Below are 41,810 nucleotides of genomic sequence, written 5' to 3'. Positions count from 1 at the left end.
CCAGGATCTTCGCGTCGCTCGGGTCCTGCTCGAACCGCACCAACTGATTGTCGACCGTATCCAGGCTCTCGCTGGTCTCGGTCAGGAACTCCCGCAACAAATCATCCATGAAACTGGCCTTCGTACGCACCGGCACGCGACATCGACGCGCCTTACGGAACAGGGCCAGCTTCTATGCAAAGCGTTTAATATTGGTTGAGCAAATGGAAAAGAACGGGATCAACAAAGAGATAAGACGGCAGAAATGAATTCTGCCGCCTGTTTTCAACCGTTGATTAACCATGTCGGCGCGGTGGCGCGCTCACGAAGCAGTAACGAGCACCTTTTCCCCGTCGGGTGCAAGCGTCACGCTCAGCCCGCAGGCCTGCGCTAACAACCGCGTATAGTAAGGCTGCACCGCATGCGCATCGACGGTCGCCGTCGAACTCGCGCTCACGAGATTGGCGATGTTCTGCGGCACGCGGGCATTGAGGCCCGAAGACGTGACGCGAAAACCCATCGTCTCGCCGTCGCCGATCGGATCGATCGTCAGCGTGCCGCCGCGCGGGATCGTTTGCTGCGCGATGATCAGCATGTTCAACAGCAGCTTGACGCGGTTCTTCGGCAGCAACAGCCGCGGCAGATTCCAGGTGATGGTAATCTTGCCGTCCTCGATGTGGCCGCGTGCCATGGTCTGGGCATCGCCGAGATCGATCTGCGCGCCCGCAGATCCTGCAGCGCCAAACGCCAGGCGGCAGAACTGCAGCCGTGCGGAGGCGGTCTTGGCGCTCTTGCGGATCAGATCGAGCGCGAAATCGCGGTCTTCGGGCTTCGGGTTGTCGTCAAGCACCTCAAGCCCATTGACGATCGCGCCAACCGGGCTGATGAGATCGTGACAAACTCGCGAACACAACAGCGCCGCAAGTTCGAGGGTATCGGGAGCCGGACCGGGAGAGGAAGTGCCAGACATCATGGGTTCCTGGAAAGCCGCCGAGTCGCAAATTGCTGGCGGACCGTTACGAATCACGCGTGCTTATCGGTTTGATACACTGCGCAGCCCCGTGCTGCCAGCAGGGGGCGGCAATGGTAAGGCAGGACGAACAGCAAATGGGCCGAGCTCATGAATGAGGCACGTCCGCCGGCGCTCGATCGTGAGGCCGCAGCAGCGCTGATCGAACCGCTGACCGAGATCGTGATCCGGGCCGGCGCCGCCATCCTTGCCGTGAACCGTTCCGCCATGAAGGTCGCCGGCAAGACCGACGGCTCGCCGGTAACGGAGGCCGATCTGGCGGCCGACCGAATCATCGCCGAGGACCTTGCCCAGCTAGTGCCCGAAATACCTGCGCTCTCGGAGGAGCGCGTCCAAACGTCCGCGCTGCCCTATATGGAAAGCTTCTTCCTGATCGACCCGCTCGACGGCACCAAGGAATTTGTCGCCGGCCGCAACGAATTCACCGTCAACCTGGCGCTGGTGACCGAGGGGACGCCGCTGCTTGGTATTATCAGCGCACCTGCGCTCGGGCTGATCTGGCGCGGCATTGTCGGACGGGGCGCCGAGCGGCTGACGCTCGGCAAGGGCAAGCCGCTCGTCGAGCCGATTCGTACCCGCCCGTACCCGCCGCGCGGCCAGCCATGGACCGTGGCGGTCAGCCGCTCGCATGGCGATGCCAGGACCGAAGCCTTTATTGCCGCAAGACCGGGAGCAGTACGGTGCGAGCTTGGCTCGGCGGTCAAATTGGGCCGGGTGGCCGAAGGCTCCGTCGATATTTATCCCCGGCTGTCGCCGACCTCGGAATGGGACATAGCCGCGGGCCACGCCGTCGTCGCAGCCGCCGGCGGCAGGATCACGGATTCAAGCGGCGCGGCCTTGCAATTTGGCACGGGACGGACGGGCTTCATCGTTCCGGAATTCATCGCTTGGGGCGATCCGAAGGCAATGGAATCATAGCCCGGGCGAGCGGAGCGACCCCGCGGGCCGTGCGAGACAAATCGAATACGAGACGTTATCGCCAGTTTATCCCGGGGTCGCTTCGCTCGCCCGGGCTACGGCGTCTGTAATCTACTGCGCCAGCTCTCGCTCCAGCACCGGCCAGCGCGCGACGGCGTCTTTCAGGAAGCGCGCCGGCTCGGCGGCGAACGCATCGCGGTTGTCCTCGCGGCCGAACAGATAGAGCCGCTGGCCCGCAATCACCCAAAATCGCGGATTGCCCGCATAGGTCACCCCTCGCCCCAGATCGACCGGGTCATAGCCGCCGAACTGAGGCCCGTAGATTTCCGGATGCGCGACGAAAGAGGAGCGATTACCTTCGTTGCGGAAGCGCCAGACGGCGCCAGCTTCGCGGGCCTCGAAATCGGGTAAACCCTCGAGAGCCATGGATTCCGTAAAGTAGGCGACAGGATCGAAGCCTCCGATGGCGAGGCCGGAATAGCGGTTCACCACCACCCGCTCGGTGGTTGCAGCGCGCGCGGCAAAATCAAGGCTGACGACAACAAAAAAGCTTGCCAATAAGGCAAAAACGGCCATTTGGGGGCGTGAACCGTATCTTTCCTGCCGTTGTGCCGTCATAGTTGGTGCCGATAACATGCGAGTCGAGGGGACACTGGGCGCAACCTAGAGCCATGCAGTTGGCGTCAGGTTAAGGCGGCGGCCAGAATTTCGATGCCAGGGGTTCTTTCATGACGTTTGCTTCACGCCTTGCCGCGGTGACGTTCGCCGCGCTGATGTGCTGGATCGTGCCGGCTTCGGCGCAGCAGCCGCCGCCGGGGCAATACCCGCCTCCGCAGCGCCAGCCGGGTCCCGAGACCTTCGGGCCCGAAGAACTGGTCTCGGCTGGGCACAAATTCTTCGGCAACGTCTCGCGCGGCCTGGCGTCGGTCATCGAGCGCGCGGTCAGCCAATGGGGCCTGCCCAATGGTTACGTGCTGGGCGAAGAGGGCTCAGGCGCTTTTGTGGCGGGCCTGCGATACGGCGAAGGCACGCTCTACACCAAGAATGCCGGCGATCTCAGAGTCTACTGGCAGGGACCGTCGGTCGGCTTCGACTGGGGTGGCGACGGCGCGCGCACCATGACGCTGGTCTACAACCTGCCCGCCACCAACGCGATCTATCAGCGCTTCGTCGGCATCGACGGCTCCGCCTACATCGTCGGCGGCTTCGGCATGACCGCGCTGACCGCCAACAACATCGTGCTGGTGCCGATCCGTTCCGGCATCGGCTTAAGGCTCGGCGCCAATGTCGGGTATCTCAAATACACCCCGCGCGCGACCTGGAACCCGTTCTAAGCCCATCTTCAAGCATAGACGCCAAGTCTCCCCGGATGGATTCAGGTTAACGCGGCATCGGGCTGGCGCAGGGTCGGGCCGGCGTGGCAATGTTATTAACGATTCCTTCTCTGTGTGGAGTAACCATCCATGATCGAGCCGATCATGTATCTGGCGATCGGTTTTCTGGTCTCGATGTTGTTCGGCCTGATGATCGTGCCGCTGGTGCATAACCGCGCGGTGCGGCTGACGACCCGGCGGCTGGAGGCGGCGACGCCGCTGTCGATGGCCGAAATCCAGGCCGACAAGGATCAGTTGCGCGCGGAATTCGCCATGTCGGCGCGACGGCTCGAAATGAGCGTCGAGCAGCTCAAGAACAAGACCACGAGCCAGCTCGCCGAACTCGGCAAGAAGAGCGATGCGATCAATCGCATGAAGATCGAGCTCGGCGAAAAGAACGCCACGATCTTTGCGCTCGAAGCGCGCGAGAAGGCGATGAAAGAGCAGCTACGCGCCACCGAAGAGGAATTCGCGGCCAAGACCGAACTGTTGCGCAATGCCGAACAGGCGCTGACCGACAAGCAGGCCGAACTCGCCAGGATCAATCACGAATTGAACAACCGTTCGATGATGGCCGACAGCCGCCAGGTCGAGCTGGTCACGGTGCGCACGCAGATCGAGGAACTGAAGGGCCGCGTCGGCGACGCCGAGAAGGAATTTTCGGCAACCCAGGCCCGCCTCGCGCAGGAGCGCGCCGATTCCGAGCACGCGACGCGCGAACTGATGGAAGCGCGCAGCCGTGTCGAAAATTTGAGCCAGCGCGTCACCGATCTCGACCGGCAATTGATCGTGCAGATGAAGGAAGCCGAGATGCTCGGCAACCGCGTCAACGACCTCGAAGCGCGGCTGGCGACGCAAGGCAAGATCCTGGCCGAACGCGAATACGAGAACAATCAGCTCAAGCAGGCGAACGAAAACGCCGAACGCGCCGCGCGCGAACTGCGCGAGGAGATTGCGGCGATCAGCGGCGGCAAGTCGTCGATCGTGGAAAAATTGCGCGCCGAGAAAGCGGCGGTCGAAGAGCAGCTTCGCATCGCCCGCGACGAGCGCGCCAAACTGCAGCGCGACATCAACGCGATCCAGCAGCAGGCCGAAAGCTCCTGGGCGACCGAGCGGATGGAAAACGCGCTCTTGCGCGAGCGCATCAACGACATCGCGGCCGAAGTTGCAAAACTCGCGATGCAGCTTGAGGGACCGAACTCAGCGATCGAGGCCATGCTGGCCGCGGAACCGGCCGTGCCGAAAGTGCCGGCCAAGCCCGCCAATGACGTCGCCGGTGCGGCCCCCGCCACGTCGGAAGGCGGCGGGACGCTGGCCGAGCGCATCCGCGCGCTGCAGTCGCACGCCTCCCGCGCCCGTCAGCAGGGCGCGTAATTACCCCCTCTTCCGTGCGAAAACGCGAGGTTACGGCCTGACTGATCGCTTGACACCAGGGGTTTGTCCTTCGTAAATCGCGGGCTCTGACGGGCTCATTGCTTGCCCACATTTCCCGGACGCATAGCTCAGCGGGAGAGCGTTCCCTTCACACGGGAGAGGTCCAAGGTTCGATCCCTTGTGCGTCCACCATTCAAAGCCCCGTAATCGGGGCTTTTTATATTTTGGTACCGGCCTATTCGGCAGTTTCAGGCAGATCCAAGCAGCAACAGGCGGGAAATCCGGGGACTTTGTTCCAGCGATGTTCTGCTTTAGATCCGCACAATGCGTCCTCAAAAGACCACCTTCCGAGAGCGGCGCGCGCGGCGTGCTGAGTATACTGCAATACGTGCAGCCATTCGACTGAGATGGATGCTGATTACTGGGTGGACAGCCTGCGCCTTTCCGACATCGAGTAGTCTTTTTACCTGCACCGCGTGCGGCAAGCGCCGCGCAAGGTGACGTCACACCTCGGCCCCCGGTGAAACACGGGCACCAACTTTCGGAGATTTCCTTGCGCTCGCTCACAGGTTGAAGTAGCTGAATGTGGGCGGGGGAACAAAATGCGTACTTTAGAAGCCGGTGGCGCCGAGCGCGTCCTATTGGCGGCCTTTGTTGGATTCACTCTTTTTGCGCTTTGCTTCCAAGGGATTTTTTATCTCTTCGAATACCGCAATGGCGATTCGATCGCGCCAACATATGTCAAGCTACAAAAGGATATTGTTTGGACAATTGTATTGTCCTTCGTGTTTTACATAGGCGTGATTCAGACGCGCAAGATCGACACCTTGCTGCAGCCTTACAACGTGATTCTGTTAAGCTTCTGCTTTTGGGTCGTTGCCGTCAAAGTCGTTGAGTTGTTTGCTTACGACACGTACAGCGTCCTGCTGCTTACGGTGAAAAACCTTGTTCTCTACGCCGTGATGGTGCCATTGCTCGGCATGCTTGGAGAGGAAACAAAACGCAGCCTCCTGCAGCAGATTCTGGGCGTATTCGTTGCTGTCGCTTTGATCCAAACCGCCTTCTCGGCTGCGCTGTTTATTTTCTATCCAGATTACGCTTTTTGGAAGGACGACCCATACTACGGATTCAATCCATTCGTTGGATGGTTTTCGAATCCTAATAGATTTGGCTTATTTCTAAATTTGGGCGCAGCCGTTCTGTGCACGGCCTTGGTATCCGCCAACGCTAGGCGTGCGCTCTTCACCGCAGTCGGCTTGCTTGTACTTGCACTGAGCATTTTCTACACAGCGGCTCTCTCTCAGCTCATAGTGTATTTCGGCATTCTCTCCTACGCGGCGGCGATAGCGGCCTTGAAAATGCGCTGGCGCTGCATTCGGCTTCCGATCGCGATCATGGCAGCCATTCTTGCCATAGGTTTCGTTGGCCTCAATTTCAAAAGTCCACTGCCGGACGAGACGCATTCTGAAGCCGCGCTCGCATGGGACTTGAGAAACATGGCCTCTCTTGCGCTTTACGGGAAAACACTCGATGGGGAATCATTCCGGTTCACTTCCGATTCCTTCGTAAACCGGGCGAGAGAGATATCCAATTTGCTGGAGAGTTTCGGATTCCGGAGTGCGGCTAAGGTAGGCGGAGAAATTAAGGGACGCGTCGCGAAGGCTCCATTACAGCAACGGCTTTTCGGGCACCCTGAGCAGATGGCGCCGGCCAGTCAAAGCCAGTTCGCATATATCTACTTCAGATATGGGCTAGTCGGCTTGCTCCTGTTCGTTGGCGTTCTAGTCATCCCAGCCGTGCGAGGCTTTTTCGCCATGATGCGGCGGAATGCAGATCAAATGCTGTTGAGCTACCACCTGTGCTTAGTCGCTTTTATTGTGACCTTTCTGGGCGACAATGGATTGTTGGACTACCCCACGAACTTTCTATTGTTCTTCGTGCTCTTTGCAAATCAATCGTTGGTTAGTTTTAGCGCCAAGCCGGTCGTTGAACTCGGCGTGAGCAGCGCCATGCTCGGAGCGACGAACGGCCGCAGAAAATAATCATGGAGAGATGCGCGAATTCGGCGTTAGCAGGATCTTGATCTGCTGCGCCGATCACAGGTGCAGCCATTCGATCGCGATGGATGCCGGCCGTTGACCGGGCGGTCTCAGGACGGGCTGTTGAAAGCAGGTCGTCTGGGGAAAGTACCCTGTCGAGCCGATCGGCCACTCCTGTATTCGATGACGTTGCTGCCGCAACAGCAGGCTCCGGCTTACGACGTGAGTTGGACCGTTGAGCGTGAGATGGCATTTTATGCTTTGGCTGCGGCTTTGTACCATTTGCCGGAGTCCGCGGACTGGCTCTTGTCCTCGCCGGCCTCGCAGAACCGGTCGCGCCACCGGCCTTCGCGTACCAGCCCATCGAAATCGGCTGATCCTATTCGATGCGGGCTTTTTCCTTCAGGTCGCGGATGCGAATTTCGGCCTCTTGCTTCGAGGTCACGATTTCGGACTGGTCGGGGACGCGGGCCTCTCGGCTGAGCCTTTTCAATTCCTCAAGCTATTCATGCGTGGGTTTTTCGGTCATGGGGACCTCCTCTGACGGAGCAACCCTGTCAAGAACGTCCTGTTCCCCTTGAGCCGTCCGTTGCGGCCGCCACAGGATGAGAGAGGCCAAATCGAGTGGGCCAAACCGAGTGGCCTTACTCCGGCGCCCTCATGCCGGGCGAGCGGAGCCATTCGTTTAGCCGAGATGCGGCTTCCATCTGTCGCGCCCGCCGCAAGAGCAGTTCCCGGGCCATGCCGGGCTGTGCCTCCCTTGCCGCCTCTCTGAAGCGCTTGGCTTCTTCCGCCAGCCGTTCCTCGAAAGTCTTCTCGTGCTTGATGCGCCGTCGTGTTGGCATGCCCGTGATCCTCGTTCCCGAGGGCCATTGAAATCCCGTGCCGGATCGCCGTCTGTCCGGCACCAGACTCACTCGGGCAGGCTGCCAATAAGTCGCGGCCCGTAGTTTGCCCGTCTTGCCGGAACACGATTCGCGGCGTGTCGTGGTAGCGGCACTTTCCGGGAGCGAACCATGCTTAAAACCCTTCTTGTGATGGCGGCCATCACCATCATCGCGGGCGCCGCGGTGATCGCTATTTCCGAACTCCTCACCCGTGCGCGCCACCCGCAACCCGGTCCGCCGCCGCGGCGCCGGGCGTTTTAAACGCGCTCCACGTTCGCAGCGGAGCCTATGTTCCAGGCCATCCAGAAAGGGCCCCAGCGGCGGCGCTGAGGTCCTCTCAGTCACTGTCGCATCGGGGATATGCGACACACGATCCAATGCGGGTCGCAGATTTTCGTTCCTGTGGCGCGAGCGACGCCTCCCCGCTTGGGTCCAGCCGATCTCTTGACCTCCTTCTTCATGGCGGCACGACAAAGGTCGCTCTACCGAGAGCTTTTCTTTTGCCAGCGCGGCTGCGCCAATTCCGGTCGACCGCGCAGTTGGATTCACGTGGGGAGACTCAATTGCTTCAAGCGGCGTGCGGGTTAACAACCGTATACCCGCGCAACGAGCGCGCATGGATTCTAGTTGCGTGGCCGCCCGAGTTCGCATCGTATGCTATCCACGTATCGCCTTCGACATGTCGCTCTAGAACGAAAACGTGCCCACGTCGCGCAGCGACCATTCCGGGTGCTGGCGATGTCCGTGGAAAGCGCAGCCAGTTGGATGCGAGATTTAGACCAGGCACGATCCGGCCGAAAACACGTATAGACGCACCGCAGCCGCAGAACGAGCGGGGACAACCGGCCGGACGACCGCCGACAGTTTGACCGCGATCGACACTCACGTCCGCCAATTCGCGACGGTAACTCTGTGCGGTCGCTTGACCTGTGTAAGAACTAATCCGCTCACGACGGGGCTGCGAAAACGAGAAGTCGCAGGGCATGGTCACATTGCATTCGGGTATTTGAGCGGTGCGGGAAGGACGGGCTTCCGAAGCGATAGACCCGGTTACAACAAGGACAGACGCAACGAGGATTTGTTTGAGCATGCAGGACTCCGATTTAAATCCTGCCCCGCAATCAGGAGCCAATAATAGTTTGGCGAAAATGCGTTTGGAACGGCCGGTAGTTCCATATACGGAACCCTCCTAACCGCGCCTGAACGTTTGGTTCACAACGTGTTCATTCGCTTTGCCGTTAGTAATCCGCGGGAGGGACCGGACATGGCAAATGCGAATAACCGTTTCGATGCAATGGGTATTGTCGTTGATTGGATTGATGCCTGTAAGCAGCGGCGCCTCGATGCACTATTGGACCTGTACGACGATGCGGCCACCGTGGAATGCTGCGAGGGCGGCAGCTTCAACGGTCGATCAGAGATGGAACGATATTGGCGGCCACGGCTCGCCAGGGCGGGAAATGACGCGTTCGCGATCGACGCATTGATGCCGGAAGAGGACGGCGTATCACTGGACTATCGCGGTTACGACGGAAGGACGATGAGAACGCATTTCCGCTTCACGCGATCCGGCAAAATCCGGCTCACGGCGTGCGAGCCTGTAAAATCCGCCGCGTAGCGAAGAACGTCCCGTGGCTATCGTGGCGAATGACGCTGCAGTGGTGGCCGGCCCGAACGCGCCACGAGGACGGCGCAACCTTATCCGCGTTTTCGTAGCTGAATGCGACCGATTGCCGCCAGGATAAACCCGCGCGGAAACAGCCGCAGCAGAACCGGAACGATCTTCATGCCGAGGCCGGGCAGCACGACGCGTTTATTCTGCATCAATCCGCGATACCCCGCCTGCGCGACATCAGATGCCGAGACGTTCAGGATTTCATGCTCGAATCCGGGTTCAATCCCGGCCCGCGCTTGAAATTCCGACGACACCGAACCGGGACAGAGCGTCGTCACGCGCACTCCGCGTGGAGCGAGCTCCTGGCGCAGCGCATCGCTGAATGACAGGACATAAGCCTTGGACGCATAGTACACCGCCATCCCTGGGCCCGGCAGAAAACCGGCAAGCGAACCAAGGTTGAGGATGCCGCCACGATGCCGGATCAGGCTCTCGGAAAACCGCAACGACAAATCGGTCAGCGCGACGATGTTGACGGCGATGATGCCGAGCTGCTCTGCCCGATCCAGTTCGATCGCATAGCCGAAAAGACCGAACCCCGCATTGTTGACGACGAACTCGACCTCCACGCCTTCGGCGGCTAGAGCCGAGGCAATGCTGTCGCAGGCCTTGGGGTGTTCAAGGTCGCAACAAATTAAGATCGGCGCCGTGCCGCCAGCCGCGACGATTTCGCTCGCCAACGTCGTCAGGCGATCCCCGCGTCGGTCGACCAGGGCCAATCGATGCCCGTTTAATGCGAAAACGCGCGCCAACGCGGTGCCTATTCCCGCCGATGCACCGGTAATCAGCGTGACACGCTCAACCATGCATTATCCTCAAGCGGGACAAGGGTCACCTGCCAGTGGATCAGCGCTGACGATAAGACGACGTCACCGACAGGTCTCGCGATACCGTCGGCAATTTCCCTCGCCTCGTTCGCCCAACCTGTCCTTGTTCAGGCAAGCCGCTCGTAATTCTTCACATAGGCCATTGCGTCGAACCCGCCTTTCGCAGGTTTCCCGATATCGGCGGCAACCGCCTTCGCCGCGCTCGCAGGAACGCCTCAGCTGATCGCAGTGCCCGTAGACACGAACTCCACCAGGACCAATTTCCAAGCCCTGAGATGTAGCTGGACTGGGCAAGAGAGAGATCGCCATCAGCAGGAAAAGAGCCAATGCAGATGTTCTCATGTTCGGTCCCCAGAAATAGTTGTCGAGGCAATAGTAAGTAGATGTCACTACATTGGTTCCTTACCCAAGCAATTAGTTGCCGCGCGCGGAGCAGGCCCAAGGTCGGTCAGTGGTGTGTCCACCGCCGTCCGCGCGCTGTTGCTGCGAAGCGCACGCCTAGACGAGCTTTAAAGCGCGGACAGCCAAAGCGGCCGCCCACCTGAAGCGCCTCACTTCTCACGAGCGCCGACCAAATTCTTCAACGCCTTCGGAGGCTGCAGTCCGGGCGAGGTCAGCCACTCGTTGATGTAAGCGGTCGCCTCAGCTTGTCGGCACGTCGTGGACGCAATTCCAGGGCTATGCTCGTGGCAATTGACCCGCCGCTTCTTTGAAGCGTTGGGCTTCTTCCATTAGCCGCTCGATCCTAGAGACTACGCGACGTGCTGAAGCCTGTTGCGTCGGCGATACGCCATGAACCCGACACCGGCGAAGCCGAGTATCATCATCGCCCAGGTGGAGGGCTCAGGGACGGCCGGTGTGACGGCGTTCGGATCAAATGGCGCCACATTGGTCAGACCGAGGTCGATGTGGGCATTGATCAACTTGTTGCCTATCGCAAATCCGGTGTTGGGGTCGACCAGTCTGACGGTAATGGCAGTTCCCTCGATGCGGAATTGATAGTCTTTTGACTGGAAGCTGAAATTGGTGATGAAGTTGAATCCGCCGAAGACGCCGTTGTTGTACCGAATGCCTGCCGAGGTCTCCGCGTTGATATTGTCGGACAAATCGAAGCTGAGCCCATTCAGCGTGAGATTGAATGCTGTCGCAGGCGCGATGGCGGCGATATCGGGAAAGCTCGAATAGAAGACGTTCACTGTTCCGGACGCCGGGATTAGCGAGCTGTCGAAAACGAAGCTTCCCGAGAGCGGGTCACTTTGAGTGAAACCATTTCCGCTAAAAGGCGCCTTTACGTTAGCGGGGCCCGGATTGATCGCGCCAGAAAAATTCGCGGTCATGTAAACGTCCGCGGACGCAACGTTTGCGCTTAACAGCAGCGCGGCAATACCGAAACTCAAAGTACTTGAACGCATTTTGCCACCCTACGCACTAGTTAAATTTAAAGGCTTTAATTGTATTTTAAAGATTAACTGTAAGTGCCGGCTAAGATCAAGCTCCTTGGCCGTTAATAATTAAGGCGTACGACCTGAAATCCTCCGTCACATCAACTTCACAAAACGCACCCGACCGCAAAGCTGCTTTGGAAGCCATCCACGGCCCGTCGCGACAAGGTCATCGCAGAATTACGCGCGGAATCAGTCGCAGCCAGTCCTGCACCGATCGCCGAGCGGCGGCACGGAAGAGAAGATGGAGTGTGCGGCTAATTCGCAGACTTCACTTTTCAGTACGAGCGCCGATGCCGATTCCGCAAACCGGATCGCCGTAGAGTCACGTGACCGCCCAGGAGCTCGTCCTAACCGTCGCCACCCTCACCGGCGGCGCAGTCGGCTTGCTCGCGCCGATCGGCTTCGTCGAAGGGCTGCTGCGCACTGACCCCGAGGAGGCGGGACCCTGTCGCTGTTTGTCTTTCCGGTGTGATGCCTGCTGGTGGTGCTCGGCGTGTTAATCGGGCGCAAGGCAGGACTGCTCGTGACCGGCGGCACGCCGGTCGCGCAGCGATAGAGTTAGATCAGATCCCAAGCACCCAGATCGCCACGATGGTGCCGAGCGTCGCCAGCCCGCTGATGGTCCATCCGGTTGCGTAGGAAATGTCGTTATCGCTGGTGCCGCGCATTTCGTCGGCGCCTGTGGTTGGAGACCGCCACTGCATGGCATTGCTCCAAAAAGCCTGCCCGCAAGTGTAACGTCGGCCCGGGTTCCCGGTTCCACTCTATTTGGAGGCCGTCGGAGAGACGGCCAAAAATCTTCGATCAGACGAAGGAAAGCCGGCGCGCGTCGGCCGGTGCGATCTCGTTTTCGTCGCCGACGATGATGGTGACTTTCCACCCCTCGCTGGCCCAGACCCGCGCTTTGGCGACAGCCACCAGCATGCTGCTTCGGTCCATCCTGACGGTCTCGTCCTTGCGTTCCGCCACGATCCTGTACGCCATACCAAAATCCCCTACGCCGGTATTACTACGGGAATTTTCAGTTACCGCTTTGGCCGCAATTGGCCGACAATTTGTCCAATCGGGGGCATGGTTAACGGCGCTGGGGACAATTCAGCCGCCTATTTCGCGGCGTTTCGCACCGCAAGCGCCGGTTTGGTCACGCCATCGAGGCCGGTCAGGATCAGGACGGTTAACAGGGCGTTCTGCGGGCCGTACCAGGCGTTGGTTGGCTTGTACCACTCATTGCGCGAGTGCCAGTTGCCGCCCTCGCCGCCGCCGCCGATGGTGACGGCCGGAATGCCGAGCGACATCGCGATGTTGGAATCGGTGGAGGAGCCGGCAAAGGTCGGCCGCGGCCCCTTGTTAACGGCAGAGACGGCGCGCTGGGTGGCCTGCACGATCGGTGAATCCATCGCGACAATGCCCGCCGGCCGGTCGCCGATCAGTTTCGCCTCGACCGTCATCTTGTCGGACTTCCAGCGCGCGTTCTCATCCGCCACCGCTTCCTTCACGAGTTCGATCAGCCGCGCCTCGAGCTTGAGTAGTTCCTCGGTCGAATTCGAGCGCATGTCGACGGCCATCCGCGCTTCGGCGGCGATGGCGTTGACCGAGGTGCCGCCGGTCACGGTGCCGACGGTAAAGGTGGTCTTCGGATCGGACGGCGGCTGCAGCTCGGAAATTTTAGCGATCGCCCGGCCCATGGCATGCGTCGCGCTCGGCAGTCCGAATTCCTGGAACGAGTGCCCGCCGGGGCCCTTGAAGGTGAACTCGTAGCGATGGCTGCCGGTCGCCTGATTAACGATGCGGGTGATGCCGAGCCCGTCGATCGAGATGAAGCCGTCAATATCGGTGTGATCGCGGAACAGCGCCTTCACGCCGCGCAGATTGCCGAGCTCTTCCTCGCCGACGGTGCCGACGAACAGGATGTCGCCCACGGTCGCGATCCCGTTTTCGTTCATCACCTTGATCAACGACAGCAGCACCGCAAGGCCGCGTGAATCGTCGCCGATGCCTGGCGCTACGATTGCGCCGTCTTTTTCCTTCACCGTAACGTCGGTGCCTTCGGGAAACACCGTGTCGAGATGCGCGGAAACCACGAGCTTGGGCCGGCCGCCGCCGCTGCCCTTGCGTAGCGCGATCACATTGCCTTCGGCATCGATCGACGCATCCTTGAAGCCGAGCTCCTGCATCCGCTTCTGAAAATATTCGGCACGGACTTTTTCCTTGAACGGCGGCGCCGGGATTTCGGTGATGCGCTTCTGCTCGGCAAAAGTCCGCTCGTCGTCGGCCTTGATGTCGTCGAGCGACTTCGCGATTTTGGGATGGGCCAAAATGGCTTCGAGGTCGGGCGCGGGAGCTTGCGCCGCGGCCTGCTGCACCAGAGCGTGCTGTGCGACGGCGACAAATGCGATGGCCAGGATTGATCGGGTGAGCGTCATCAAAGTTCTCCGTTTGCAGGCTTCATCCTGCGCTTAGCCCTGCATCCTTCAGCCGCTGCGCGAACCAGCCGGACAGAGCCTGGTCGAGAACGCCGCTGGAATAAACCTCCGACATCGTAACGTGGGTCTTGCCCAGCGTCAGCAGCACACCGATCCAGTAGGCGAACCACAAATGCGGATCGGTCAGTGCGCGCAGCTTGTGCTGGTCATGTTCGAGCGGCTGATGATTGGCCGATTTGCGCACCTCGACCGCGAGCAGATTGTTGGGAATGGCGCGCTGGTGCACCACGATATCGGGATAGATGGATTTGGCCAGGTGATCGTCGGTCGAGACGGTGGATCCGTGCGGCAGCCGCAGCGTGCGGTCGCCGAGCCGGTCGTATTCGCAGTCGATCTCCCAGCCCGGGAAATGCTTTTCGAACTGCACCGCGAGCCGATGCGTCAGCGCGCGCTCGCCGACATCCCGTTCGAGCAGGAAAGTTTCGCGTGCGTAAAACTCGTGAAGTGCGGTGACGACCTTGTTCAGTTCGGTCTGCATCTGGCCTCCGACAAACACATGCCGTCATTGCGAGCGTAGCGAAGCAATCCATAGTGCCACAAGCGGAGGAATGGATTGCTTCGTCGCTGCGCTCCTCGCAATGACGATCTTATTCGGCGTTCCGGCTTTCTCAAACTTCGAACAATTGTTCTCTACATCTGCACTTCGATCAGCCGCGGCCCCGGTTCGGCGACAGCTTCCGCCAGCGCCTTGTTGAAGTCGTCGGCATTGGCGACCGCGCGGCCCGGCACGCCCATGCCCTTGGCGAGGGCGACAAAGTCCAGGTCGGGACGGTCGATCTTGAGCATGTCTTGCGCGCGCTGTCCCGGCTCGCCGGCGCCGACGCCGTCGAATTCGCCGCGAAGAATTTGATAGATCTTATTGGCGAATACGATCGTGACGACGTTGAGGCCTTCGCGCGCCTGCGTCCACAGCGATTGCAACGTGTACATCGCGCTGCCGTCGCCGACCATGCAGATCACCTTGCGGTCCGGGCATGCCACCGCGGCACCCGTCGCGACCGGCGTCGAGAAGCCGATCGAGCCGCCCATGTTCTGCAGCCAGTCATGCGGGGCGGCGGCGGCCGTCGGCGGAAAGAAACCGCGGCCGGTGGTGATGGATTCATCGACCACGATGGCGTTTTCCGGGATCGCCATCGCGATCGCCTGCGCGATCGAGGCGTGCGTCAGCGCGCCGGTCGGTTTGGCGATCTCGACCATCTTTTGCGGCTGCCGGTCGGCCGGCTGCGCGTGAAGCGCACCGGCCAGCGCCTCCAGCGCAGCGACCGAATTTTCTGCGCCCGTGGTCATGCGATGAACCTCGCAGCCCTGGGGTTTGAGCATGCTCGGCTTGTTCGGATAGGCGAAGAACGCCACCGGGTCGTTGGCCTCGACCAGTACGATATTCCTAAAATCCTTCAGGATCGGCAGCGCCTGCTCGATCACGTAAGGAATGCGGTCGATCGCGAACCGGCCCCTGCCGCGCGCCATGCGCGGATTGTAGGTCTGGCCCATCACCTTGCAACCGGTCTTGCCCGCGATCTGGGCGGCCAGCGCCAGCCCGTGCTCGGTCAGCGCGCTGCCGGTCATCAAGAGCAGCGTCGACGCGCCGCCGCTCCGCAAAACCTTCGCGGCATGGTCGACGGCCTGCGCAGAATAATTGGCGCGCTGGCTTTCTGCCGGTACTTGCGCGATGCCGTCGGCCTCGTTCCAGGCCGTGTCAGCGGGCAGGATCAGGGTGGCGATCTGCGGCGGCGAACTCTTCGCGGCGGCGATCGCCGCGGCGCCATCGGCGGCGACGGATTTGGCATCCGGCGAGGTCCGCACCCAGGACGACATCGGCCGCGCCAGCCCTTCGATATCAGATGTCAGGGGGGCGTTGTAGCCGATGTGATAGGTCGCGTGCTGGCCGACGATGTTGACGATGCCGGAATTGGCCTTCTTGGCATTGTGCAGGTTGGCAAGACCGTTGGCGAGGCCGGGCCCGAGATGCAACAGCGTCGATGCCGGCGTGCCCTTCATGCGGTAATAGCCGTCGGCAGCCCCCGTCACCACGCCCTCGAACAGACCGAGCACGCAGCGCATCCCCTCGACCCGATCCAGTGCGGCGACGAAATGCATCTCCGAGGTGCCCGGATTGGTGAAGCAAACGTCCACCCCGCCCGCGACCAATGTCCGCACCAGACTTTCCGCACCGTTCATGGTCTCATTCCCCTTCGCGCTTCGTTCTTAAGAGCCGCTGACGATCAAACATTGTTCGCACGTTTCGTCAAAGGTTTAGCGGAACAATGCAGCCATCGTGTAGGGCATGTTGTCTTTTTTAACCGCGGTGTTTCAAAATGGCTGTGGTCACGGGCTCGTTGCTTGCACGACCGCCGCAATTATGGCCTGTCTCGACCTGCTTATTCAGATTTTCGCGAGGGAGAACAATGATCCGGGCTTTTGCTTTGCTGTTTGCGGCGATCGCGATGCTGGCGGGGGCCGGCCACGCACAGGCCCAAAATCTCTTCCAACCTTTCTTTGAAGATACGCGCGACATCATGGGCGGCGGCCCCGGTTTCTTTCGGCCCGGCATGCCCAGCGGATCGAGCCCGATCCCGCGCACGACCGTAAACTTTGCCGGCAATTTTGCCCCCGGTACCATTTACATCGACACTGCCGAGCGCCGGCTCTATCTCGTGCTCGGCAACGGCCAGGCGATCCGCTACGGCATCGGTGTCGGCCGGGACGGCTTCCGCTGGAGCGGAACCCACCGCGTCACCGCGAAGAAGGAATGGCCGAGCTGGACACCGCCGGCTCAGATGCTGCGGCGCCGGCCCGACCTGCCGCGCCACATGGTCGGCGGCATCGACAACCCGCTCGGCGCGCGGGCGATATATCTGGGATCGACGCTGTACCGCATCCACGGCTCCAACGAGCCCGAGACAATCGGCCAGGCGGTCTCGTCCGGCTGCTTCCGCATGACCAACGAGGACGTGACCGACCTCTATAGCCGCGTCCGCATCGGCACCCCGGTTATCGTGAGGAATTAGGCTAGCCATCCCGGAATTGGGCGGTCACGCGCGCAAGCGCGTGATCGGGCCTTTCAAGCCTTGCACGCACGCGCCAATTGCTGCAGCGTCGTTTGAAATGCGCACGCCCCGCCGATTCCTGTATGTACGGACGCTAGCGGCTGCCCTGAGCGCCGCAACGCTCGGCGAAACCTTCGTGCCGTGCACGGCCTTCGCCGATATTCCCGCCATCGCGCAGCGTCAGCGCGCCGAGAAAAAGATTTTCACCGACAGCGAGATCATCGAAGGCTTTCTGAAGATCGCCTTCGGCGCCGAATATCATCTCGCCGGCAGGGTCGACCGCATCCGCAAATATGACGGGCCGGTGCGCGTGTTTGCCGACGGCACGCGTGCCGACCGCAAGGCGCAGCTTGCGAAGATCGTGGCCGATATCGCCGCGCACGTTCAGCACCTCGACATCGCGATGGCCGAAACTAGCGAAGACGCCAATGTGCAGGTCAAGCTGGTGCGCGACCGCGATCTCCAGCGCACCATCGCGACCTTCTACGGTAGTGAGCGGGCGCGCGAGATTCGCTCTTCGCTCGACCCGCAATGCCTGTCCGGCTTTCGCAAAAACGAGAAATTCGAAATCGAGCATTCCGACGTGATCCTCACCGTCGACAATGGCGACTTCGTCTTCTTCGACTGCGCCTATGAGGAATTGCTGCAGTCGCTTGGACCGATCAACGATACCTCGACCGTGCCCTGGACCATGTTCAACGACAATGTGTCGATGGGCTATTTCGATGTCTACGACCAATATCTGCTCAACCTGCTCTACGATCCCCGGATCAAGCCCGGCATGACCGTTCAGGAGGTCAAGCCGCTGCTGCCGGATGTGCTGGCCGACGTTCGCACCTGGGTGCGCAAGGTCAATAACCTGCCGCAGTGATGGATCCCGTCCGGGCCGTGGCCCCACCCCGTCATTGCCTGCGACAAACGCGAAGCGTTTGCGCAAGGGAGCAAAGCGACGAAGCAATCGATGTTTCAGCGGGCGCGGACAGATGGATTGCTTCGCGGAGCCTGTCATCGGGCGCGCATTCGCGCGACCCGTTGGCTCGACAGCAATGACGGCAGAGAATTCACGGCTGATCGGGAAGTTGCCCGCAGGGCAGATTCGGCCAAGTCTTCGCTACCTCCGCTAGCCGCTCGCGCGCCGGTTGAACATCCCGCCAGGCCCTATCCTATCCACTTTTTTCAGTGACAACGCAAAGTTTTATCAATGAAAGGTTGTGACTTCCAAGAGCAAATCCTGTCTAATGGGCATCATGGGCGCTTGCTATAAGTCTCTCAAATGAACGACCTGCCGCGGATCCAGGCCCTGCGCTGCTTCATCACCGTGGCCCGCGAAGGCACGGTTTCGCGTGCGGCCACGTTGCTGCACCTCACCCAGCCTGCCGTCAGCCTGCAATTGAAGGGCCTGGAGGAGAGCACTGGCCTGCAGCTTTTCAACCGGACGCCGGGCGGCTTTACCCTGACGGAGGCGGGCGCCGCCCTGCTGCCGCTGGCGCATCGGACGGTATCGGCCTCGGCGGATTTCAGGACGGCGGCGGATTCGTTGCGCGAATCGCTGCGGGGGACGCTGCGCGTCGGCACGATTTTGGACCCCGAGTCGATCCGGCTCGGTCCGTTCGTGCGAAGCCTCGCCACCTCCTCGAAGAAGACCGAAGTCTTCCTCCGATACGGCATGACCGAGGACGTACTGGCGCAGATCGGCAGAGGCGAGCTCGATGTCGGATATTATATCGACGCCACGCCCGCCGAATTCCTTACGTCAGGGATATTGTCCGAACGCGCCATCGACGATGGCAAGTTCCAGCTCATGGCGCTGACGCGCTTCGACTACCGCGTGATCGCCCCACGCGAATGGAGCAGCAAGGTGCTGGGCAAGGACTGGGCCGACCTTGCCGACCTGCCCTGGATCGGAACGCCGCATGACTCGGCGCAGCGGAGGTTGCTCGACGACGTGTTCCGGCCTATGGGCTCATCGCCGAAGCGCGTCGCCTTCGCCGATCAGGAAGAAACCATGATTGACCTTGTCGAACGCGCCAACGGCCTCGCCCGCGACAGCGTGCTCGACCGCGTCATGAGCAAACGGAATTTCGTAATTGCCGACAAGGTGGCGCTGACCTGCGACCTCGGTTTCGCTTGCCTGGCGTCGCGGCGCCCCGAGCCGATGATTGCACAAGCCTTCTCGGCCATGCAGGCGGTGTGGGACTTGAAGCCGGCCGGTGTAGCGCCCGCGCCGATCGAAGCAGCGAGATCACGGAAGAGCGCCCGTAGGTAAGCCAGAGCGGGTCAGGATTTGCCGTCGCAGATTGATTTCAGCGATCGCCATTCCTCCGGTGTCAACAGCGGCGGACCGCTGGCCGGCGGGTCTTGCCGGCTCATCCTCGCCAGCCGGTCCTCGCTCAACGGATGGGTGGAGATGATGGAGAGGCCCTTGCCTTCCTTTCCGGTGACCCGAAGCAGCAATTCCCCGGTCGGCTTCGCCGGCCGGCCGAGCCGGTGCATGACCTCGATCGCAAAACTGTCGGCGTCGGTCTCGGCTTCGCGCGAATGGGACGACGTCACCAGCGTGCGCGAGCCGAAAATCAGCGCGCTGGAGCCCGTGATATCGCCGAACAACAATCCGATCAGGAACGAGGTGCCGCCATCATGGATCAACCCGCGCATGCTGTCGCGATGCTTGAGATGGCCGAGCTCATGGGCCAGCACGCCCGCGATCTCATCGGCGTTCTCGGCCTTCGCCAACAATCCGTTGAACAGATAGACCTTGCCGCCCGGCAGCGCGAAGGCATTCGGAACCGAACTCGACAGCACGCCCGACTGCACCGACGTGTCGAGACCCGCGGATTCCCGAAGCGCGGTCACGAGTTTGACGAAAGCCTTCTGGCCGGCGGCATTATCGCACACTTTGGCATCGAACATCGTCTTGACCTGACTGTCTGCGACGTCGCCGAGCCGCCGTTCGAACGCTTCAGGCACCAGCGGCGTGAGGCGATCGGCCGCGAGCGGAAGTCCGAACAGCACGACGGCAACGATTGAAGCTGCGGCCGCGAGCGACCAGCCGACGATGGCGGCAACGCCGCGGCGGCCGATCATGTGGTCATCTATTTTGGTGCAGCGCGAGACGAGCTCGTTGGCAAGCTCCGTGTCGCGAACCTCAAGTCGCGCCAGTGCAGGCGCGGTCAGACAGCTCAGGCGCAGCATACCGGCCGGACTGTCGGCGCGACGGATGTCGACATAGGCCCACGCCGCCAGCGCTTGTTCGCCCTCGTTGATTTCGAGCCGGTCGGCAAGGCGGAGCGTCACCATGCGTCGCCGGCTCGACGTTCCGTCGAAATAGGCCAGCGAACCGAGCGTGGTCGATTTTGCGGGCGTTGGTACGTCGCTATCCATGACCATCAGGACTCTGAAGCCTTAGAAGCCGCCGACATCAAGGCCGTCGGCAAATCCTTCGCCGAGCGCGCTGGCCATTCCGCCGCGCGCCGAAACATTGGCGGCAACCTCAATACCCCTGACATTGACCGATCCGAGCACCCTGACCCAGAGATCACGCAAAAGATAGACCCGGATCACGATATTCATCGCCAGCGCAAACACCAGGTAGCCGATGCCCGCGAGCACCAGAAGCGGAATGCTCTTCATGAATTCCTGCGACTTGAAGAATTCGCTGAACGCATCGCCGCTCATGCTGGCGACCAATACCGCCGACAGCGCCAGGTAGGCCGAGAACACCAATCCGAGCACCACAATCCAGCCGATGACTTTCCAGTACAGGCCGATCAGCGCGCTCTTGGGCAAGGACGATTCCACACGCACGCCGCCGAACCGAATGCCCGAGAGCCACCAGCGCCATTCGATCGCCTTGAAGGCCCCGTAGATGAACGGCGCGAGCGGGAACACGTAAAGCGCAATCGGCGTGAGCAGCCACAGCCACCAGCCACGCTTGAAAAACTCCCAACCGCGCCCCTCAAAACTGCCCTGCAGGTCGCCGTACAAGGTGTGGCGCATCTTGTAGCGTTCGAGTGCGGCGGTGCGCCACGGCAGCGCCAGGCCGAGAGTCACCGCCGACAGCAGGCCCCACAGGGATGCCTGCAAGGCATAGATCCAGCCCGAGCCGGTCATCCAGAGCCGCACGCCGCGCCACACCGTGCGCGTCAGCCGGTAGCGCCGCGCGCGGTAGATCGCAAACTGCCCGAACACGTAGAAGAAGGCGACCAGCGGAATACTGGCAAACGCCTGGATATGCTCGGCCTCAAGGCCGATCAGAAAATAGCCGAGATAGACCGGCACCAGGATCGCGAGCGCGACCAAAAATCCGATCAGCAATTCCTTGCCGCGGCCGGTGTATTCCGCGGCATCGCCATCGACATGGGTATTGGCCCAGAGATGGCGGCGGATGTCGGTGAGCAGCCAGAACCGATAGAAGCCGAGGGTGACGAATTCCAGCCCGGCGCCGCGCTTGACCAGATCGAAGAATTCGCCGCGGCTGCCCGAAAACGCCACCGGCATCGGCGGCGGCACGGACAAAGGCATCGGTGGCGGCACCTGCGGCGGCCAGCTCATCTGATTCATGGCTCAACTCCAGCGCGAACAGTAGCGGATCAAACCACAGATTTGCCGGCCGTTGTGTGACCCAAGTCCCACAGGTGCGTCGAAGCTTACGGGTTTGAGGTTGGGCGGAGCCGTCGCGCCACATTGGATCACCTGCGTTGAGAGAGCCCGTCATCCCGACCTTCTCCCCGAAAGAGCGAGGAGAACGCGTAGGAGCTACGCCGTCTTCTCGAACAGCTCCCGCCCGATCAGCATGCGGCGGATTTCGCTGGTGCCAGCGCCGATCTCGTAGAGTTTGGCGTCGCGGAGCAGCCGCCCGGTCGGGTAGTCGTTGATATAGCCGTTGCCGCCGAGCAGCTGGATGGCGTCGAGCGCGCACTGCGTCGCCTTCTCGGCGGCGTAGAGGATGGCGCCGGCGGCGTCCTCGCGCGTGGTCTCGCCGCGGTCGCAGGCCTTGGCCACCGCGTATACATAGGCGCGCGAGGCGTTCATGGTGGTGTACATGTCGGCGATCTTGCCCTGCACCAGCTGGAAGCTGCCGATCGGCTCGCCGAACTGTTTGCGTTCGTGCACGTAAGGCAGCACCACGTCCATGCAGGCCTGCATGATGCCGATCGGACCCGCCGCCAGCACCGCGCGCTCATAGTCGAGGCCGGACATCAACACGTTGACGCCGCGGCCGACCTCGCTCAGCACATTCTCCTCGGGCACTTCGCAATCCTCGAACAGCAGCTCGCAGGTGTCGGAGCCGCGCATGCCGAGCTTGTCGAGCTTTTGCGCGGTGGAAAATCCCTTCATGCCCTTTTCGATGAGGAAGGCGGTGATGCCACGCGGGCCGGCGCTGGCGTCGGTCTTGGCATAGACCACGAGCGTGTCCGCCTCCGGACCGTTGGTGATCCACATCTTGTTGCCGTTCAGCACAAAGCGATCGCCCTTCTTCTCGGCGCGGGTCTTCATCGAGACCACGTCCGAGCCCGCGCCCGGCTCCGACATCGCGAGCGAGCCGACATGCTCGCCGAAGATCAATTTCGGCAGATACTTCCGCTTCTGCGCCTCGTTGCCGTTACGGCGGATCTGGTTGACGCAGAGGTTGGAATGCGCGCCATAGGACAGTCCGACGGAGGCTGACGCCCGCGACATCTCTTCCAGTGCGATGCAGTGCTCGAGATAACCGAGACCCGCGCCGCCATATTCCTCCTCGACCGTGATGCCGTGCAGGCCGAGCGCGCCGATCTTCGGCCAGAGGTCGCGCGGGAACTGGTTGCTGCGGTCGATCTCGGCGGCGCGCGGGGCGATTTCGTTCTGCGAAAACGCATGCACGGTCTCGCGGATCGCGTCCGCAGTCTCGCCAAGATCGAAGTTGAACATCCGATGGGCGTTGGGAATCATGGCCGCCTCCCGGCGAATTAAACGTTGTTTCAAACAGACTTATAGCGTTTTCGAGCGAAGTGGACACCGGTTCGCGTCAAGAAAACGCGTCAAAACAAAAGCCTAGAGTCCGGTTCTGATCCAATCAGAATCGGGCTCTAATCTTCGAAGCTAAGCTTGTCACGCGCCGAAATACGTGCGGCCGCCCAAGATCGGGCGTACTGCGCTGCAGCCAAATGAGCCCAACTCGCCCTTGCGCTGGGGCACAGCTCGGGATGTAATAGGGTAAAACATCACCCGTTCGGCATGCTTCGCACGGGGAATTCAGGGAGAACGGCTCATGCACGGAACCATCGATCTCGCCGGAGATTCTCATCTGCGCGCCGCGCGCGACACGGCACAGTCGATGCCGCTGGCGGATTTCGATGTCGGCAATCCCGAACTGTTCCAGAACGATTCATTCTGGCCGTATTTCGACCGGCTGCGCCGGGAAGACCCGGTGCATTACTGCAAGGACAGCATGTTCGGCCCGTACTGGTCGGTCACCAAGTACAACGACATCATGGACGTCGAGACCAACCACGCGGTGTTCTCGTCGGCGGCCTCGCTCGGCGGCATCACCATCCGCGACGTCCCGCCCGACCTTCGCCGCGAAAGCTTCATTGCGATGGACCAGCCCCGCCATAGCGCGCAGCGCAAGACGGTGGCGCCGATGTTCACGCCGACGCATCTGGACCAGCTCGCGATCAACATCCGCAAGCGCTCCGCCGAATGCCTCGACAATCTTCCAAAGAACGAGGTGTTCGACTGGGTCGATCAGGTCTCGATCGAGCTCACCACACAGATGCTCGCCGTATTGTTCGACTTCCCCTGGGAAGATCGCCGCAAGCTGACGCGCTGGTCCGACATCGCGACCACGATTCCGCATCCCGGCGGCCTGGTCGAGACCGAGGACCAGCGGCAGGCTGAGCTGCTGGAATGCGCGACCTATTTCGCAAGATTGTGGAAGGAGCGCATCAACCAGCCGCCGAAGAGCGATCTGTTGTCGATGATGGCGCATAGCGACGCGACGCGCGACATGGACCCGAAGAATTTCCTCGGCAATCTGATCCTGCTGATCGTCGGCGGCAACGACACCACCCGCAACACGCTTTCCGGCAGCGTCTATGCGCTGAACAAGAATCCCGACCAGTATCGTAAGCTCCGCGATAACCCCGAGTTGATCGACAGCTTCGTGCCCGAGGTGATCCGCTGGCAGACGCCGCTGGCGCATATGCGCCGTACTGCGCTCGAAGACATCGAATTCCGTGGGCGTCAGATCAGGAAGGGCGACAAGGTCGTGATGTGGTACGTCTCGGGCAACCGCGACGAGGAGGTGATCGACCGTCCCTATGAGTTCATCATCGACCGCGCCCGCCCCCGCACCCACCTTTCGTTTGGTTTCGGTATCCACCGTTGCGTCGGGATCAGGCTGGCGGAATTGCAACTGAAGATTATCTGGGAAGAAATCCTCAAGCGGTACGATGATATTGAAGTGATCGGCGAACCGAAGCGGGTATATTCGAGTTTCGTCAAGGGCTACGAGACCCTGCCGGTCCGCATCGCCGCCTAGCCGCGCTCACGCTCACCCGGGATGATCGAACAATGAACGTTCAGACTGCCATCAGAGCCGACAGACAAGAGCTGCTGCGCGCCGCGCGCGAGGAGGCCTATTCGACGCCGCTGAAGGACTTTCATCCCGGTGCGCCAAAGCTTTTCCAGAACGACACGCTGTGGCCGTGGTTCGAGCGGCTGCGCAAGGAAGAGCCGGTACACTACTGCGAGAATTCGCCGATCGAGCCCTATTGGTCGGTGACCAAGTACAACGACATCATGCATGTCGACACCAACCACGGCATTTTCTCTTCCGACTCCACGCTCGGCGGCATCTCGATCCGCGACGTGCCGCCCGGCTACGATTATCCCAGCTTCATCGCGATGGACCAGCCCAGGCACTCGGCGCAGCGCAAGACGGTGTCGCCGATGTTTACGCCGACGCATCTGGATGAATTGGCCAAACTGATCCGCGAGCGCTCGCAAAAGGTGCTGGACAATTTGCCGCGCAACGAGACCTTCAACTTCGTCGAGCGCGTCTCGATCGAACTGACCACGCAGATGCTGGCGACGCTGTTCGATTTCCCCTGGGAGGAGCGGCGCAAGCTGACGCGCTGGTCCGACGTCTCGACCGCGCTGCCCAAGAGCGGCGTCGTGGAATCGCCCGAGCAGCGACGCCGCGAGATGGATGAATGCTATGCCTATTTCTCAAAGCTCTGGAACGAGCGCGTCAATGCGCCGCCGAAGAACGATCTGCTGTCGATGATGGCGCATAGCGACGCGACCCGGCACATGGACCCCGACAATCTGATGGGCAACATCATCCTGCTGATTGTCGGCGGCAACGATACCACCCGGAACACGATGAGCGGCTCGGTGCTGGCGCTGAACGAGCACCCGGACCAATATCAGAAGCTGCGCGAGAACCCCGCGCTGATCGATTCCATGGTGCCGGAGGTGATCCGCTGGCAGACGCCGCTCGCCCATATGCGCCGCACCGCTCTGGTCGACACCGAAATCGGCGGCAAGAAGATCAGGAAAGGCGATCGCGTCGTGATGTGGTACGTCTCGGGCAACCGCGACGAGGAAGGCATCGAGCGGCCTGATGAATTCATCATCGACCGCGCCCGCCCCCGCACCCATCTGTCGTTCGGCTTCGGCATTCACCGCTGCGTCGGCATGCGGCTGGCGGAGCTGCAGCTCAAGATCGTCTGGGAAGAGATGCTCAAGCGGTTCGACCGCATCGAGGTGGTCGGCGAGCCGAAGCGGGTCTATTCAAGCTTCGTGCGTGGCATCGAGCAGTTGCCGGTGCGCATTCCCGGCTAAGCGGCGAGCTCAATCCGTCTGACCTTGCGGTCCGCCCGGAGAGCGCAAGAGAAAGGCCGCCAAAAGGCGGCTTTCAAATTCAAACCTAATGATCGTGGATCAGGCAGCGATGCCTGCCGGCTTTGCTTTCCGACGATACGCCATGAACCCAATGCCAGCGAACCCCAGGATCATCATTGCCCAGGTTGACGGCTCGGGGACAGCATCCACCGTGCTGATAGCGACGTCATCAAAGCCAGAACTGAAGTCGTTTGAGGGATCGCCACTCAGGAACGTGAATGTGGTCGAATTGGACGTCCCGACGCCTTGATAAGTGTATTGACGCCAGACTTGAGTGGGCTGCCCGGTGCCTTCCGTGTTGACTGCCGAAAACACCTGAACACCGTCGACCAGCAGATTTACCGTGGTTGATTGTCCAAAAACATTATTGGGATCGACCACGTTTCCCACCCAAAACGAGACCGTGTAGATTTGGCCGAGAAGGCCTGTCACGGCTTTCTGAACACCCGCGGCCCCATTTGCATCCTGGCCGGCCAAATCGGCCCATTGATTGCCGGACTGCGCAGGAAAGGTGATACCATTCTGACTGAAATCAGTCGTAACGACTGAAACCGCGTCCGTGCGTCCCGGGCCAACAACGGTCCATGGACCGATACTCGCTCCGGCGCCGTAATTGTCGTATCCACCGGTACTGCCACTTGGTCCTGTATGATTTACTACCGGGGACTCGAACCCATCTTGGAACACAACGGCAGCGTTCACCGCGGTCGAAAGTAGCGGCATCATCAAAACGGTACTTGCGAAGATCAAGGCAAACGAACGAAACATCGGAGTCTCCAAATTGATTTTTCAAAACGGCAATAAATTAAAATTAAACACATTTAAACTATAGCGGCAAGTTGATTGATCGGGCGCTCAGGATGTCCGTAAGGGGCAATTTTGCTGCAAAAATCAGCAGCTACCGCCCGATCTATCAGTGACGGCGGCTCACCTCCGATCAACGGAATAGTGATCAGTACAATGGGCAACATGGGGAATTTTCTGTGGCGTGCGGTGGCGCTTCAGGTGAGCATTCCCGATGCCAACTCATCTCCGAGCTATCGTTCCGCGGGAGGACAGGGCCTCCATATCGGTGTGCAGGATGCCGTGAATCTTGGATGGAAGCTGACCTCACCAAGCAGACATCGCCGGAAAGCATGCTGGATACCTATCATGCCGAGCGCCACCCGGTCGCTGCCCGCGTGCTGCGCAACACGATGGCCCAAGTCGTGCTGATGCGTCGCCCGGACGACCGCATCAAGGCCTTGAAAGACACCATGTCCGAACTCCTCGGCATGGACGAGCCCCGCAAGCGCTTCGCCGCGATGATGTCTGGCCTGGACATCCGTTACGACCTCGGCGAGGGACATCCGTTGCTCGGACGCCGCATGCCTGACCTCGACCTGGTCACCGCCCACGGCCCACTGCGGGTATTCAGCCTGCTGCGCGATGCCCGCCCGGTGCTGCTCAACCTCGGTCATCCTGGCCGCCTCGATATTACGCCGTGGGCGGATAGGGTCCGGCAGATCGATGCCAGATGTGTTGGTAGGTGGGAGCTTCTAGTCCTTCGGTCACTGCTCCAGGCGCCGTGCCGATCCGGCCCGACGGACATGTGGCCTGGGTCGGAGACCAAACCCAACTAAGGGCTCGCTGATGCGCTGACCATTTGGTTCGGACCGCCTGCCGCAGCGTAGCTGGATAGGTTTTGCCGCGGCCTTTCGCTAATCGCGGGCTGGCCTGCCCATGCCCGGCCCTGAATCGAAAGCTGACATCGTCTGGCTCACCCGCAACGTCAAGCTTAGTGCCATTAGCTGACGCCACCATATTCTCAAGCAGCCAGTCGCAAAGAGCGACGAGCGAACGACTTGCCGCGCGACAGACAAATTTTGCTGTACGATGTTGAGCGACATGAGTGAGAGCCTATCATCCTGAAACCCGGCTTACAGCCTCAGAATAAATGCTTGGAGTGCAAGATGGATCGAGATGTAGCAATAAGGGTCGATGGAATGCTTACGGGCGCGCGGGCCAATTTGGATGGGATTGCGCATTACATGAAGAACAATCTCTCTCCTGAAGAGTTCGCAAACTTAGTGCTATCAATCGGAAAATCGATGTCCGCGCTGATAGACATTTCGTCCTCTTTGCATTCAAGATTTCCTGATATTATACCAAGAGAACTCATTGCACCTGGAGATTGAGGGAATTACGGCTGCATCTTTATCATCACTAGCCGAGGCGCCGTGAAGGTCGGCTTTGGGTCATCGCGTCGATTGGACCGGACCGCGGTGACTTCCGTTCTACCCCGGTGAACGGACACTCTCAGGATGGGCGGGCATGTCTCAAAGTGCCATAAACGGACATGCCCCCTATCCGATCACCTCGTCGGAAAGGGCGAGTAAAATCGATGGCAGGCTAATCGCGCACCTTCGCGGCTTCTTCCGTGCTGCGTCGGGCGCTGAACCCATCCGCGTGTTCGACGAATTCATCGAACCCTAGTTCACCCAGAGCCTCCCGCACATCGATTGCTAGTCGCGCTCCAATCACCTCGAGAGCCATGTAGGGGGTCTCGCTTGAGTCGGGACCATGATGAAGGTCGATTGTACCCAGATAGTTTAAGAAGCTATTCTCCGGAAGCGCATCAGGATCAAAGTTGAACGTGGTAATCTCGGTCAAGTAATCGGTGTCCGGATGAGAAGTCCATAACGAACGAACCGTCGGCTCGTTTATTGGAGTCATCGCAACCCACGCAGGCATTCCGGGCTGCCACATCTGCCGGAGCCGCTCTCCATAGTTAGGGTCCATGACCACAAGTACAGACCCGGTAAGATTGGCTGTTTTCAGCGAGCGCGACATCACCCAGTGTCCTTTCTTGAGACGCTGGATGCCTGCGAGGTTAGCCCGTTGCTACTGCGGCGCCAACAACGGAAGTCATTCACCCGATGAGTGCGGGAAGTGGGGGTTGTCCGTTGTGGGGTCATTTGGGACGTCGGCTGGTGGCGCTGTTTGATGAAGGCTTCGCATGCTTCCGAGGTACATGGCACCCGGAATGAACTTTCCAGCGAACAGGAATGATCACGCCGCGTGCCAATTTTGGGAATCTCGCCCCGCAGGGAAACACGCACAAACTTAAGCGGTCCCGGCAGACCCGGGACCGCTTTTGTTTTGGCCCCGGTTACAACTCATTCAGCGGACGGCTCACGCCTTTTCCTGAACGGGTCGGCGGCGTCGTCGTGACCACTACGGCTGCTGAAGAACATCAAAGCCATCAGCCCGCAGCCGATCAGGAGTGAAAAGAACGTTCCGAGGCCAAGGGCGATCCAGCCGTGCTTATCCATCACGGCGTCGCTCGTGGCGTTCCAAACCGCCACAGCCCATACGCCAGTGAGGCCAAGCAAGGCTAGCAAAATCACAAGAAGACCAACCTGTCCAAAGCTAAGGTTCCGCATGAGGGCACCCTCTTAGAATACAGGGGAACGTGGGCAGTCAGAATCGAATCTTGGCCAAGGTTGATGCTTGGCGCGCCATTTCGGGCCGGGGCCACGCATGTAGTGCAGCTCGGGCCGGTAGCTATCGCGCACGTCCATAACCAGGTTGTGAACGATGCTGGCGAAGTCGGAGACTGTCTCAGCCGTCTTGCGAGCAAGACCAGAAATTGCGAGCCAGCGCGCAGAAGCCGGTGTGAAAGCACGGGATCTGACGAGCTTTTGCAGATCATCTTTTTTCTCCGTCCGGTTGGATGTGGGCACCGTGATGATCTAGCGGATCGGAGCTGCGGCTGCGCCAGAGCGATTGTCGTACCTGTAGAGCGATTGCTGCTGACGCCTGCGCCGCAGAGGGAGTGACCGAATACGGCATACGCCAAGTGGTCCGCAGGCACGTAAACTATCCTGAGGGATAGTGGCAGGAAGAGCATCGCCATCTCGCTTGCGCAGGTTCGACAACTCCATTCGGGTGAGAGTGCACAGTCGCAGTCCGGCAGGACTGCGGCCGAACGCAACTGTCCGCGTCGGCCCCCTTGACAAAAAAATTTGTCAAGGTAGGCTACCGGCATGCTTGATATCGAAGTAATCAGCGACCCGGCGGTTGCAGTTGCGGCGCTTGACCCTATCCGAAGCGAGTTGCTGGCCGAGCTCGCAGAACCCGCGTCGGCGGCGATCCTGGCAACACGCCTGGGATTGCCTCGTCAGAAGGTGAACTATCACCTGCGCGCGCTCGAAGCCTGCAGGTTGGTCGAGGTCGCGGATGAACGGCAGTGGGGCGGATTGACCGAGCGGTTGCTGGTGTTGTCGGCCAAGTCCTTCGTTGTTTCGCCGGAGGCCTTGGGCGCGGTCGCAGCCGATCCGAAGCGCAGCAAGGATCAGCTCGCGGCCAGCTATCTGATCGCGCTCGGTGCCCGGATCGTTCGCGAAGTCGGCGATCTCTGGAAACGCGCAACGAAAGCCGACAAGCAGCTTGCGACCTTGTCGATCGATGCGGAGGTTCGCTTCGCCTCCCCCGCCGCCCGCGCTGCGTTCACGAATGAGCTCGCGCGAGCCATTACGGAGCTGGTCAGCCGCTACCACGATGCGAGCGCTTCGGGCGGCCGTGATCATCGATTGGTGATCGTGTCTCATCCCTTGCCTCAAACGTCTCACTGAAAGGACAGACCATGCCCGTGAAGAAGGAACCGTCTGGCCGTCGCAGCGTCGAAGCCAAGGTTGAGGTCCCCGGCACACCCGAAGAGGTGTGGCAGGCGATCGCGACAGGTCCCGGCATCTCCTCGTGGTTTGTGCCGACGACGTTGGACGAAAAAATCGGCGGCACTACCAAATCGAGCTTTGGACCGGGAATGGATTCCGAGGCCAAGATCACCGCTTGGGAGCCGGCCAGGCGTTTCGTTGCCGAAACAGAGGAAGGACCCGGCACGGTGGCCACCGAGTGGACCGTCGAAGCCAAGGACGGCGGCACATGTGTGGTCAGGGTCGTTCATAGCTGGTTCGCCAATACGGACGATTGGGATGATCAGTTCGAGGGGCACAGCTACGGCTGGATCGTATTCTTCCAGAATCTGCGGCTCTATCTGGAGCAATTCCGGGGGCAACAGTCGACGACCGTGGCGCTTTCCGCGATGTCGAACGAGAGCGATGCTTGGAGCCGCCTGGTCGGCCCACTCGGATTGGCTGACGCAGGCGCCGGTACACGCTTCGCGACGCCCGCTGGGGTGCCCGAGCTACGCGGCATCGTAGCAACCGTAAGTCCTCCGCAATGGCCAGGGCTGCAATTGCGGCTCGAACACCCAGCACCTGGGATCGCACATCTCTTTGCCATGCCGATGGGAGGGCCGATTCTGCTGACGGTCCGTCTCTACCTGTACGGCGACGCAGGGCACGCCGCGGCCAATCACGTCGAGACCGATTGGCGGCGTTGGCTCGATCGTCAATTTCCGCGATGATCGACATCTCCCTCATGTCATCTCAAGCACGTTGTATGCCGCTATGGGACGACGCAGACCCTTAAGCGCCAATTCACCTACGGGCTCCGCAGTCGCCCTCTCGCCTAGCGCCTCGTGCACTTTGCTATCGACCAAAATCTGACCGTCGCGCGCCTCCGCGCAAAGACGGGCAGCGAGATTTACCACGGTCCCGATCGCGCTATATTCGGAGCGGCCCTCGAAACCAATAGCGCCGAGCGTCGCATATCCATATGCAATGCCGACACCAAAACCGAGTTCGTGTCGTTCACGCCGCCACTTCTTCGATAGTTCCAATAGCCGGCTTCGCATCGCGACCGCCATCTGGACAGCTCGCTCGCACGGATCTGGAAAAGGAATCGGATCGCCGAAAATCACCATGATTCCGTCGCCCAGGAATCTCTCCAACGTACCTTCAAACTCGTGGACGAGGGAGCCTAAGGTTGCATGATATTCCCGCATCACCGCCATCACCTCCTCGGGCTCGGCGATCTCGGCGAAGGCGGTGAAACCTCTTAGGTCACCGAAGACTATCGCCACCTGTCTGCGGTGGCTCGCCAAGAGCTCGTATGTCGAGGAAGAAAGAATCAATTCTGCTATCTGCGGCGAAAGAAAACGCTTTAGCCGGCTAACCCGTTCAATTTGTACAACTTGCTCCGCAACGCGTTGCTCAAGCATTCTATTCCACGCAGCGAGTTCGACTGCCTGGGCTTCAACTCGATCATGCAATTCCTTGATGCGGAGCATAGAGCGCACACGCGCCACCAGGGCCGCATGGTCGATCGGCTTGGTCAGATATTCGTCGGCGCCCGCGTTAAGTCCCGTGACGACATCCTTTGAGTCGGTCCGCGCCGTAACCATAATGATTGGAACAAATCCAAGCGTAGTGTTGACCTTCAGTCGCCGGCAGACCTCAAAGCCATCGATCTTCGGCATCATGACGTCGAGGAGGACAACGTCCGGCGTGACTTCACGCACGACTGCGAGCGCCCTCTCGCCGTTTTCAGCCTCCATGGTCTCATAACCCTCGGCACCGAGGCGCGCGGTAAGGAGACAGCGATTCGTTTCGTTGTCGTCCACGATCAGGATTCGGGGTGGGACATGCATTTCTGCTCCACGTCTGCACGCGCTGGAACCCTATGTCAGGTATCGATTGATCGTCTCCAGTAGCTTTCGTGCGCTGTAGGGCTTGGCGACGTAGGCATCGCAGCCTGCCGCACGCGCCTTTTCTTCGTCGCCGCTAAGCGCATAGGAGGTGACAACGACGATTGGAATATGGCGGAGATCTGATTGTGCTTTTATGCGCCGTGTCGCCTCGTATCCGTCAAGAATGGGCAGTTGGATATCCATCAGGATCAGGTCGGGACTTTGGGTTCGCGCTGCTATGAGCGCTCCTTCGCCGTCATGCGCCTCGATCATTTCGTAACCTACGCTTGCGAGCAGATCGCGCAGAATCTGCCGATTGTCCTCCTGATCTTCGACCACCAGTACGCGTTTGCTCATGTCTGCGTCGCCTGTTGCTCAAGTCGGGCCGGCACCAGAAAAGAAAATCTCGCGCCATGACCGAGGCGGGATTCTACCCAGATTCGTCCACCATGCATCTCCACAATTCGCTTTACGATGGCGAGGCCTAATCCAGCGCCTCCCTTCGTCTTGGTGATCGAGTTGTCCACCTGCTGGAATTCTTGGAAGATTTTTGCTTGATCGGCTTCGTCGATGCCCGGTCCTGTATCTTGGACGGAAAATTTGTAGGAATCCCCATTCGCCTCCACTTCGATCCGAACCTCTCCCGCATCGGTGAATTTGATCGCGTTACCAACAAGATTGAACAGGGCCTGAGCGAGCCTGCGTTCGTCTCCTCGTGCCGCCGGCATGCCAGGGGGAACGGCAACTCTCAAAGCCAATTGCTTTTCGGCGGCGAGAGATTCAACGGATATATAAACGCCGCTAACCAGTTCCTCTACGGAATAGTCGGCCAGAGAAAGTCGAAGCTGTCCGGCTTCGATCTTGGAGAGATCAAGAACATCGTTGATGAGCCCGAGCAGATGTTTGCCGTTCCGTTGGATGCGTTCGACGGCTGATCGCATTTTTTCTGGAAGATCGCCGTAGATGCCGTCCAGCAGGAGCTCTGAAAAGCCGAGTATCGCGTTCAGTGGCGTTCGCAATTCGTGACTCATGTTTGCGAGGAACTGCGATTTGTGACGGCTCGCCTCTGCAAGGCGTTCGTAGAGCTGATGGAGCTCTTCGCAGGCCGAATTGACGTGCGCCGCAAGTTCTCCAAGTTCGTCTCGATTGGGAACCTCGATGCGCTCGGCGAAATTGCCGGCCGCTATTCGATTTAGGCCGTCGTGGATAATGCGGACTGGGTCGATTACCGATCGCGAGATCGCATGTCCCAAGACCAGCGTAAGCACGAAGCTTGCGAGCGCGACAGCGGCGACAAGTATTTGAGATTTGATATAGGTTTGCCGGCTGGCGTCCAGACCGGCGACCATGTCCGCTTCGGCCCGGTTGACCAATTGATTGGTTAGTCGTTCGAGCTTGTCCGCGAGCGGCCCGAGCTCCGTGAGCTCGCTCTGTTTGGCCTCAGCCGCGCGACCATTACGGATGAGATCGACGATGTGTGAGACTACAGCAATGAAACGCGCATATTCTTCGCGCACTTGGTTGAGCAGCGCAACCTCGTCCTTTGCGACGAACGAAACACGGTCAAGGTCGTACCCGAACTGGTTGATCTGCCGCAGCGCACCTGCCAATGTCGTTTCGTTCGGAAAGGCGAGAGCTGTGGATACGCCATAAAGCTGTCGAAGCGTGCCGTGCTGCATCTGCCGATATGCCTCGATCTTTTGCCGCAGGCCAACGACTTGGTTCGCCCGCTGGTCGGCTTCGCGCAGCGCAAGGAGGCCGATTACCCCAACCGAGACCAAGAGCGTCTCGATTACGAAGAAGGCTATCAGCAATTTCGTGCGCAGCGAGGGGCGTAATTCGAAGCCGAGGAGATCGTTCTTCGCCGACGCGCCGTCTCCGCTTGCTCGCGGCGCTGCAGAGAGTGGGCGCTGACCAAGGAACGACGTCGGATCAGCCTCCAAGTTCGGGGCGAACCTCATTGAGGAACCGCCAGTCGGCTCCATCTGCGATGATTTTCGCAGGGCTTGATTTCAGCATCCCAGCTTCGCGCAGACGAAGCGCGTAAAAGCGGATTGTGTCCTCAGGATCGTACTCGCGCCAGCGGTTGTACGGCACGTCCGCAAGCGTCTGGACCGCATAGTCGTAGCGAGCCGTGAAACCCCTATCCACCATACGCTGTGCAACAAGAGCCGGCTCGCTCACGCACAAATCTGTCGCCCGGAGCATGGCGCGCACCACGCGCTTGGTGGCGATGGGATTCTTTCGGACGAATTCGCGATTCCCCGCCAACATGCAGCAAAAATACTGGGACCATGGGCGATCCTGTGCGCTGTTGACGATAACACGACCGATGTTCTGCGAGCGCAAGCGTTGAGGTTCTGGGGGAAATCCGAGAAAGGCGTCGATCTTTCCCTCGGCGAACAACTCGATCGGTTTGACCTTCGCGCTCGTCACCCACTCGATATCTTTGGAGGGATTGAGTCCAACAAGTGTCGCCATCGCGCTCAGGAATACATGCGGGGGTGACTCAAGCGATTGAATGCCGACAGTTCGACCCTTCAGGTCGGCGACGCTGCGTATGCCCTCTCTGGCGAATAGCTCGAAACAGCCGACATGAATCCCGGCCAGAATGGTAGTGTTCAAGCCCCGATCGATCTCAAGAACAAGTGGACCAGAGAAATTCACGTTGAAGTCGACGTCGCTGTTCCAGATAGCTTTGTTTTGTTCAGCGCCGCTACCAACGTACACGCCCCTTTCGACGTAAACGACGTTTGTGAACCCCTCGGCATTCAGCAGATCGCTTACCACGTACACAGGCGCGATGCAGATGCTTGGGGTCTTCGCGAGGCGGATTGTGGCGGTTTCTGGCGGCGGATCGGGCTCTTCGGCCCTGAGCCGAGGGGTAACGCTCCAAAGCAGCGCAGTGGAGGCGGCGCAGCACCCCGCCAATAGCAAGTCGCGACGATTCGTATGCATCGGGACCTCCTCGAAAATCACCTTATAGCGCTTTCGGGGGCCGAACGTTGGCCGACGAGATTTACGGGACTAAAGGGCGAGCCAGCAATGAAGATAGCACGGCCGCGCTGCGCCGGATATGGCCGAGTGCCTGACGCGTTTGCGGCAAGCCTGCCCCGCCCTATAAAATTGCGGCATGACAGAAGTAGCCAGATGAGAATGCCGGGCCGGACCGTTTTGTTCTAAGCCAATCCTTAAGGCCCCGCATCGGCTCAGGCGAGCTTGATGTCCCAGAGGCCCTCTTCGCGACAGGCGATCAGTTCGTCGCGGAGCAGCTCGCTCACGAGCGTAATCGCAGTCGAGCCGGGATGATCGATGGGAGAAGCAAGCGTCAGTTCGCGCATCGGCGACGGTTTTGAAATCGCTGCCGTCTCTAGCCGGCCGCTGGCCACCTCGTGGCGCACCGAGGACGGCGGCAGCAGCGTATATCCCAACCCTTCCTCGACGAGGCTGGTCAGAACGCGGAACGAGTCCGCTTCCAGCTTGACGTCGAGCTTCAATTTCTTCTTCGCCGCCGCCTGCTCGATCAGCGCCCGGAGCCCGTGCGAATGACTGGGCAGCACGAGGCGCTGTTTCAGCAGCCAGCCGATATCAACCTGTTTCTTCTTGGACAATCCGCTGCCGCGCGGCCCGACGGCGACGATGGGATCGCGGCCGAGGCTTTGCACGGAAAGGTGCAGGTCGCTCGACGGCCCGTAGATCAGCGCCAGATCCATCTCGCCGCGGTGCAGCCATTCCATCAAATGGCCGCTGTAGCTTTCGACGATACAGAGCGAAATGCCCGGGTATGTGTCGACGGTGCGCCGGGCGAGCCGCGCCGAGATCACGCAGCTCACGGTCGGCACCAGCCCGAGCACCACCCTTCCCGACGGCGGTCCGCCCGACGACTGGATCTCGTCGCGCACCTGATCGATTTGCCGGACGATGCCCGCGGTGCGCGCGAGCAGGAGGCGGCCGGCGTCCGTCAGCACCATGCCGCGGCCGTTCCGGGTGAACAGCTCGGCCCGCAATTCATGCTCGAGCAGCTTGATCTGGCGGCTCAGCGCCGGCTGGGCGACCCGCAGCGTGTCGGACGCCTTGCTGAGGCTGCCGAACTCCGCCACGCAACTGAACGTCCTGAGCTGCCTGATATCCATCACTTGCCAATCTTCGAAGGCAGGTTCATACGCTATAACAATTCAGCATAGGAGACCCGCTGTGGTTTCACAACGGCCCGCCATCCGGCAATTGACATCAACCCGCATCCATCGCCAGAAAATCCAATGACCGCACAAGAACAGCAGGACGAATTCCACGACATCCGCGACGCCGTCGCAAAGCTCTGCGCCCAGTTCCCCGGCGAGTACTGGCGCAAGCTGGATCGCCAGATGGCGTATCCGAAGGAGTTCGTCGATGCGTTGACCGAGGCCGGCTACCTCTCGGTCCTGATCCCCGAGGAATATGGCGGCTCCGGGCTAAAACTGTCGGCGGCGGCCGCGATCCTGGAAGAGATCCAGCGTGCCGGATGCAATGGCGGCGGCTGCCACGCCCAGATGTACACGATGGGCACCGTACTGCGGCACGGCAACGACGCGCAGAAGGCGAAATACCTGCCCGGGATCGCCAGCGGCAAATTGCGCCTGCAGGCGTTCGGCGTCACCGAGCCGACCAGCGGCACCGACACCTCCTCGCTGAAGACCGTCGCCAAACGCGACGGCGACCACTACGTGGTCAACGGCCAGAAGATCTGGACCAGCCGCGCCGAACATTCCGACCTGATGATCCTGCTCGCGCGCACCACGCCGAAGGAGCAGGCGAAGAAGCGCACTGATGGACTTTCGGTGTTCATCGTCGACATGCGCGAGGTGAAGGGCAAGGGCCTCGAAATCCGCCCGATCCGCACCATGATGAACCACGCCACGACGGAAGTGTTCTTCACGGATATGCGCGTGCCGGCCGAGAACCTGATCGGCGAGGAAGGCAAGGGTTTCCGTTACATCCTCTCCGGCATGAACGCCGAGCGCATTTTGATCGCGGCCGAATGCATCGGCGACGCCAAATGGTTCATTGCGAAGGCCACCGCCTATGCCAAGGAACGCGCCGTGTTCGGCCGCCCGATCGGCCAGAATCAAGGCATCCAGTTCCCGATTGCGAAGTCCTACGCCGCGATGCGCGCGGCGGAGCTGATGGTGAAGGAAGCCACCCGCAAATATGAGGCCGGGCTCGATTGCGGCGCAGAAGCCAACATGGCCAAGATGCTGGCGGCGGATGCGTCCTGGGAAGCGGCCAACGCCTGCGTGCAGACCCATGGCGGCTTCGGCTTTGCGGAAGAATACGACGTCGAGCGCAAGTTCCGCGAGACGCGGCTCTATCAGGTGGCGCCGATCTCGACCAATCTGATCCTGTCCTACGTCGCCGAGCATGTGCTCGGCCTGCCCCGCTCCTACTGAGAACGTCAGATGCTGCCATTGGAAGGATTGATCGTCGTCTCCGTCGAACAGGCGGTCGCAGCCCCATTCTGCAGCTCGCGGCTTGCGGACGCCGGCGCGCATGTCGTCAAGGTCGAACGCCCCGAGGGCGATTTCGCCCGCGGCTATGACGCCGCCGCCAAGGGACAGAGCAGCTATTTCGTCTGGCTCAACCGCGGCAAGAATTCCGTAGTGATCGACCTCGCGACCAAAGAGGGCCGCGCTGAACTCGAAGAGCTGATCGCCAGCGCCGACGTGCTGCTGCAAAACCTCAAGCCCGGCTCGATGGACAAGCTCGGCTTCTCGCTGGAGCGCCTGCGAAAAGATTATCCCGCGCTGATCTGCTGCACCATCTCGGGCTATGGCGACGAGGGCCCCTATGCCGACCGCAAGGCCTATGATCTCTTGATCCAGGCCGAGAGTGGCCTCGCCTCGATCACCGGCGGCCCGGAAGGACCGTCGCGCGTCGGCATCTCCGTCGTCGATATCGCGACCGGCGCCACCGCGCATGCGGCGATCCTCGAAGCGCTGATCGCGCGCGGGCGCACCGGCAAGGGCGCCGATATCCGCATCTCGATGTTCGACGTGATGGCGGACTGGATGGCGGTGCCGCTGATCAATTCGGAAGCCGGCAATCCGCCGAAGCGGATGGCGCTCGCCCATCCCTCGATCGCGCCGTATGGCGTGTTCAATTCAAAGGACGGCAAGGGCATCTTGATCTCGATCCAGAGCGAGCGCGAGTGGAAGAAACTCTGCGCCGAGGTGCTGGACCAGCCCGAACTGCCCGACGATCCGCGCTTTGCCAACATGGTCGAGCGCGTGCGCAACCGCCAGCTCACCGACAAGGTGGTCGCCGACAGCTTTGCCGCGATGATGCGCGTCGATCTCCTGAAGCGCCTCGACAAGGCCGATATCGCCTTCGCCGAGGTCAACACGATGGCGGACCTCTCCGTGCATCCGCATCTGCGCCGCATCGAGGTCGATACGCCGAACGGCAAGGTGAGTTACGCCGCCCCTGCCGCGATCTTCGTCGGCGAGGAGAGGCACTATGGCGCGGTGCCCGCCATCGGCGACCATGCCGAATTTCCCAAAGCTCCCCGTATCAGGAGCCGCCAGTCATGACAGAAGCTCTCAACCTCGATCATCTGCGCCAATGGATCGGTCGCAGCACCGAAGCGTCAGACATCGTCACCGCGCAACTGGTGAAGGGCTTGCGCGCCACCCTATTCCAGGACATCGGCGACCCGAAGACGGGCGACGCGGCACCCTGGACCACGCATTGGTGCCTGGCGCAGCCGGTGTTTCCGATGTCGCAGCTCGGCCCGGACGGCCATCCGACCCGCGGCGGTTTCCTGCCGCCGGTGCCGCTGCCGCGCCGGATGTGGGCCGGCGGCGAAATCGAATTTGTCGAAGCCTTGCGCGTCGGCGATGAGACGACACGCACGTCGCGCATTTCAGACGTGACGATGAAGACGGGCTCCACCGGCGTCCTGTGCTTCGTCTCCGTCGAACACACGATCACGACACCGCGCGGGGTTGCTATCCGCGAGCGGCAGGACATCGTCTATCGCGATATGGGGGGCGCGGCGCCGGCTTCGCCGCCGAAAGCCCCTCCGCCGCCGCCGGTCGCACGGCATCGCGAAACCCATGTCAGCGATCCCGTGCTGCTGTTTCGTTATTCGGCGCTGACCTTCAACGGCCACCGCATCCACTACGATCGCGACTACGTCACCAAGGTCGAGGGCTATCCCGGCCTGATCTTCCACGGCCCCTTGCAGGCCGCGCTGCTCGTCGAATTCGCGGCAAAACTTCATGGCGACAGCGCCCCGAAGAAGTTCAGCTATCGCGGCGTGCAGCCGCTGTTCGAAGGGACCGAGTTCTCGATCAACGCCAACGAAACCCACGCCGGCATGGAGCTGTGGATCGCGAATGCCGAGGGACAGCCGACCATGAAGGGCATGGCGACGTGGTGATTTTCACCGTCATTGCGAGCGAAGCGAAGCAATCCACACCTCCCCGCAGGAAGCATGGATTGCTTCGTCGCTTTGCTCCTCGCAATGACGGAGTATGCAGCTAGATCTGGGAGTCCCGATGTCGTCCCGCAAACCAGCCAAAGCCGCTTCCCTCACCGTCAAGGACGCCACCTTCAGCCTGCTGCGCGCTTTCGGCATCAAGCGCGTGTTCGGCAATCCCGGCTCCACCGAACTGCCCTTCCTCAGCGACTGGCCGGACGACATCGATTATGTGCTCGGCCTGCAGGAGGCCTCGGTCGTCGGCATGGCCGATGGCTATGCGCAGGCGACCCGCAACGCCGGCTTCGTCAATTTGCATTCCGGCGCCGGCGTCGGCAATGCGCTTGGCAACATCTATACCGCCCATCGCAACCAGACGCCGCTGGTCATCACCGCCGGCCAGCAGGCGCGCTCGATCCTGCCGCTGCAGGCCTTTCTCTATGCCGAGCGCGCCTCGGAATTTCCGCGGCCCTATGTCAAATACAGCGTCGAACCCGCACGCGCCGAAGATGTGCCGGCCGCGATCGCGCGCGCCTATTACGTCGCGATGCAGCCGCCCTGTGGGCCAACCTTCGTCTCGATTCCGATCGACGACTGGACGCGCCCGACCCAGCCGGTCGAGGCCCGCCACGTCAGCCGCGAGCTCGGCCCCGATCCGCAAGCGATGAAGGCGCTGGTCGCGGCACTCGCAGCCAGCAAGCGCCCGGCCCTCGTCGTAGGCCCCGCCGTCGACCGCGCCGAAGCCGTCGACCTCATGGTGAAGGTGGCGGAGAAGGCGAAGGCTGCCGTCTGGGTCAGCCCGTTCTCGGCACGCTGTTCGTTCCCGGAACGCCATCCGCAATTTGCAGGCTTCCTGCACGCCTCACCGGGACAGCTATCGGACGCGCTGCGCGAACATGACCTCGTGGTCGTCATCGGCGCGCCGGTGTTCACCTTCCATGTCGAGGGCCATGCCCCGATCTTCGACGGCGCCACCACGATTTTCCAGATCACCGACGATCCCGATGCCGCCGCGGTCACGCCCGCGGGCGCCAGCATCGTCGCCACCATGAAGCCCGCACTTGCAATGCTGCTCGACCTGCTGCCGGAAACCGCGCGCGCAATCCCGGCGGGCCGCGTGCTGCCGCCGGCCCCCGCAGCGGCCGATCCGCTCCCGGTCGAGTTCCTGCTGTATCAGCTCTCGCAAGTCATGCCCGATAATGCGGCACTGGTGGAGGAAGCGCCTTCGCACCGCCCGGCGATGCAAAAGTTCATGCCGATGCGCGGCCAGGACAGTTTTTACACCATGGCGAGCGGCGGCCTCGGCTACGGCCTGCCCGCTGCCGTTGGCATCGCGCTGGGCCGCCCCGGCGTCCGCACCGTCTGCCTGATCGGCGACGGCTCGGCGATGTATTCGATCCAGGCGCTGTGGACCGCGGCGCGGCGCAACCTGCCACTGACCGTCGTGGTCATCAACAACGCGGGCTACGGCGCGATGCGCTCGTTCAGCCAGGTGATGCAGGTGCGCAACGTGCCGGGGCTCGAGCTGCCCGGCATCGATTTCGTGAAACTCGCGGAAAGCATGGGCTGCCACGCGGTACGGGTGACGAAATCGTCCGAGCTCGCCGGCGCGCTCAAGCACGGGCTCTCGCATGACGGCACCAGCCTGATCGAAGTGATGGTCGATTCCGCCGTACCGCTGCTCTATGCGCAGAAGAGTTGAGGCACGCCTCTCTCCACGTCATGTATGGACGGCCCCCTCTCGGCAAGGGCTTTTTGGTGCTTCGGCAACGGATCGGGGAGCGGTCATGTATACGGCCTCGAGAAGCGGCCATTGA

General features: G+C 60.9%; 39 protein-coding genes, 1 tRNA gene and 1 pseudogene. 19 read left to right on the top strand and 22 right to left on the bottom strand.

The window, feature by feature from the left end; genetic code table 11:
- Positions 1-301: 301 nt before the first annotated feature.
- Entirely contained in the window at positions 302-949 is a 648-nt protein-coding gene (locus IVA95_RS00220; RefSeq protein WP_213254070.1) for a histidine phosphotransferase family protein, read from the bottom strand.
- Between the two features lie 150 nt (positions 950-1,099).
- Between IVA95_RS00220 and cysQ the strand changes: the two genes are divergently transcribed.
- Entirely contained in the window at positions 1,100-1,927 is an 828-nt protein-coding gene (gene cysQ, locus IVA95_RS00215; RefSeq protein WP_247508662.1) for a 3'(2'),5'-bisphosphate nucleotidase CysQ, read from the top strand.
- Between the two features lie 111 nt (positions 1,928-2,038).
- Here the strand turns inward: cysQ and IVA95_RS00210 are convergent, their stop codons facing one another.
- On the bottom strand, positions 2,039-2,503 hold the full coding sequence (locus IVA95_RS00210) for a YHS domain-containing (seleno)protein (RefSeq protein ID WP_247508661.1): 465 nt from the start codon (positions 2,501-2,503) through the stop codon (positions 2,039-2,041).
- A gap of 152 nt (positions 2,504-2,655) precedes the next feature.
- On the opposite strand from IVA95_RS00210, the gene IVA95_RS00205 reads away from it, so the two are divergent.
- The 4 genes from IVA95_RS00205 to IVA95_RS00190 all read left to right on the top strand — a co-directional run bounded on the left by IVA95_RS00205 (position 2,656) and on the right by IVA95_RS00190 (position 6,716).
- On the top strand, positions 2,656-3,261 hold the full coding sequence (locus tag IVA95_RS00205) for a DUF1134 domain-containing protein (RefSeq protein WP_213254073.1): 606 nt from the start codon (positions 2,656-2,658) through the stop codon (positions 3,259-3,261).
- 129 nt (positions 3,262-3,390) lie between these two features.
- Positions 3,391-4,674 (top strand): hypothetical protein, encoded by a 1,284-nt coding sequence (locus tag IVA95_RS00200; RefSeq protein ID WP_247508660.1) that lies wholly within the window; start codon positions 3,391-3,393, stop codon positions 4,672-4,674.
- A gap of 117 nt (positions 4,675-4,791) precedes the next feature.
- Positions 4,792-4,866, top strand: a tRNA-Val gene (locus IVA95_RS00195).
- Between the two features lie 410 nt (positions 4,867-5,276).
- Positions 5,277-6,716: a hypothetical protein gene (locus IVA95_RS00190; protein WP_247508659.1), complete on the top strand. Its 1,440-nt coding sequence runs from the start codon at positions 5,277-5,279 to the stop codon at positions 6,714-6,716.
- 641 nt (positions 6,717-7,357) lie between these two features.
- Here IVA95_RS00190 and IVA95_RS00185 read toward each other — a convergent pair.
- Positions 7,358-7,558 carry a hypothetical protein gene (locus IVA95_RS00185; RefSeq protein WP_028351264.1) on the bottom strand — a complete coding sequence of 67 codons (201 nt, stop codon included), beginning with the start codon at positions 7,556-7,558 and terminating at the stop codon, positions 7,358-7,360.
- 171 nt (positions 7,559-7,729) lie between these two features.
- On the opposite strand from IVA95_RS00185, the gene IVA95_RS38700 reads away from it, so the two are divergent.
- Together IVA95_RS38700 and IVA95_RS00175 are read left to right on the top strand one after the other, a co-directional pair.
- Positions 7,730-7,861 (top strand): hypothetical protein, encoded by a 132-nt coding sequence (locus tag IVA95_RS38700; RefSeq protein ID WP_256470128.1) that lies wholly within the window; start codon positions 7,730-7,732, stop codon positions 7,859-7,861.
- 1,003 nt (positions 7,862-8,864) lie between these two features.
- Positions 8,865-9,218 carry a nuclear transport factor 2 family protein gene (locus tag IVA95_RS00175; protein WP_247508657.1) on the top strand — a complete coding sequence of 118 codons (354 nt, stop codon included), beginning with the start codon at positions 8,865-8,867 and terminating at the stop codon, positions 9,216-9,218.
- 80 nt (positions 9,219-9,298) lie between these two features.
- Here the strand turns inward: IVA95_RS00175 and IVA95_RS00170 are convergent, their stop codons facing one another.
- The 8 genes from IVA95_RS00170 to IVA95_RS00135 form a co-directional block, all read right to left on the bottom strand.
- Positions 9,299-10,081: an SDR family oxidoreductase gene (locus IVA95_RS00170; protein ID WP_247508656.1), complete on the bottom strand. Its 783-nt coding sequence runs from the start codon at positions 10,079-10,081 to the stop codon at positions 9,299-9,301.
- A gap of 63 nt (positions 10,082-10,144) precedes the next feature.
- The gene (locus IVA95_RS00165; RefSeq protein ID WP_247508655.1) at positions 10,145-10,444 is read right to left on the bottom strand and encodes a hypothetical protein; all 300 of its coding nucleotides are present in this window, start codon (positions 10,442-10,444) and stop codon (positions 10,145-10,147) included.
- 410 nt (positions 10,445-10,854) lie between these two features.
- Positions 10,855-11,514, bottom strand: a complete 660-nt coding sequence (locus IVA95_RS00160) for a PEPxxWA-CTERM sorting domain-containing protein (RefSeq protein ID WP_247508654.1) — start codon at positions 11,512-11,514, stop codon at positions 10,855-10,857.
- 596 nt (positions 11,515-12,110) lie between these two features.
- On the bottom strand, positions 12,111-12,251 hold the full coding sequence (locus IVA95_RS00155) for a hypothetical protein (protein WP_247508653.1): 141 nt from the start codon (positions 12,249-12,251) through the stop codon (positions 12,111-12,113).
- A gap of 100 nt (positions 12,252-12,351) precedes the next feature.
- Positions 12,352-12,531, bottom strand: a complete 180-nt coding sequence (locus tag IVA95_RS00150) for a hypothetical protein (RefSeq protein WP_141686714.1) — start codon at positions 12,529-12,531, stop codon at positions 12,352-12,354.
- A gap of 119 nt (positions 12,532-12,650) precedes the next feature.
- Complete coding sequence (locus IVA95_RS00145) at positions 12,651-13,970, bottom strand: M20/M25/M40 family metallo-hydrolase (RefSeq protein ID WP_247508652.1); 1,320 nt, start codon at positions 13,968-13,970, stop codon at positions 12,651-12,653.
- 22 nt (positions 13,971-13,992) lie between these two features.
- Entirely contained in the window at positions 13,993-14,508 is a 516-nt protein-coding gene (locus tag IVA95_RS00140) for a hypothetical protein (RefSeq protein WP_247508651.1), read from the bottom strand.
- 152 nt (positions 14,509-14,660) lie between these two features.
- Positions 14,661-16,208: an acetolactate synthase large subunit gene (locus tag IVA95_RS00135; RefSeq protein WP_247508650.1), complete on the bottom strand. Its 1,548-nt coding sequence runs from the start codon at positions 16,206-16,208 to the stop codon at positions 14,661-14,663.
- A 227-nt stretch (positions 16,209-16,435) separates the two neighbouring features.
- On the opposite strand from IVA95_RS00135, the gene IVA95_RS00130 reads away from it, so the two are divergent.
- The 3 genes from IVA95_RS00130 (at position 16,436) to IVA95_RS00120 (ending at position 19,343) form a co-directional block, all read left to right on the top strand.
- Entirely contained in the window at positions 16,436-17,038 is a 603-nt protein-coding gene (locus IVA95_RS00130; RefSeq protein ID WP_247508649.1) for a L,D-transpeptidase, read from the top strand.
- Between the two features lie 97 nt (positions 17,039-17,135).
- Entirely contained in the window at positions 17,136-17,948 is an 813-nt protein-coding gene (locus IVA95_RS00125; protein ID WP_247508648.1) for a DUF2927 domain-containing protein, read from the top strand.
- A 402-nt stretch (positions 17,949-18,350) separates the two neighbouring features.
- Positions 18,351-19,343 (top strand): LysR family transcriptional regulator, encoded by a 993-nt coding sequence (locus IVA95_RS00120; protein WP_247508647.1) that lies wholly within the window; start codon positions 18,351-18,353, stop codon positions 19,341-19,343.
- An 11-nt stretch (positions 19,344-19,354) separates the two neighbouring features.
- On the opposite strand, the gene IVA95_RS00115 is transcribed toward IVA95_RS00120, so the two are convergent.
- The 3 genes from IVA95_RS00115 to IVA95_RS00105 all read right to left on the bottom strand — a co-directional run bounded on the left by IVA95_RS00115 (position 19,355) and on the right by IVA95_RS00105 (position 23,005).
- Positions 19,355-20,458 carry a M48 family metallopeptidase gene (locus IVA95_RS00115; RefSeq protein ID WP_247508646.1) on the bottom strand — a complete coding sequence of 368 codons (1,104 nt, stop codon included), beginning with the start codon at positions 20,456-20,458 and terminating at the stop codon, positions 19,355-19,357.
- 21 nt (positions 20,459-20,479) lie between these two features.
- Positions 20,480-21,637, bottom strand: coding sequence for a DUF898 family protein (locus tag IVA95_RS00110; protein WP_247508645.1), 1,158 nt, complete (start codon positions 21,635-21,637; stop codon positions 20,480-20,482).
- A 195-nt stretch (positions 21,638-21,832) separates the two neighbouring features.
- A complete protein-coding gene (locus tag IVA95_RS00105) occupies positions 21,833-23,005 on the bottom strand; it encodes an isovaleryl-CoA dehydrogenase (RefSeq protein WP_247508644.1) in 1,173 nt (390 codons plus the stop codon).
- Positions 23,006-23,324: 319 nt separating this feature from the next.
- Between IVA95_RS00105 and IVA95_RS00100 the strand changes: the two genes are divergently transcribed.
- Both IVA95_RS00100 and IVA95_RS00095 read left to right on the top strand, forming a co-directional pair.
- The gene (locus IVA95_RS00100; protein WP_247508643.1) at positions 23,325-24,596 is read left to right on the top strand and encodes a cytochrome P450; all 1,272 of its coding nucleotides are present in this window, start codon (positions 23,325-23,327) and stop codon (positions 24,594-24,596) included.
- 32 nt (positions 24,597-24,628) lie between these two features.
- Positions 24,629-25,903 (top strand): cytochrome P450, encoded by a 1,275-nt coding sequence (locus IVA95_RS00095; RefSeq protein WP_247508642.1) that lies wholly within the window; start codon positions 24,629-24,631, stop codon positions 25,901-25,903.
- Between the two features lie 99 nt (positions 25,904-26,002).
- On the opposite strand, the gene IVA95_RS00090 is transcribed toward IVA95_RS00095, so the two are convergent.
- Positions 26,003-26,731 (bottom strand): PEPxxWA-CTERM sorting domain-containing protein, encoded by a 729-nt coding sequence (locus tag IVA95_RS00090; protein WP_247508641.1) that lies wholly within the window; start codon positions 26,729-26,731, stop codon positions 26,003-26,005.
- 282 nt (positions 26,732-27,013) lie between these two features.
- On the opposite strand from IVA95_RS00090, the pseudogene IVA95_RS00085 reads away from it, so the two are divergent.
- Positions 27,014-27,636: pseudogene (locus IVA95_RS00085) on the top strand (FAD-dependent monooxygenase); the annotation flags it as partial.
- A gap of 718 nt (positions 27,637-28,354) precedes the next feature.
- Here the strand turns inward: IVA95_RS00085 and IVA95_RS00080 are convergent.
- Both IVA95_RS00080 and IVA95_RS00075 read right to left on the bottom strand, forming a co-directional pair.
- Positions 28,355-28,795, bottom strand: a complete 441-nt coding sequence (locus IVA95_RS00080) for a hypothetical protein (protein ID WP_247508640.1) — start codon at positions 28,793-28,795, stop codon at positions 28,355-28,357.
- Positions 28,796-29,121: 326 nt separating this feature from the next.
- Positions 29,122-29,388 (bottom strand): hypothetical protein, encoded by a 267-nt coding sequence (locus IVA95_RS00075; RefSeq protein ID WP_247508639.1) that lies wholly within the window; start codon positions 29,386-29,388, stop codon positions 29,122-29,124.
- 603 nt (positions 29,389-29,991) lie between these two features.
- On the opposite strand from IVA95_RS00075, the gene IVA95_RS00070 reads away from it, so the two are divergent.
- Together IVA95_RS00070 and IVA95_RS00065 are read left to right on the top strand one after the other, a co-directional pair.
- Positions 29,992-30,579: a helix-turn-helix domain-containing protein gene (locus IVA95_RS00070; protein WP_247508638.1), complete on the top strand. Its 588-nt coding sequence runs from the start codon at positions 29,992-29,994 to the stop codon at positions 30,577-30,579.
- 11 nt (positions 30,580-30,590) lie between these two features.
- Positions 30,591-31,373 (top strand): SRPBCC domain-containing protein, encoded by a 783-nt coding sequence (locus IVA95_RS00065; RefSeq protein ID WP_247508637.1) that lies wholly within the window; start codon positions 30,591-30,593, stop codon positions 31,371-31,373.
- 12 nt (positions 31,374-31,385) lie between these two features.
- On the opposite strand, the gene IVA95_RS38925 is transcribed toward IVA95_RS00065, so the two are convergent.
- The 5 genes from IVA95_RS38925 to IVA95_RS00035 form a co-directional block, all read right to left on the bottom strand.
- Complete coding sequence (locus tag IVA95_RS38925; RefSeq protein WP_346657970.1) at positions 31,386-32,471, bottom strand: response regulator; 1,086 nt, start codon at positions 32,469-32,471, stop codon at positions 31,386-31,388.
- Positions 32,472-32,528: 57 nt separating this feature from the next.
- Positions 32,529-32,894 carry a response regulator gene (locus tag IVA95_RS00050; RefSeq protein ID WP_213245922.1) on the bottom strand — a complete coding sequence of 122 codons (366 nt, stop codon included), beginning with the start codon at positions 32,892-32,894 and terminating at the stop codon, positions 32,529-32,531.
- Positions 32,891-34,498, bottom strand: coding sequence for an ATP-binding protein (locus IVA95_RS00045; protein ID WP_247508636.1), 1,608 nt, complete (start codon positions 34,496-34,498; stop codon positions 32,891-32,893). Before IVA95_RS00045 ends, IVA95_RS00050 begins: the two co-directional genes overlap by 4 nt.
- The gene (locus tag IVA95_RS00040; RefSeq protein WP_247508635.1) at positions 34,470-35,495 is read right to left on the bottom strand and encodes an ABC transporter substrate-binding protein; all 1,026 of its coding nucleotides are present in this window, start codon (positions 35,493-35,495) and stop codon (positions 34,470-34,472) included. Before IVA95_RS00040 ends, IVA95_RS00045 begins: the two co-directional genes overlap by 29 nt.
- Before the next feature lie 251 nt (positions 35,496-35,746).
- A complete protein-coding gene (locus IVA95_RS00035; RefSeq protein ID WP_247508634.1) occupies positions 35,747-36,670 on the bottom strand; it encodes a LysR substrate-binding domain-containing protein in 924 nt (307 codons plus the stop codon).
- A gap of 126 nt (positions 36,671-36,796) precedes the next feature.
- Between IVA95_RS00035 and IVA95_RS00030 the strand changes: the two genes are divergently transcribed.
- The 4 genes from IVA95_RS00030 to mdlC all read left to right on the top strand — a co-directional run bounded on the left by IVA95_RS00030 (position 36,797) and on the right by mdlC (position 41,695).
- Positions 36,797-37,963, top strand: a complete 1,167-nt coding sequence (locus tag IVA95_RS00030) for an acyl-CoA dehydrogenase family protein (protein WP_247508633.1) — start codon at positions 36,797-36,799, stop codon at positions 37,961-37,963.
- Between the two features lie 9 nt (positions 37,964-37,972).
- Positions 37,973-39,103, top strand: coding sequence for a CaiB/BaiF CoA-transferase family protein (locus IVA95_RS00025; RefSeq protein ID WP_247508632.1), 1,131 nt, complete (start codon positions 37,973-37,975; stop codon positions 39,101-39,103).
- Positions 39,100-39,954, top strand: a complete 855-nt coding sequence (locus IVA95_RS00020; protein WP_247508631.1) for a MaoC family dehydratase N-terminal domain-containing protein — start codon at positions 39,100-39,102, stop codon at positions 39,952-39,954. The genes IVA95_RS00025 and IVA95_RS00020 overlap by 4 nt, the downstream gene beginning before the upstream one ends.
- A gap of 118 nt (positions 39,955-40,072) precedes the next feature.
- Positions 40,073-41,695, top strand: a complete 1,623-nt coding sequence (gene mdlC / locus IVA95_RS00015; protein ID WP_247508630.1) for a benzoylformate decarboxylase — start codon at positions 40,073-40,075, stop codon at positions 41,693-41,695.
- The last annotated feature ends 115 nt before the right edge of the window (positions 41,696-41,810 follow it).

The sequence above is a fragment of the Bradyrhizobium sp. 157 genome (assembly GCF_023073815.1).
GTDB lineage: Bacteria > Pseudomonadota > Alphaproteobacteria > Rhizobiales > Xanthobacteraceae > Bradyrhizobium.
This window is presented reverse-complemented; position numbering and strand designations above follow the sequence as displayed.

Bases quoted from the DNA above. Each gene is read 5' to 3' on its own strand.
- IVA95_RS00220 (WP_213254070.1), bottom strand. From the start codon at position 949: ATGTCTGGCACTTCCTCTCCCGGTCCGGCTCCCGATACCCTCGAACTT.
- IVA95_RS00170 (WP_247508656.1), bottom strand. From the start codon at position 10,081: ATGGTTGAGCGTGTCACGCTGATTACCGGTGCATCGGCGGGAATAGGC.
- IVA95_RS38700 (WP_256470128.1), top strand. From the start codon at position 7,730: ATGCTTAAAACCCTTCTTGTGATGGCGGCCATCACCATCATCGCGGGC.
- IVA95_RS00185 (WP_028351264.1), bottom strand. From the start codon at position 7,558: ATGCCAACACGACGGCGCATCAAGCACGAGAAGACTTTCGAGGAACGG.
- IVA95_RS00165 (WP_247508655.1), bottom strand. From the start codon at position 10,444: ATGAGAACATCTGCATTGGCTCTTTTCCTGCTGATGGCGATCTCTCTC.
- IVA95_RS00080 (WP_247508640.1), bottom strand. From the start codon at position 28,795: ATGTCGCGCTCGCTGAAAACAGCCAATCTTACCGGGTCTGTACTTGTG.
- IVA95_RS00200 (WP_247508660.1), top strand. From the start codon at position 3,391: ATGATCGAGCCGATCATGTATCTGGCGATCGGTTTTCTGGTCTCGATG.
- IVA95_RS00160 (WP_247508654.1), bottom strand. From the start codon at position 11,514: ATGCGTTCAAGTACTTTGAGTTTCGGTATTGCCGCGCTGCTGTTAAGC.
- IVA95_RS00190 (WP_247508659.1), top strand. From the start codon at position 5,277: ATGCGTACTTTAGAAGCCGGTGGCGCCGAGCGCGTCCTATTGGCGGCC.
- IVA95_RS00110 (WP_247508645.1), bottom strand. From the start codon at position 21,637: ATGAATCAGATGAGCTGGCCGCCGCAGGTGCCGCCACCGATGCCTTTG.
- IVA95_RS00145 (WP_247508652.1), bottom strand. From the start codon at position 13,970: ATGACGCTCACCCGATCAATCCTGGCCATCGCATTTGTCGCCGTCGCA.
- IVA95_RS00140 (WP_247508651.1), bottom strand. From the start codon at position 14,508: ATGCAGACCGAACTGAACAAGGTCGTCACCGCACTTCACGAGTTTTAC.
- IVA95_RS00035 (WP_247508634.1), bottom strand. From the start codon at position 36,670: ATGGATATCAGGCAGCTCAGGACGTTCAGTTGCGTGGCGGAGTTCGGC.
- IVA95_RS00105 (WP_247508644.1), bottom strand. From the start codon at position 23,005: ATGATTCCCAACGCCCATCGGATGTTCAACTTCGATCTTGGCGAGACT.
- IVA95_RS00065 (WP_247508637.1), top strand. From the start codon at position 30,591: ATGCCCGTGAAGAAGGAACCGTCTGGCCGTCGCAGCGTCGAAGCCAAG.
- IVA95_RS00115 (WP_247508646.1), bottom strand. From the start codon at position 20,458: ATGGATAGCGACGTACCAACGCCCGCAAAATCGACCACGCTCGGTTCG.
- IVA95_RS00095 (WP_247508642.1), top strand. From the start codon at position 24,629: ATGAACGTTCAGACTGCCATCAGAGCCGACAGACAAGAGCTGCTGCGC.
- IVA95_RS00050 (WP_213245922.1), bottom strand. From the start codon at position 32,894: ATGAGCAAACGCGTACTGGTGGTCGAAGATCAGGAGGACAATCGGCAG.
- IVA95_RS00135 (WP_247508650.1), bottom strand. From the start codon at position 16,208: ATGAACGGTGCGGAAAGTCTGGTGCGGACATTGGTCGCGGGCGGGGTG.
- IVA95_RS00150 (WP_141686714.1), bottom strand. From the start codon at position 12,531: ATGGCGTACAGGATCGTGGCGGAACGCAAGGACGAGACCGTCAGGATG.
- IVA95_RS00075 (WP_247508639.1), bottom strand. From the start codon at position 29,388: ATGCGGAACCTTAGCTTTGGACAGGTTGGTCTTCTTGTGATTTTGCTA.
- IVA95_RS00030 (WP_247508633.1), top strand. From the start codon at position 36,797: ATGACCGCACAAGAACAGCAGGACGAATTCCACGACATCCGCGACGCC.
- IVA95_RS00155 (WP_247508653.1), bottom strand. From the start codon at position 12,251: ATGCAGTGGCGGTCTCCAACCACAGGCGCCGACGAAATGCGCGGCACC.
- IVA95_RS00125 (WP_247508648.1), top strand. From the start codon at position 17,136: ATGCGCACGCCCCGCCGATTCCTGTATGTACGGACGCTAGCGGCTGCC.
- IVA95_RS00070 (WP_247508638.1), top strand. From the start codon at position 29,992: ATGCTTGATATCGAAGTAATCAGCGACCCGGCGGTTGCAGTTGCGGCG.
- mdlC (WP_247508630.1), top strand. From the start codon at position 40,073: ATGTCGTCCCGCAAACCAGCCAAAGCCGCTTCCCTCACCGTCAAGGAC.
- cysQ (WP_247508662.1), top strand. From the start codon at position 1,100: ATGAATGAGGCACGTCCGCCGGCGCTCGATCGTGAGGCCGCAGCAGCG.
- IVA95_RS00120 (WP_247508647.1), top strand. From the start codon at position 18,351: ATGAACGACCTGCCGCGGATCCAGGCCCTGCGCTGCTTCATCACCGTG.
- IVA95_RS00205 (WP_213254073.1), top strand. From the start codon at position 2,656: ATGACGTTTGCTTCACGCCTTGCCGCGGTGACGTTCGCCGCGCTGATG.
- IVA95_RS00130 (WP_247508649.1), top strand. From the start codon at position 16,436: ATGATCCGGGCTTTTGCTTTGCTGTTTGCGGCGATCGCGATGCTGGCG.
- IVA95_RS00100 (WP_247508643.1), top strand. From the start codon at position 23,325: ATGCACGGAACCATCGATCTCGCCGGAGATTCTCATCTGCGCGCCGCG.
- IVA95_RS00175 (WP_247508657.1), top strand. From the start codon at position 8,865: ATGGCAAATGCGAATAACCGTTTCGATGCAATGGGTATTGTCGTTGAT.
- IVA95_RS00045 (WP_247508636.1), bottom strand. From the start codon at position 34,498: ATGAGGTTCGCCCCGAACTTGGAGGCTGATCCGACGTCGTTCCTTGGT.
- IVA95_RS00020 (WP_247508631.1), top strand. From the start codon at position 39,100: ATGACAGAAGCTCTCAACCTCGATCATCTGCGCCAATGGATCGGTCGC.
- IVA95_RS00210 (WP_247508661.1), bottom strand. From the start codon at position 2,503: ATGGCCGTTTTTGCCTTATTGGCAAGCTTTTTTGTTGTCGTCAGCCTT.
- IVA95_RS00040 (WP_247508635.1), bottom strand. From the start codon at position 35,495: ATGCATACGAATCGTCGCGACTTGCTATTGGCGGGGTGCTGCGCCGCC.
- IVA95_RS00090 (WP_247508641.1), bottom strand. From the start codon at position 26,731: ATGTTTCGTTCGTTTGCCTTGATCTTCGCAAGTACCGTTTTGATGATG.
- IVA95_RS00025 (WP_247508632.1), top strand. From the start codon at position 37,973: ATGCTGCCATTGGAAGGATTGATCGTCGTCTCCGTCGAACAGGCGGTC.